At 70.3% G+C, this 51,897-nt stretch carries 50 protein-coding genes and 4 pseudogenes; 22 read left to right on the top strand and 32 right to left on the bottom strand.

Features of this window, described 5'->3' with window-relative positions; genetic code table 11:
* Positions 1-54: 54 nt before the first annotated feature.
* From ACWCXH_RS33160 to ACWCXH_RS33140, 5 genes are read right to left on the bottom strand one after another with little or no spacing between them, the layout of a single operon-like run.
* Entirely contained in the window at positions 55-1,233 is a 1,179-nt protein-coding gene (locus ACWCXH_RS33160; RefSeq protein ID WP_449805209.1) for an NAD(P)/FAD-dependent oxidoreductase, read from the bottom strand.
* Positions 1,223-2,194 (bottom strand): L-tyrosine 3-hydroxylase, encoded by a 972-nt coding sequence (locus ACWCXH_RS33155; RefSeq protein ID WP_449805208.1) that lies wholly within the window; start codon positions 2,192-2,194, stop codon positions 1,223-1,225. Before ACWCXH_RS33155 ends, ACWCXH_RS33160 begins: the two co-directional genes overlap by 11 nt.
* On the bottom strand, positions 2,191-2,679 hold the full coding sequence (locus ACWCXH_RS33150) for a VOC family protein (protein ID WP_449805207.1): 489 nt from the start codon (positions 2,677-2,679) through the stop codon (positions 2,191-2,193). The genes ACWCXH_RS33155 and ACWCXH_RS33150 overlap by 4 nt, the downstream gene beginning before the upstream one ends.
* Positions 2,680-2,696: 17 nt before the next feature.
* The gene (locus ACWCXH_RS33145) at positions 2,697-4,505 is read right to left on the bottom strand and encodes a gamma-glutamyltransferase family protein (RefSeq protein ID WP_449805206.1); all 1,809 of its coding nucleotides are present in this window, start codon (positions 4,503-4,505) and stop codon (positions 2,697-2,699) included.
* Positions 4,506-4,515: 10 nt separating this feature from the next.
* Entirely contained in the window at positions 4,516-5,883 is a 1,368-nt protein-coding gene (locus ACWCXH_RS33140; protein WP_449805205.1) for a TrpB-like pyridoxal phosphate-dependent enzyme, read from the bottom strand.
* 269 nt (positions 5,884-6,152) lie between these two features.
* Between ACWCXH_RS33140 and ACWCXH_RS33135 the strand changes: the two genes are divergently transcribed.
* Positions 6,153-6,533, top strand: coding sequence for a nuclear transport factor 2 family protein (locus ACWCXH_RS33135; RefSeq protein WP_449805204.1), 381 nt, complete (start codon positions 6,153-6,155; stop codon positions 6,531-6,533).
* 386 nt (positions 6,534-6,919) lie between these two features.
* Here the strand turns inward: ACWCXH_RS33135 and ACWCXH_RS33130 are convergent, their stop codons facing one another.
* The 5 genes from ACWCXH_RS33130 to ACWCXH_RS33110 form a co-directional block, all read right to left on the bottom strand.
* Positions 6,920-7,720, bottom strand: a complete 801-nt coding sequence (locus ACWCXH_RS33130; RefSeq protein ID WP_449805203.1) for an IPT/TIG domain-containing protein — start codon at positions 7,718-7,720, stop codon at positions 6,920-6,922.
* Between the two features lie 273 nt (positions 7,721-7,993).
* Positions 7,994-8,554 (bottom strand): hypothetical protein, encoded by a 561-nt coding sequence (locus ACWCXH_RS33125; RefSeq protein WP_449805202.1) that lies wholly within the window; start codon positions 8,552-8,554, stop codon positions 7,994-7,996.
* Between the two features lie 1,082 nt (positions 8,555-9,636).
* Positions 9,637-10,377, bottom strand: a complete 741-nt coding sequence (locus ACWCXH_RS33120) for a G1 family glutamic endopeptidase (protein ID WP_449805201.1) — start codon at positions 10,375-10,377, stop codon at positions 9,637-9,639.
* Positions 10,378-10,765: 388 nt separating this feature from the next.
* Positions 10,766-11,281, bottom strand: coding sequence for a MarR family winged helix-turn-helix transcriptional regulator (locus ACWCXH_RS33115; protein WP_449805200.1), 516 nt, complete (start codon positions 11,279-11,281; stop codon positions 10,766-10,768).
* A gap of 67 nt (positions 11,282-11,348) precedes the next feature.
* Positions 11,349-12,665, bottom strand: a complete 1,317-nt coding sequence (locus ACWCXH_RS33110) for an MFS transporter (RefSeq protein WP_449805210.1) — start codon at positions 12,663-12,665, stop codon at positions 11,349-11,351.
* Between the two features lie 336 nt (positions 12,666-13,001).
* Between ACWCXH_RS33110 and ACWCXH_RS33105 the strand changes: the two genes are divergently transcribed.
* Complete coding sequence (locus ACWCXH_RS33105; RefSeq protein ID WP_449805199.1) at positions 13,002-13,415, top strand: DUF3052 family protein; 414 nt, start codon at positions 13,002-13,004, stop codon at positions 13,413-13,415.
* A gap of 317 nt (positions 13,416-13,732) precedes the next feature.
* Positions 13,733-14,149 carry a hypothetical protein gene (locus tag ACWCXH_RS33100; protein WP_449805198.1) on the top strand — a complete coding sequence of 139 codons (417 nt, stop codon included), beginning with the start codon at positions 13,733-13,735 and terminating at the stop codon, positions 14,147-14,149.
* Between the two features lie 729 nt (positions 14,150-14,878).
* On the opposite strand, the gene ACWCXH_RS33095 is transcribed toward ACWCXH_RS33100, so the two are convergent.
* From ACWCXH_RS33095 to ACWCXH_RS33085, 3 genes are all read right to left on the bottom strand, one after another.
* Positions 14,879-15,796 (bottom strand): NADP-dependent oxidoreductase, encoded by a 918-nt coding sequence (locus ACWCXH_RS33095; protein ID WP_449805197.1) that lies wholly within the window; start codon positions 15,794-15,796, stop codon positions 14,879-14,881.
* Positions 15,797-16,184: 388 nt separating this feature from the next.
* The gene (locus tag ACWCXH_RS33090; protein WP_449805196.1) at positions 16,185-17,264 is read right to left on the bottom strand and encodes a DUF1259 domain-containing protein; all 1,080 of its coding nucleotides are present in this window, start codon (positions 17,262-17,264) and stop codon (positions 16,185-16,187) included.
* A 313-nt stretch (positions 17,265-17,577) separates the two neighbouring features.
* Positions 17,578-17,793 carry a hypothetical protein gene (locus tag ACWCXH_RS33085; RefSeq protein ID WP_449805195.1) on the bottom strand — a complete coding sequence of 72 codons (216 nt, stop codon included), beginning with the start codon at positions 17,791-17,793 and terminating at the stop codon, positions 17,578-17,580.
* 218 nt (positions 17,794-18,011) lie between these two features.
* Between ACWCXH_RS33085 and ACWCXH_RS33080 the strand changes: the two genes are divergently transcribed.
* Entirely contained in the window at positions 18,012-18,686 is a 675-nt protein-coding gene (locus ACWCXH_RS33080; RefSeq protein WP_449805194.1) for a hypothetical protein, read from the top strand.
* Between the two features lie 264 nt (positions 18,687-18,950).
* Here ACWCXH_RS33080 and ACWCXH_RS33075 read toward each other — a convergent pair whose 3' ends face one another.
* Together ACWCXH_RS33075 and ACWCXH_RS33070 are read right to left on the bottom strand one after the other, a co-directional pair.
* Complete coding sequence (locus ACWCXH_RS33075; RefSeq protein ID WP_449805193.1) at positions 18,951-19,370, bottom strand: hypothetical protein; 420 nt, start codon at positions 19,368-19,370, stop codon at positions 18,951-18,953.
* 535 nt (positions 19,371-19,905) lie between these two features.
* Positions 19,906-20,055, bottom strand: a pseudogene (locus ACWCXH_RS33070) (TetR family transcriptional regulator); the annotation flags it as partial.
* Between the two features lie 316 nt (positions 20,056-20,371).
* On the opposite strand from ACWCXH_RS33070, the gene ACWCXH_RS33065 reads away from it, so the two are divergent.
* Complete coding sequence (locus tag ACWCXH_RS33065; RefSeq protein ID WP_449805192.1) at positions 20,372-21,802, top strand: amidase; 1,431 nt, start codon at positions 20,372-20,374, stop codon at positions 21,800-21,802.
* A 395-nt stretch (positions 21,803-22,197) separates the two neighbouring features.
* Here ACWCXH_RS33065 and ACWCXH_RS33060 read toward each other — a convergent pair whose 3' ends face one another.
* From ACWCXH_RS33060 to ACWCXH_RS33050, 3 genes are all read right to left on the bottom strand, one after another.
* Complete coding sequence (locus ACWCXH_RS33060; protein WP_449805191.1) at positions 22,198-22,896, bottom strand: SDR family oxidoreductase; 699 nt, start codon at positions 22,894-22,896, stop codon at positions 22,198-22,200.
* 397 nt (positions 22,897-23,293) lie between these two features.
* Positions 23,294-23,611 carry a hypothetical protein gene (locus ACWCXH_RS33055; protein ID WP_449805190.1) on the bottom strand — a complete coding sequence of 106 codons (318 nt, stop codon included), beginning with the start codon at positions 23,609-23,611 and terminating at the stop codon, positions 23,294-23,296.
* Between the two features lie 48 nt (positions 23,612-23,659).
* Positions 23,660-24,904, bottom strand: coding sequence for a hypothetical protein (locus ACWCXH_RS33050; RefSeq protein ID WP_449805189.1), 1,245 nt, complete (start codon positions 24,902-24,904; stop codon positions 23,660-23,662).
* A 374-nt stretch (positions 24,905-25,278) separates the two neighbouring features.
* On the opposite strand from ACWCXH_RS33050, the gene ACWCXH_RS33045 reads away from it, so the two are divergent.
* Entirely contained in the window at positions 25,279-25,602 is a 324-nt protein-coding gene (locus tag ACWCXH_RS33045; RefSeq protein ID WP_449805188.1) for a hypothetical protein, read from the top strand.
* A gap of 251 nt (positions 25,603-25,853) precedes the next feature.
* On the opposite strand, the gene ACWCXH_RS33040 is transcribed toward ACWCXH_RS33045, so the two are convergent.
* Positions 25,854-27,920 (bottom strand): multicopper oxidase family protein, encoded by a 2,067-nt coding sequence (locus ACWCXH_RS33040; protein WP_449805187.1) that lies wholly within the window; start codon positions 27,918-27,920, stop codon positions 25,854-25,856.
* Between the two features lie 210 nt (positions 27,921-28,130).
* Between ACWCXH_RS33040 and ACWCXH_RS33035 the strand changes: the two genes are divergently transcribed.
* From ACWCXH_RS33035 to ACWCXH_RS33010, 6 genes and pseudogenes are all read left to right on the top strand, one after another.
* A complete protein-coding gene (locus tag ACWCXH_RS33035; protein WP_449805186.1) occupies positions 28,131-28,505 on the top strand; it encodes an ArsR/SmtB family transcription factor in 375 nt (124 codons plus the stop codon).
* Complete coding sequence (locus ACWCXH_RS33030) at positions 28,502-29,248, top strand: aquaporin (RefSeq protein WP_449805185.1); 747 nt, start codon at positions 28,502-28,504, stop codon at positions 29,246-29,248. The genes ACWCXH_RS33035 and ACWCXH_RS33030 overlap by 4 nt, the downstream gene beginning before the upstream one ends.
* Positions 29,249-29,293: 45 nt before the next feature.
* Positions 29,294-29,713, top strand: a complete 420-nt coding sequence (locus ACWCXH_RS33025; protein WP_449805184.1) for an arsenate reductase ArsC — start codon at positions 29,294-29,296, stop codon at positions 29,711-29,713.
* Positions 29,710-29,969, top strand: a pseudogene (locus ACWCXH_RS33020) (N-acetyltransferase family protein); the annotation flags it as partial. The gene ACWCXH_RS33025 and the pseudogene ACWCXH_RS33020, both read left to right, overlap by 4 nt.
* Before the next feature lie 91 nt (positions 29,970-30,060).
* Complete coding sequence (locus ACWCXH_RS33015) at positions 30,061-31,512, top strand: amidase (protein ID WP_449805183.1); 1,452 nt, start codon at positions 30,061-30,063, stop codon at positions 31,510-31,512.
* A 428-nt stretch (positions 31,513-31,940) separates the two neighbouring features.
* Positions 31,941-33,002, top strand: coding sequence for a phosphatidylinositol-specific phospholipase C domain-containing protein (locus ACWCXH_RS33010; protein ID WP_449805182.1), 1,062 nt, complete (start codon positions 31,941-31,943; stop codon positions 33,000-33,002).
* 251 nt (positions 33,003-33,253) lie between these two features.
* Here ACWCXH_RS33010 and ACWCXH_RS33005 read toward each other — a convergent pair whose 3' ends face one another.
* Entirely contained in the window at positions 33,254-33,904 is a 651-nt protein-coding gene (locus tag ACWCXH_RS33005) for a hypothetical protein (protein WP_449805181.1), read from the bottom strand.
* Between the two features lie 580 nt (positions 33,905-34,484).
* Between ACWCXH_RS33005 and ACWCXH_RS33000 the strand changes: the two genes are divergently transcribed.
* Complete coding sequence (locus ACWCXH_RS33000) at positions 34,485-35,792, top strand: eCIS core domain-containing protein (protein WP_449805180.1); 1,308 nt, start codon at positions 34,485-34,487, stop codon at positions 35,790-35,792.
* 489 nt (positions 35,793-36,281) lie between these two features.
* Here ACWCXH_RS33000 and ACWCXH_RS32995 read toward each other — a convergent pair whose 3' ends face one another.
* Positions 36,282-36,596, bottom strand: a complete 315-nt coding sequence (locus tag ACWCXH_RS32995) for a hypothetical protein (protein ID WP_449805179.1) — start codon at positions 36,594-36,596, stop codon at positions 36,282-36,284.
* A 277-nt stretch (positions 36,597-36,873) separates the two neighbouring features.
* On the bottom strand, positions 36,874-37,536 hold the full coding sequence (locus ACWCXH_RS32990; RefSeq protein WP_449805178.1) for a DUF4097 family beta strand repeat-containing protein: 663 nt from the start codon (positions 37,534-37,536) through the stop codon (positions 36,874-36,876).
* Positions 37,537-38,111: 575 nt separating this feature from the next.
* Between ACWCXH_RS32990 and ACWCXH_RS32985 the strand changes: the two genes are divergently transcribed.
* Positions 38,112-38,612: a DUF3592 domain-containing protein gene (locus ACWCXH_RS32985; RefSeq protein ID WP_449805177.1), complete on the top strand. Its 501-nt coding sequence runs from the start codon at positions 38,112-38,114 to the stop codon at positions 38,610-38,612.
* Positions 38,613-38,745: 133 nt separating this feature from the next.
* On the opposite strand, the gene ACWCXH_RS32980 is transcribed toward ACWCXH_RS32985, so the two are convergent.
* From ACWCXH_RS32980 to ACWCXH_RS32970, 3 genes are all read right to left on the bottom strand, one after another.
* Positions 38,746-39,012, bottom strand: coding sequence for a hypothetical protein (locus tag ACWCXH_RS32980; protein ID WP_449805176.1), 267 nt, complete (start codon positions 39,010-39,012; stop codon positions 38,746-38,748).
* A gap of 149 nt (positions 39,013-39,161) precedes the next feature.
* Positions 39,162-39,779: a dihydrofolate reductase family protein gene (locus ACWCXH_RS32975; RefSeq protein ID WP_449805175.1), complete on the bottom strand. Its 618-nt coding sequence runs from the start codon at positions 39,777-39,779 to the stop codon at positions 39,162-39,164.
* A gap of 75 nt (positions 39,780-39,854) precedes the next feature.
* Entirely contained in the window at positions 39,855-40,445 is a 591-nt protein-coding gene (locus tag ACWCXH_RS32970; RefSeq protein ID WP_449805174.1) for a TetR/AcrR family transcriptional regulator, read from the bottom strand.
* A gap of 255 nt (positions 40,446-40,700) precedes the next feature.
* On the opposite strand from ACWCXH_RS32970, the gene ACWCXH_RS32965 reads away from it, so the two are divergent.
* Positions 40,701-40,985, top strand: coding sequence for a hypothetical protein (locus ACWCXH_RS32965; RefSeq protein WP_449805173.1), 285 nt, complete (start codon positions 40,701-40,703; stop codon positions 40,983-40,985).
* Positions 40,986-41,648: 663 nt separating this feature from the next.
* A complete protein-coding gene (locus ACWCXH_RS32960) occupies positions 41,649-42,209 on the top strand; it encodes an RICIN domain-containing protein (RefSeq protein WP_449805172.1) in 561 nt (186 codons plus the stop codon).
* A 344-nt stretch (positions 42,210-42,553) separates the two neighbouring features.
* Here the strand turns inward: ACWCXH_RS32960 and ACWCXH_RS32955 are convergent, their stop codons facing one another.
* From ACWCXH_RS32955 to ACWCXH_RS32940, 4 genes are all read right to left on the bottom strand, one after another.
* The gene (locus ACWCXH_RS32955) at positions 42,554-43,402 is read right to left on the bottom strand and encodes a class I SAM-dependent methyltransferase (protein ID WP_449805171.1); all 849 of its coding nucleotides are present in this window, start codon (positions 43,400-43,402) and stop codon (positions 42,554-42,556) included.
* Positions 43,403-43,499: 97 nt separating this feature from the next.
* Positions 43,500-44,276, bottom strand: a complete 777-nt coding sequence (gene uppS / locus ACWCXH_RS32950) for a polyprenyl diphosphate synthase (protein WP_449805170.1) — start codon at positions 44,274-44,276, stop codon at positions 43,500-43,502.
* Between the two features lie 69 nt (positions 44,277-44,345).
* Positions 44,346-45,125: a hypothetical protein gene (locus tag ACWCXH_RS32945; RefSeq protein ID WP_449805169.1), complete on the bottom strand. Its 780-nt coding sequence runs from the start codon at positions 45,123-45,125 to the stop codon at positions 44,346-44,348.
* The gene (locus ACWCXH_RS32940) at positions 45,122-45,421 is read right to left on the bottom strand and encodes a PadR family transcriptional regulator (protein ID WP_097241037.1); all 300 of its coding nucleotides are present in this window, start codon (positions 45,419-45,421) and stop codon (positions 45,122-45,124) included. Before ACWCXH_RS32940 ends, ACWCXH_RS32945 begins: the two co-directional genes overlap by 4 nt.
* A gap of 84 nt (positions 45,422-45,505) precedes the next feature.
* On the opposite strand from ACWCXH_RS32940, the gene ACWCXH_RS32935 reads away from it, so the two are divergent.
* From ACWCXH_RS32935 to ACWCXH_RS32915, 5 genes and pseudogenes are all read left to right on the top strand, one after another.
* Entirely contained in the window at positions 45,506-46,537 is a 1,032-nt protein-coding gene (locus tag ACWCXH_RS32935) for a hypothetical protein (RefSeq protein ID WP_449805168.1), read from the top strand.
* Positions 46,538-46,869: 332 nt separating this feature from the next.
* The gene (locus tag ACWCXH_RS32930; RefSeq protein ID WP_449805167.1) at positions 46,870-48,072 is read left to right on the top strand and encodes an alpha/beta hydrolase; all 1,203 of its coding nucleotides are present in this window, start codon (positions 46,870-46,872) and stop codon (positions 48,070-48,072) included.
* 42 nt (positions 48,073-48,114) lie between these two features.
* Positions 48,115-48,594, top strand: a pseudogene (locus ACWCXH_RS32925) (nitroreductase family protein); the annotation flags it as partial.
* 51 nt (positions 48,595-48,645) lie between these two features.
* On the top strand, positions 48,646-49,377 hold the full coding sequence (locus ACWCXH_RS32920; protein WP_449805166.1) for an SDR family oxidoreductase: 732 nt from the start codon (positions 48,646-48,648) through the stop codon (positions 49,375-49,377).
* A 322-nt stretch (positions 49,378-49,699) separates the two neighbouring features.
* Positions 49,700-50,077 (top strand): hypothetical protein, encoded by a 378-nt coding sequence (locus tag ACWCXH_RS32915; protein ID WP_449805165.1) that lies wholly within the window; start codon positions 49,700-49,702, stop codon positions 50,075-50,077.
* A 34-nt stretch (positions 50,078-50,111) separates the two neighbouring features.
* Here the strand turns inward: ACWCXH_RS32915 and thpR are convergent, their stop codons facing one another.
* Positions 50,112-50,756 (bottom strand): RNA 2',3'-cyclic phosphodiesterase, encoded by a 645-nt coding sequence (gene thpR, locus ACWCXH_RS32910; protein WP_449805164.1) that lies wholly within the window; start codon positions 50,754-50,756, stop codon positions 50,112-50,114.
* Between the two features lie 127 nt (positions 50,757-50,883).
* On the opposite strand from thpR, the gene ACWCXH_RS32905 reads away from it, so the two are divergent.
* Complete coding sequence (locus ACWCXH_RS32905) at positions 50,884-51,381, top strand: phosphoribosyltransferase (protein WP_449805163.1); 498 nt, start codon at positions 50,884-50,886, stop codon at positions 51,379-51,381.
* Between the two features lie 24 nt (positions 51,382-51,405).
* Here the strand turns inward: ACWCXH_RS32905 and ACWCXH_RS32900 are convergent, their stop codons facing one another.
* Both ACWCXH_RS32900 and ACWCXH_RS32895 read right to left on the bottom strand, forming a co-directional pair.
* Positions 51,406-51,639, bottom strand: coding sequence for a hypothetical protein (locus ACWCXH_RS32900; RefSeq protein WP_449805162.1), 234 nt, complete (start codon positions 51,637-51,639; stop codon positions 51,406-51,408).
* Between the two features lie 174 nt (positions 51,640-51,813).
* Positions 51,814-51,897, bottom strand: a pseudogene (locus ACWCXH_RS32895) (transposase); the annotation flags it as partial.

The following is a 51,897-nucleotide window of genomic DNA, read 5'->3' as shown; positions in this document are numbered from 1 at the left end:
GGGGAACCGGCTCGGCCGGTTCCCCCCTCCCTGTCACAAGCCCCGCCGATTGTGTCAGCCGAACCTTTCCGGGCTGAACTCCTCGGCCTCCGGCGGACGGTGATCATTGATCAGGTCCGCCAGCAGCCGTGAGGTGCCGGGGGCGAGCGGCATGCCGTCGATCCCGTAGCCGGACAGGAACCAGAGCCCCGGCACCCCCGGTGCCGGCCCCACGATCGGCAGGCCGTCGGGGGACATCGGGCGCACGCCCGCCCAGATCTCGCGCACCGCGGTCTTGGCCAGGGCCGGTGCGTGGCGGGCCGCGGCCGCCACGATCAGCGCGGCCGTCCGCTCGCCGTCCTGGGCGTCATTGAGCTGCAGGGCCGGGCTGCTGCTCGAACCGAGCACCACGTCGCCGCCGGGCAGCGGCTGCAGGGAGAAGACGACCTGGGTGCCCTCCTCCGTGACCGCGCCCGTCACATCCGTCAGCAGCGGCAGTCCCTGCTTGCGCAGTCCTGCGGAGCCGTGCCAGGTGGACTGCATGAGGGTGTGGCGGAACGTCGTGCTCGTGACGGGGACGGTGCGCACCAGCCACCCCCGCGTGCCGAAGACCGGCAGGTCCGCGCCGGCCTGGTGGGCCAGGCTCCGGGACCACGGTCCTGCGGCGAGGACGACCGCGCCCGCCGACAGCGGGCCGTCGTCGGTGATGACACCGGTGACCCGCTCGCCCCGGCGCAGCAGGCCCCGCACCGGTGTGTTGGTGCGGATCCGCGCGCCCGCGCGCCGCGCCCGCTCCGCGAGCGCGGTGGCCGCCAGGACCGGGTGCAGGGCGTGGGCACCCTGCACGACCACGGCGCCGGCCAGGTCGGGCGCGAGACCGGGCTCCAGCTCCAGGAGCTCGCGGGTGCCGATCGCGGTCGAGGCGAATCCGCCCTCGGTCAGCGCCCGCCCGTGGCCGCGGGCCCGCTCCAGGCCGTCCTCGTCCCGGGCCACCAGGAGGTAGCCGTGCTCGCGCAGCCGGAACGGCACGTCTCCCTCGTCCTCGACCTGCCGGTAGTACGCCACCGCCTCCGCGTACAGGGCGCCGGCGGCCGGTACGGGGCTGGGCAGCAGGCCGCCCTGGTTGCGGCCGGTGGCGCCGGAGGCCAGCGCGCCGCGCTCCAGGAGCAGGACGTCGAGGCCGCGGGAGGCCAGTCGGTCGGCGCAGGAACAGCCGGCGATGCCTCCGCCGACGACGATCACGTCAGGTGACATGGGATGCGTTCTCCCCTCCCGGTAGTACGTTGACGTGCACGGTTTCCCCGCAGCGCACGGCGTCGCGGGCGATGCGATTCAGGATCTGCGGGATCTCTCCTTCGATCGCCACGACGTCCGCCGTGGTCAGTGACGACGGTTTCTCGTGCCGGCTGGAGGCGAAGTCCGGGTACAGCCCGTTGGTCCGCAGATCGTTCTGCACGGCCCTGACCCGGCGCAGCAGCTGCGCGGCGACCTCGCCCGGTTCGGAGGGCGCCCGGAGGGTGAGGAAGTAGGTGTCGAACAGGACCGCGCAGACGTCGCGCGGCAGCATCTGGCCGCCGCTCGCCGACTGCAGGAGCGACGGCGCTCCGGGCACCAGCTTGCCTCCGATCCCCTCGTGCACGGCGTTGTTGAGCGCGGCTTCGTGGTGGAGTGCCGCCTCCTCCTCGGCCCAGGCGGCGGGCGTCCGGCTGCGCAGGAGGGGGCGGACCGGGGCGTAGTCGCGGGCCCAGGCCCCGGTGAACCGGGGGTGGTGCAGGGCCATGCTGGGCCTGATGACCCGCTGGTAGACGTCCCGGGTGCAGGAGGCGGCGTACAGGAGCAGGGCCGAGTAGCCGCGGATCAGGCGGGTCGCCGCCCGGGCGTCGTCCACGGGGTCCTGGGCGGCGGGGGCGGCGGCCGCCAGCCGTCCGAGTTCCTGCCAGAGGACGAAGGTCAGCTGGTGGCCGGTGATCCAGCGGAACCAGAACAGCTCGTCGGGCGAGGCGGGCCGGTCCAGTTCCTGCGGTGGGTCGGTGTCGGCTTCGTAGCCCAGCAGTTCGGGGTAGCGTTCGCACAGTTCCCCGTCTGCGGCGCGCTGCCCGAGCGGCCCGGCCTCGACCGGCAGGAACAGGGGTTCCAGTCCGTAGGGTCTGCCTCCGTACCGGTTGACGGCGGCTTCCAGCTGGGCGGTGGTGGAGACGCCGTCGGTGGTGGTCACCGTCCCTCCGCCTCCGCCGGCACGTGGGTGAACTCGAACTCCAGCCCGTTCACGTCGTAGAGGTAGAGGCTGCTGACCTTGTCGTCGTCCACGACGATCTCGGTCGGCGGATCCGGCCGGGCGAAGATGAAGCGTCCCGAGGCGAACAGCCGTTGCCAGCGGGCGCGCCACTGCTCCAGCTCGGCCGCCGACGAGACGGTGAGGCACAGGTGCTGGAACTGCAGCACGTCCGGTTTCGGGAGGGCGTAGTCGGCGGAGCGGGTGAACAGGTGGAACCGGGTGCCGGCGGCCACCACCTCGGTGAGGCGGACGATGCCGGGCAGCCTGCTGCGGGTCAGGGCGGAGAACTCGTCGAGGGTCCAGGCGGCGGTGCCGCCGAAGAACTCGGTGTACCAGGCCACGCAGTTGTCGAGATCCGCGGTTTCGACCGCGAGGTGGTGCGGGGCCGCCCGGAGCGGTTCGGCGGGAGGTCGTACGGCGTTCACGGGGTTCGGATGTCCTTTCATCGGGCGATCGCGTAGGCCTGCTCGCCCCTCGGGGACGCGGCCGCGCGGATCAGGCCGGCGCCCGGGTCGCTCCCCACGGCGCACACCTTGCCCAGCGACCAGTCGGGAACGGGTTCGACTTCGTGTCCCCGGCGCCGGAGCTCCGCCGTCACGGGGGGCGGGCAGCGTCGCTCGATCCGGATGGTGCGCGGCTGGTTGGTGCGGGGGGTGAAGGAGCTCGGCACGTGCTCGGAGTGGAAGGCGAGGGTCTCGACGGCGCGTTGCAGGTCGAGCCCGAAGTGGACGTGGGCCAGGAAGAAGCCGAGCGTCCACTGGTCCTGCTGGTCCCCGCCCGGCGTGCCGAAGGCGAGCTTGGCCCGGCCGTCGGCCAGCACCAGGGTGGGGCTCAGCGTGGTCCGGGGGCGTTTCCCCGGTGCCAGCGCGTTCGGGTGCCCCTGGTCCAGCCAGGCCATCTGGCCGCGGGTGCCCAGGGCGAAGCCGAGGCCCGGGATCACCGGGGAGCTCTTGAGCCAGCCGCCGCTGGGCGTGGCGGCCACCGTGTTGCCGTGCCGGTCGGTCACCGTCAGGCAGCAGGTGTCCCCGCGTGCTTCGGTCCGTGCCAGTACCGGCGGGACCACCGTGGGGAGCCCGGCCGACAGCTGGCGTTGCCACTCGGCGCCGTGCGGCGGCTCGGGGCCGTCCAGCTGCGGGATCCGCGGTTCGAGACCGCGGGGGGAACCGGGACGCAGCTCGGCGGCCGCGTGGTCGTCGACCAGTTTCCGGCGCTGCTCGTTGTAGTCGCGGTCGAGCAGGGCGGTCACCGGCACGTCCGAGAAGTCGGGATCGCCGTACCAGGCCTCCCGGTCCGCGTAGGCCAGCTTGGCGCACTCGGTGACGGTGTGCAGGTAGTCGGCGCTGTCCAGGCCCATCGCGGTCAGGTCGAAGCCCTCCAGCAGCGCCAACTGCTGGAGGAAGACCGGCCCTTGGGACCAGGGGCCGGGCTTGTGCACTTCCAGGCCCTGGTAGTGGTAGCTCGTGGTGCTCTCGGTCTGCGGTTTCCAGCGGGCCAGGTCGTCGCCGGTGAGCAGGCCGCGGTGGCGCCGCCCGGTGGCGTCCAGGGTCTCGGTGTGCCGCAGGTGGGCGTCGATGGCCTCCGCGACGAAGCCGCTGTAGAACGCCGCGTGGGCCGCCCGGATCTGCTGCTCACGGCCCGGTCCGGCGGCTTCTGCCTCGCGGAGGATCCGCTGGTAGGTCGAGGCGAGCGCGGGGTTGCGCATCCGTGAACCGGCGGCCGGAGGAGCGCCGTTCACGAGGTAGGTGCGGCCCGACTCCGCCCACTCCTCGCGGAAGAGCGGTGCCAGGATCTCGATCGCCTCGGCGGCCCGGGGCAGCAGGGGGTAGCCGTCGGCGGCGTACCCGATGGCGGGGGAGATCACCTGCCGCAGGGTCAGCGTGCCGTGCTCCTCCAGCAGTTTCAGCCAGGCCCCGAAGGCTCCGGGAACGGTGGCCGGCAGCACCCCGGAGCCGGGGATCCGGGTGAGGCCCAGGCCGTGGAAGGCCGCGGGCGTGGCGGCGAGCGGCATCGGCCCCTGCCCGCAGATCACCGAGGCACGGCCGGTGCGGGCGTCGAAGCCGATGATCGGCACGTCACCGCCGGGCCCGTTCAGGTGCGGTTCGACAACCTGCAGCACGAAGCCGGCCGCCGCGGCGGCGTCGAAGGCGTTGCCACCGGTCTCCAGCATCGCCATGCCCGCCGCCGAGGCGAGCCAGTGGGTGGAGGAGACCGCGCCGAACGTGCCGCGCAGTTCGGGGCGCGTCATCACCATGTCGGCGTCCTCAGACCGCGGCCGGCGGCGACGGCAGGTTGCTCAGGCTCGTCACGATCTGCTCGTCGGTGACGGTGGGGTTCTCCAGGGCGCCGGCCAGGAAGGAGTCGAACGCGGCCAGGTCGAAGTTGCCGTGTCCGGAGATGTTGAAGAGGATCACCCGCTGCTCGCCGGCCTCGCGGGCCGCCAGCGCCTCGATGACGGCCGCCTGCAGCCCGTGGGCCGACTCGGGCGCGATGACGAAGCCCTCGCTGCGGGCGAAGCGGACGGCCGCCTTGAACACGTCGGTCTGCCGGAAGGCGCGGGCCTCGATCAGCCCGTGCTCCTTGAGCAGGCACAGGCTCGGCGCGTCGCCGTGGTAGCGCAGGCCGCCGGCGTGGATGGAGCCCGGGATGAAGTCGTGCCCGAGGGTGTGCATGTAGAGCGGAGGCGTCAGCCCGGCGGTGTCGGCGAAGTCGTAGGCCAGCTTGCCGCGGGTGAGCGTGGGGCAGGCTTCCGGCTCCGCCGCGATGAACCGGGTGTGGGGGCGGTCGCCGTTCAGCCGGTCCCGCAGGAACGGGTAGGTCAGCCCGGCGAAGTTGGAACCGCCGCCGACGCAGGCGATCACGGCGTCGGGGTACTCCCCCATGATCTCCATCTGCTTCTTCGCCTCCAGCCCGATCACGGACTGGTGCAGCAGGACGTTGTTCATGATCGAGCCGAGCGCGAACTTGGTGTCGTCCCGGCTCAGGGCGTCCTCGACGGCCTCGCTGATGGCGATGCCGATGCTCCCGGACGACTCCGGGTCCCGGGCGAGGATGGCGCGGCCGGCCTCGGTCCGGCTGGTCGGCGAGGCGAAGACCTGGGCCCCCCAGCTCTGCATCAGCGACTTGCGGTACGGCTTCTGCTCGAAGGAGGCCCTGACCATGTAGACGTTCACCTCCAGCCCGAAGAGGGAACCGGCGAAGGACAGGGCCGAGCCCCACTGGCCGGCACCGGTCTCGGTGGTCAGCCGACGGACCCCCTCCTGCGCCGCGTAGTAGGCCTGGACCACCGCGGTGTTGGGCTTGTGCGAGCCGGAAGGCGACACGCCCTCGTACTTGAAGTAGATGTGCGCCGGAGTGTCGAGGGAGCGTTCCAACTGCGACGCCCGGACCAGGGGGGACGGACGCCAGATCTTGTAGACCTCGCGGACCTGTTCGGGGATGTCCACCCAGCGCTCCTGGGTGAACTCGTGCTCGATGATTTTCTGTGGCAGCAGCTCGGCCAGGTCCTGGGGCTTCAGAGGCTCCAGCGTCGCCGGGTTGAGGGGGCCGGGAAGCGGAGCGGGCAGGTCGGGAATGATGTTGTACCAGCGGTCGGGCAGGTCGTTCTCTGACAGTAGGACTCGCTTCTGCACAGGGTTCTTCCTTCATCGAGGGCGAAGGGTTTCGATGACTCCTGCGCATCGTATGAACACCGGAGTTATGCGATCTTCGGCCGTTCGACCCGATCTTCGAAAGATGGTTCCCTAAAAGGGACTAGACCGAAAGTCGTGCACCTTCCCGTCGGATGTGCGGGGCAGTGGTCGCCCGGAGGTCGATGCTCGACAGACCCGGCCCCGCGACGTGAGACTGGGGCATCGTCGCGGAACCGTGCCGTCTCCCCCGAACCCTGGAGGGCAATTCCATGAGCGAGACCGATGCCGATACCGGTGCCATCCGGGCCTTGGAGAACCGCCGCTTCGAAGCGCTTGTCGCAGGCGATCTCGACGGGTTCACCGAAATCACCCATCCCGAACTCGTCTACACGCACTCCAGCGGAACGCTGGACACCTTGGATTCCTATCTCGCGAAATGCGCGAGCGGCTTCTTCGTGTACCACTGGATCGAGCACCCGATAGACCGGATCACGGTGGTCGGGGACACGGCCATCGTGATCGGCGACATGCGGGCCGACCTGTCCGTGAACGGCGTGCACAGGAAACTGGAGAACCGGTCGCTCGCGGTGTGGACACGCGTGGACGGCCAGTGGAAGTTCCTCGCCTACCAGGCCACCGCCAGGAATTGACGCCCCGTACGGCCCAGGGCTTCGGCGCAGTCGGATGGCGTCCGGTTTGTGATCACCAGAGGGCCGTGGAGTGCAGCTCTGACAGCCGAACGCGGGGCGGAGAGTCCGATCAGCCCGAGTAAGTGGCACCGCCAGCGGTTGCTGCACGGCCTGGCTGAGGTCGAGACTGCGGGTGCCGATAAATCATCCGTGCAGGTCGCTGCCTTGATCACCGATCTCCCGGAGCCATCGGGTGCTCCTTTGCGTGGGCTAACGAGGGTGCCCTGGCCGCCGTGGGCGGCCAGGGCACCGCGGGTCCGTGGTCACGGCCCGTCGGATCCACGCCGACGGCCGCGGGGACGGGGCGACCGTACTGCCCGCTGCTCGGTACCCGGGCTCGCCGGAGGTTACGGGATGACGAACTGGTCGTCGGCGGCGGCCGTACTGGTGCCGCCGGGGGTGATGACCTGGATGTCGTAGGTGCCCGAGGCCAGGGCGTCGGGCACGTCGAGGGTCAGACTGCCCACAGTGATGACATTGACGTTGTCGGCCGGGGTGGACGGGCCACCGGTGGTCAGGGTGAACGTCACGGAACTGACGTCGACGAAACAGGTGCCGGCGACGTTGACCCCGGTGGTGCCGGCCGCTCCCGTGCCGGGCGTCACGCCGGTGACCGCCGGCAGGTCGTAGTAGGTGAAATGACCCGGCGTGCCGATCGGGGCGCTGGTGCCGCCGGTGCTGCTGACGAGGACGTCCGCCGTATCGGTGCAGGTGGTGAAGGCGCCGTGGCTCGGAGGGGTGACGGTCAGGTGACCGTCCGACAGGACGGTGGGAACGGCGGTGCCGACCGTGCCGAAGGCCACCGAGGTCGCGGTCGAGAAACCGGTGCCGAAGACGTCGATGGGGCCGTCGGGCGCGGCAGGGCCGGTATTGGGGTTCACCGACGTGACCGTCGGGGCGGCGACGTAGAAGAAGGTCTTGCTGTTGCTGCTCACGCCGGAGACGGTCGCGATGATGTTGGCCTGACCGCTGCACCCTGGCGGGATGATGAGGGTGACGGAGGTGCTGCTGGCGGCGGTGGGGGTGACCGTCACGCTGCCGATGTTCACCCTGGTGGTGCTCAGGCTCCCCAGTCCGGTGCCGGTGATGGTCATCGTCTGGCCCGAGTGGCCGGAGGTGGGCGAGATGGAGCTGATGACGGGTGTCATGACTGATCTCCTTTGCTGTTGCTGATGACGCTGTCGCCCGATTCGCCGGAGCTGCCGAATCGACAGTCCGCCGCACCGGGCATGGTCGGGTTCCGGCGGGGCACGGGACAGGGTTCGCGGCGCTGCCGGAGTCGGGCAACGGAGTCGCTGATCGGTTGCGTGCCGGATGGGGGCGGGCATGGGGAATGTGATTCGGGCGGCGTGGTTCTACCGTGCCGTCGACCTGCAGCTTGGGTGAGCGGGTTGGGCGTCCCGTGGTACCGCCGTCGGGCCTCAGCAGGGCGCGGTCAGGGGCGGGGTGGCGGCGCAGTCGTCCGGGGTGTTGCCGGGGACGTTGGTGGCGGTCATGGTCAGCGCGGTGTCGGTGTAGATGCCGCCGCCGAACGAGGCGCGGCTGTTGCGCACGCCTCCGGACGTCACGGCGACCGACCCGCCGAGGTTGGCGATGCCGCCGCCCACCCCGATACCGGCGTCACCGTTGCTGATGGTGACCGCGCTCAAGGTGAGCCGGCCGTGGTCGGCGGGGATCTGCGAGGGCCCGTCCACCTCGATGATGCGGAACGCGGGCGCGCCCGACGCACGGACGATCTCGACGGCCAGCCCGGTCATGGTGATCGGCGTGGTGATGTTCGGCAGCCCCGCCGGTCCGCCGGCCCCGCCCGAGCCGTGGGCGCTGGTGAGGGAATAGGTGCAAAACGGTGTCAGGAGCAGGTCACCGCCCCCGGCGGCGTTGGCCGCGTTGACGGCGCTGACCAACGCGGTTTCGCTGCACGGCACGATCACCGCCTGCGCCGGACGCGCGGTCTGCGCGTGTGCCGCCGGGGCGGTGAGCATGAGCCCACCGACAGCCCCGGTCCCGAACAGCACTCGAAGTATGTTGATGGCTCGCAAGAACGCCTCCACGGACGCCTGAGCCACCCTCATCAGCCGATTCAACCAAACAGCGCGTTGGCCGGCAGCTTCCTCCGTAGGGCGCCCTTGCGGCCTGTGAAAGGCACACACCACCACAAACCGATGGGCCGCCTCCCCAACGGAGGGATGGGCAGCCCTCTGATCGGACGCCACAAGTACGTCATCTGAACCGCCATACACACAAGGGACATGACAGCCGATCACTCGTTCGGCGGAGCGCACCACCGGGCCGCGAGGGGCGCGAGGTACCCGGCTGCTTCAGCACATGCAGCGTCGCCCCTTCCCTCGCCGCCGGCCGTCGACACCTGGCCGAGGCCGAGATGCAGCAGGCCGCACGCTCCCGCCGCCGCGGGCACACCGCCCCGTGGACCCGCGCTTTGTGTCCGAGCGTCCGGGAACGGAACGCAGGCGGCCGGGTCCCGGGGAAGCAGGGGGTGTTCCGCGGGGCCCGGCCGGTGGGAGGCCAGCAGCGCCGAGCCGCGGCGCGGCTGCTCTGCTCGGCGGCCCGGTGGTGCCGTGGTGGGGCCGCCGTGCCGGGAATGCTAGACCCGCTGATCGGTTAGTGGCCAGGGCTTTGACCTGTAATCTTTTCGCCGCGAACATGCCGCCTCGGACGAGGGCGCCGTGCGGCATCGCTCATGGCCGGCCTGCGCCGGGCCCCTCCAGCACAGGGCGCGCACTCCCCGCTCAGGAGGTCACGCAGCACGGGGATCTGCAAGGACGGCCGACCGCACTCTCCCGCGTAGTGGAAGTGGTCGCTCAATTCCGTTCCTCCGAATTTCGTCGGTGAGTTCACCGAAGGATGCTCAAAACACAAGTCCCGGCCCCCTTTCCGGCGGCCGGGACTTGTGTTTTACGCGCTGGCCGTCGACCAGGTGCAGGGAAACTCACATGACCCGCGGAGAGCGGATTGGCGCCGACGCATGTCGCCCGATTCCCGCAGAGGACCGAACCGCCCGCCTTCCGAGCGGCGGGCGGTTCTCGTACCGAGTTTGAGCGGCGGATCAGGCGCGGAGCCAGGTGATGGTGAACTGGCCCCCGTTGAACCTGGAGTTGTGGGTCAAGGGGGTGCTGCCGCGTTCGAGGTCGCTGGAGTTGGGAGTGCCCGCGCTCGCGAGTGGCACGCCGTTCGCGGTCGCGTTCCTGAACGTGATCTTGCCGAAGTTGGCGACGGCCGGAATCTTGTTGCCGAGGTCCTCAAGTATCACCTCGGCTGAGTCAAGCTTGGCGGTGCCGGTCCTGTGGAAGGTCTTGGACCAGCCCTGGGTGGTGTCGGACTCCGTCAGGGTGAAGGACGTGCCCGTCACGCTGACGGACGCCTTGATGGTGTCACCGGCCCGCATCGTCTCCGTGAAGTAGTTCGGGCCTGCCGGGTACATCTCGACCCACGGGTGGTATTCGGCCTTCCCGTGGCGGCAGTCCTGGTCGAAGCCTATCTGCTCGACGGTGGGCGAGTCGTAGCCGTCGAGGCCGACCCAGGGCGAGACCGCGCTGCTCGGGGTCGTCGTGCAGTCCAGACTCGGCACCGTCCAGTCGGCGCTGACCGACGTGAACGTGCCGTTGGTGTCGCTGTAGCCGCCCCAGATCTCGTTGGAGTGCCTGGCGTGCTCGTAGTGCGGGAAGGACGCATCGGCCGGCGCTGCCTCGGCCACCGAGACGGACGAGCCAAGCGCCGCAGCGAGCAGCGTTGTCACGATCGCGATCCGGGTCTTGGCAGTGCTGCGTCGGGGTGCGTGTCGGGTCACGGTGAGCGCTCCTGTTTTGTTCATGGACGGGCAGCGACGGATGTCGGGATCGCGCGCTGCGGGGACCGGTCCTCGCAAGCGCGCCGGGCCAGGCCACTGACATGCCGTCAAATGGCAAAAATGACTTGCGAGTTGCCCTGCCGGTGATCGGGTGAGAATGAACATAGACGGCTTTCGGCACTTGGTGCGCCATCCGGCGGAAACCTCAGATTCCCCTAGGGAAGCTCTCAGGTTCCGCTTCACATGGCGCCCGTCCTGCGGCTCCTCACACACGTCCCTGCGGGAGAGCCGCCTACCCGGCCGCCGCCGCGGTTGGGAACCCGGTGGCGGATCCGGCTGACGGCTCGGCGCACCGGGGCTCCGGGCGGCCCCACCGGGGAGCCAGGCACTACCCTTGCGGCTGCTGGAGCTTGGTCATGATGTGCTCCAGTACGGTCAGTTCCTCGGGGGCGAGCGCGAGAAGGGTGCGCGGGGGGCGGGTCAGGATCGATTCGGCCCGCTCGGCGGCGGCGGTGCCGGCGGCGGTAAGACTGACGATCTTGGAGCGGCGGTCCACGGGGTGGACACTGCGCTCCACATAGCCGCGCCGCTCCAACTCGTCGACGACCAGCGTGGTGTACGGCTTGTCGGTGGAGAGCCGGTCGGTCAGCTCCCGCATGGTCAACGGGCCGGCCAGCAGCCGGCGCAGCGCCTTGACGCGGAAGAAGCTGAGGCCCAGTGCCTCCTCCACCTCCGCGCGGCGGTTCTCCTGCTTCAGCACCAGGAAGGACATGGCGGCCCAGACCCGGGCCGCCTCCGGTGGGACCACCGCCCCGGTGTCTGCGCCATCGTCCGAGCGGGGCTCGACACCGCCGCCCGTGGTGCGTGTTCCCGGCCGACCGCCGTCGTTCCTGCTGTCGTTCATCCGCTGTCGCGCTCCGCTCTGCTGGTCGGTCCGGGTCCGTGTCCGACCGCGGTGTCTTGGGTCCGGCCTACCCGGTCCGTCGGCCGGTGGTGAGGATACCGAGCGTGAGTACCGCTGCGCCGCAGGCCGTCGCGATCCACCAGCCGACGTGGCTGGCCGCCGCGAAGCCGGTGCTCAGCGGGCCGTGCACGGCCGAGGTGGCCAGGGAGCCGATCACCGCGCCCCCGAGCGCCTGGCCGGTCTGGCGGCTGGTGGTGGCGACGGCGGCGGCGACCCCGGCCTGGGCGGGCGGCAGGCCCGAGACGGCGGTGTTGGTGACCGGCGCGTTCAGCATGCCGAAGCCGAGGCCGAACAGCGCGTAGGAGCTGACGAGTTGCCAGGTGGCGGTATGCACGCTCAGGCCGGTCAGCATCAGTGTGCCGACGGCCATGGCGCTCCCGGAGACGACCAGCGGCAGGCGTGCTCCCCGGGCGGCGACCAGACGGCCGGCCAGCGGCGAGACCAGCATGGTCACGCCCGCCATCGGCAGGGTCAGCACGCCGGCGTGCAGCGGTGAGCAGCCGCGGACGTCCTGCAGGTAGAGGGTGTTGAGCAGAAGGAGACCCCCGAGTGCTGCGAAGCCGCAGATCGCGATGGCGACGGCGCCGGCGAAGGGGGCACGGGCGAACAGCCGCGGATCGATCAGCGGCGCGGCGCGGTGCAGTTCGTAGGGCACCAGGCAGGCCAGCGCCAGCGCGGCGACCGCGCAGCAGGCCAGGGTCTGCGCGGAGGCCCAGCCGACGGTGGGTGCCTCGATGAGACCGTAGGCGAGGCTGCCGAGCAGGACGACGACCAGCAGCTGCCCGACCGGGTCCAGCGGGCGGGGGTGTTCGGCACGGGAGTCGGGGACGAACAGTGCGCACAGCACGAGGGCGGCCAGGCCCACCGGGATGTTGGCCCAGAAGATCGCGCGCCAGCCGACCGAGTCGACCAGGCCACCGCCGAGCAGCGGCCCGAGCGCCATGCTGACGCCCGCCACGGCGCCCCACACGCCTATCGCGCGGGCCCGCTCGCGGGGCTCGGTGAAGGTGTTGGTGATGATCGACATGGCGACCGGGTTGAGCATCGCACCGCCCACCGCCTGCAGCGCGCGGGCGGCGACCAGCCAGTCCAGGCCCGGCGCGAGCGAGCACAGCAGCGAGCCGAGGGTGAACAGCAGCAGGCCGGTCTGGAACGTGCGGCGCCGCCCGAAGCGGTCACCGGTGGACCCGGCAAGCAGCAACAGGCTTGCCAGGACCACGGTGTAGGCGGCCACCACCCACTGCAGCCCGGTGACGGTGGCATGCAGGTCGCGCTGGATGGCCGGGAGCGCGGCGTTCACGATCGTGTTGTCCACGCCGACCATGAACAGGCTCAGGCAGCAGATGGCGAGCACCCTCGAACGCCCGCGGCGGTCCGGTGAGGCCGCAACGGCGACACGGGCGGCAGGGGAGAGGGCGGAAGACCATTTAGTTAATGACATACAACCATTATAGTCATACAACTAACCCTTGGCGTCGGTGGCGTTGCGGGCAGCAGGCCGGTCGAGCGAAGACCTGGCTCCTCACCCCGGCCGGCTTCGCGAGGCGCGGCGATGCCGTGGCACCGGGTGCGGAGTGAATACCGCCGCCGCTGTCCTTCGTGTCTGGTTGGCTACTCGCGTGCGAGGCGATCGGCGCCTCCGAACCGAGGGATCACCACGATGGCGATATCAGAGGACGAGCGCACCAACCCCGCTGTCCGGCTCGGGTTCGAGCCCGGCATGGTCGTCCGGGAGGTCGGCTACGACGACGACATCGACCAGGACCTCCACGACAGTATCGACTCGATCGCCGGCCAGGACCTCCTCGACCTGGACTGGGACGGCCTGGCCGACGCCGTGCTCATCTGGTTCCGCGACGAGGATGACGACCTCGCCGACATCCTCGTGTACGCCATCGACCTGCTGGGGGATGGTGGCATGATCTGGCTGCTCACCCCCAAGATCGGCCGGGACGGCCATGTCGAGCCGAACGACATCCAGGACGCCGTCCGGGCTGCGGGCCTTCCCCGGACACGGACCATCAGCGTCGCAAGGGACTGGAACGGCTCCCGCCTCACCCCTGGTAGGCACTGACCTCGCCCGGCGCAGAAGGTCGACTCGATCAGGCAGTACCGGACAGGCCTGCCGCGTCGGTCGCCGGGAGCCACATCACCTGCGCCTGGTCTGGGTCGCCCTGCTCAGTGCGGGCAACGGTGTGGCCGAGGCCGTGCGGCAGGTGGGCGGTGAAGGCCTGCTGCCCGTGCCCACGCCGGACGGTCGGCTGCCCCACGGGGCACCAATGGCCCAGTCTCAATGGATGTGCGGACCGGAGGGTGTCGGCGACGAGCGTTAGCATCCCGATCGTGAAGCTTCGATTCGTTGCCGTTGGCCTTCCGTCGATCGATCAACTGGTGGGACACCGGCGTGCTCAGGCGATCTACTACGCGGCCACATACAACCTGGACGAGTACCCGACGTTCGAGGTCCTGGCCGAGGAGGGCCTGGTACTGCAGTGCTTCGAGGTACACGACGAGGAGGGACACGTGCTGGCCGAGTGGTGGCAGTTCTACCGCGCGGACAGCGGCGTCCTCTTCCGGGCCGGGACACTCGACCCGATCGGTGAAGCCCTCCAGCACGGATTCGTCTGCCGGGACCACGAGTTGTGGGCGGCCCTGGCAGAGGTCGACGACGCGCCAGGCTTCATCGACTGGTCGATACCTCCCGAGGACGACCGGGGCTCGGATTGGGACCGTCTCTGGCACCACACCGACCCGGCGGAGGCCGAACGGCTCTACGATCTCAACGGCCGGGTATTCACCCGGGGCTGATGAGGCGCGCCGATGCGAGAGCACGCCGACGAGTCTCGCCGGCCCGGCCGGAGAGCACGGCGGTCGCGGCGGCGTAGGCGTTGACCGGGTTCTCGGCCGGCTGGTCGGCGGCAGCGAGACCGAGGCCGACCCGGCCAACGCGGGCCCCGTGGTAGGGACTGGTTGACGGAAGGTTGGCGGACTGGATTACGGACCGCATTTCGGACCGACGCACCCACGGCTCCTCCTGACTCGACCCCGACGATGAACTGCCGCTGGCAGAAGGGGTGTTGATTTGACCGGAGCGTCCGCTTCGGAGCCCACCAGGTCGATCGAGTCGAGCCCGCCCCACTCCGGGTTGGACCAGGCCACCGGGTGGGTGAAGCACGCCTTGCGCTCGGTGATGGTCAGCGTGCCGGGCCCGTCCGGTGCCCAGCGCGGTTGCGCGTCACGGGCGGCAGCATTGCGCCGCGCCGCGTGCCGAGCGCGCGCCAGGTCAGCCGCTGGGCCGGGCCCACCGCCAGGGCCCGTTCCTCGGGGCCGAGCGGTGCCGGGCTGGCGATCAGCGGGCGCTGGTTCGCGCGGCCTGGACCAGGTCGGACCACCGCGCCGAACGCGGCGCGGCCCAGTCGCTGGAGTACGTCGGCACGGCCCGTCGCTCGGGCCGCATTCCCCGGGACCCGATCCGCGACGACACCCGGATCGCCGTGGAGGCGCCGCCCTCGTTCGCCGGGCCCGTCGCCCGAGTCCTCACGGACGAACGCGAATGATCGTCTTCCCCTGGCGTCGCTCGGTCGGGTCGAGGGCGGCGACGGCATCGTCGAGGGTCGCGACGTTGCCGATGTTCGTGCGCAGTCGTCCGTCCCGCACCCGCTGGACGATCTCACCCAGTTGGGCACGATCGGACTCGACGACGAAGTCGATCGCCAGGCCGTGGGCGGGCCGCGCCTCAGGCGGCCCAACGACGGTTACCAGTGTTCCTCCGACCCGGATCAGGCCTGCGGATCGCTTCTGGATGTCGCCGCCGATGACATCGAAGACCAGGTCGACTTCGCCGACGTCTTCCAGGGTGTCGTTGTCGAGGTCGACGAACTCCATTGCGCCGAAGTCGAGTGCCTTCTGACGGTCAGCGGCACGTCCGGTGCCGATGACGTAGGCGCCGAACTCACGGGCGAGCTGCGTCACCATCGTCCCGACTGCGCCGGCCGCGCCGTGCGCGAGGACGCTCTGCCCGGCCTGGAGATGGCCGTGCTGGAACAGTCCCTGCCACGCGGTGAGGCCTGAGATCGGCAGGCTCGCGCCCACGGTGAAGTCGACGTCGCCCGGCAACGGCGCGAGGTTGCGTGCCTCGACGGCCGCGTACTCGGCGAGGGTGCCGTCGCAATACCAGTCGGTGAGGCCGAACACGCGCTGTCCCACCGAGAGACCCGCCGTGCCGTAGCCGAGGGCGGTGACCACCCCGGCCAGCTCATGTCCGGGGATCGACGGTGTTCGGTCGCGGCCGAGGCGATCGGTCCAGGTCGAGGGCCACGCCATCTCGGTCGGAACGAATCCCGACGCATGAATCCGAACGACGACATCGTTGATCGCCGGCTCCGGCTCGGGCCGCTCCGTCAGCGTCATCCCAGCCGTTCCTGCGGCCTGGTCCGTCACTACGATCGCTTTCATTTGGACACCTCTCTGTATCAGTCCTCGCCCGCACGGCGCCTACGGTTCATGAGTGTCAGTGGTGTCAGACCTCGGCGTCCTACCCCGCTGATCGGCACAGGTGTGGAGCGAGGACATCATTGTCAAGCGCCGCTTCGAACCGGCTCACCGCTTCCCCGGCACGGGCGCACCACTGCCGCATCTGCTCCGCCCATCGCGGAAGAGTCGGTGATCGCCCTGTTCGTGTCGGTTGGAGGGGCAACTGTCGTCCGGTTGGGCGGCAGGTCGGGGCCGACCAGCGCGAAACCGTGCCCGGACGGGCACACGGCCGACCCCGCACAGCCACGATGGGGTCGCCGAGGAAGCGGTTCTCGTGGCCACGGCCCATGGGCCGCTGCCGTCAGGCCCGCTACTCGCCCCCTCCTGCCCCATGGGCGGGTACGGCGTTGGTGGCGGCCACCGCACCGTGCAGGGCCCGCGCAATCTTCACGGCGTCGCCGACGGCCCAGACGTGGATGAAGAACATGCGGGGCGAGTCGACCAAGCCGTGATTGTGCAGTTCGACGATCCCGATCCCGTCGCGCTGGAGTACGGCCAGCACATGCTGCGCCTCCCCGGCCAGCACGGCGACATCCCCGCTGAGCGCAGCGCGGCCTCCCCCCACCGGCTGGAAGCTGAAGGCCGTGGTCGCCCCGGACCCGGGCGGCAGGACATAGCTGCCGTCGGTGATCGTCTCGCGGCGCAGGAAGGCGGACTTGTAGACACTGCCGTAGACAGTGCCTGGGGTGCCCAGGGCGGCGTCGATGCCCGCCGTGTCCAGCTCCAGCTTCTTCGGGTGAGTCGTCGAGGACTTGGCGGGCGGCGTGCCCGTGTGGGCGAACGCGGCGCGCAGGCCGCGGGCCAGGGCCAGGGCGTTCGGACCGTGTCCGTGCGTATGGATCCACACGAGACGGGGAGTGTGAGCGGGCAGGTGGTTGTGAATGGCCACCTGCTCGATGCCGTGTGACTGCAGCGCGCCGATCACCGGGGGCAGTTCCGCCTCGGTGACGGCCAGTTCTCCCATGGTCAGGGTGGTGTTGTCGGCATAGCGGATGAAGGACACGTGCGAGCCGACGGCGAGTTCCGGCGACACGGTGACGCCGTGGGAGACGACATGCAGGTCGGTGCGCGGGAAAGCCGTCCGGTAGATCAGGTTGCCCAGCATGCTGCCCTTGCGGCCCAGCTCTGCCGCGACGTGAGTCCAGTCCCCCGCGACGCTCTCAGCCGGACGCACCAGCGCGCCGGCCTCCCTGCCGTCAGTGCCCGCCTCATCTCCGCGGGCGTGGTCCGGGTCGCCGTACGCCCCTTCGTGCAAGGCGTCCTGCCCGGCACCGACGGCCCGTCCCGGCAGTGCCGCGAATGCCGATCCCAGCATGGCCGTGGTCAGGACGCGGCGTCGCGATGCCCCTGCGCCTGTTCCGGTCGGTCCCGGCCCCGCTTCAGTAGCCACGTGTTCGCCTCCCGACGTGCCGCGTCGTGAAATCAAAACACCGTTCGTCGTGCGGACGACGATTCGACACACGCGGACCGACCGATCCACCCCGGATGATGGCGTCCCGCGAAGTGGTCCTACCGGACCGCGGGCGAGCGGATCGCGCTGGTCGCGGTCTGCGCGCTGGCCGCGGCGATGCCACGCGCGGTGCTCGGCGAGCTGGAACGGGAGCTGCCCGCCCTGGCCGCCACGATGGACGCCCCCCGTGACAGCCGGCGTCCTGTGACAGATGATCTTGACCGTTCGCCAAGCGATTTTGACCGCCGGGCCATCAGCGGCAGATCCAGTAGCTGTTGCGGGCTGGGTGCCTGCGCCGCTCACCGGTTGGGCGAGTCACCACGATGTCGCCGTCCTCGTATGAGACCCGGTCGCCCGCCGCGACGAACATCGGCCTGTTCAGTCCGACATGGAAGTCGGAGTGGAGCGAGAACTCACTGAGCAGCAACATTCGCGGCATTGGGGTGACCCCGTCGAAGTTCACACGCACGAGCCGAGTATTTCGGAGGATCCGGGACCGCCGCCACAGGTTTCCGGCCCCTCAGCATCCGCTTGCAGGGCAGGCTCGACGGCCGGGCCCGGACGCTCTCACGGCGCCCGCCCAGGTACGCCGTCGGCACACTTTTGAGTACGGATACTCAGGCCCGCCGTGGACCGCGTTTCTAGGCTGGCCGCGTCGTGATCACCGCTGAATCGGGGGAGACGAGCATGTCCGGCAAGAGCGAACTCAAGAGCTTCCTGGGAGCCGCCGGCTGCGGTGCGGTGACGCTCGTCGTCCTCTTCTTCGCCTTGCCGTTCGTCGGCTGGATGATGGTGGGTCCCGACTCCCCCGACGACCCCGTCGACCGGTACGACGTCAAGGCCGCCGACTTGCGCGACGACGGCGAGAACTTCCTCCGCCAGACGACAGCGGCCATCGGCCCCGGCCTGGTCTTCCACGACAGCGGATACCAGATCCAACGCGACGAGCCGCGCCAGCACGGCAAGCAGAGTCCGTCGTCCCATGTCCATCGGACTCTGAAGACGCGCACCGTCGTCCTCGTCGGGCACGAGGCCGAACTGGAGCGCCGCATCACGGACGCGTGGCTGAGGATGCGGTGCCCGCTGACCACCGTCGACACGATCCCGGAGAGCGGAATCGCCGGCGCCGACCGGATTCTCCGCACCACCGACCCCAACGGCCTCCGGGCCGAACTCTCCCTCCAGGAAAGTCGGATGAACGAACCCGGCCCGCGCACCGTCCGGGCGACGATCACAATCAGCCAGGACAGCGTCCAGTACGCCCCCGACGAGTACGGCGACCTGGCCGCCGACCACGTGCCCGGGTCCCGCCCGGGCGACCCCGCCGACGCGACCGTCGACGACCCGTACTGGTCGCACTGAGCTCCCCAGGGCCCAGCAGGCCCACCCCGCCGAGCAACTCCCGATCCCAGTCGCTTCAGCCCCTGACACCGCGCTGAACCGCACAAAATCACAGTGCCCGACAGGGCGGCAGAGCAGGGACGAGGAGATCTCGGCCACACGGGAGCTCGCCGACGACGCGATAGGCGCCAACCAGCCGACCAGCTCGTCCAGTTGGCGCCCAGTGGGGCCCTCGGAACCGGCGAGCGCGCCCGCCGGCTCCGAGGACCGCCGTTGCCCCTGCGCTCAGGAGACGTTGACCGTGGCCCGCCACGTGTAGATGATCATCGGGCACACGGAGCCCGGGTCCGGCACGCACCTCCGCTGCGCCGTGATGTCGCTCGCCCCGGTGGCGATGGCACTGAAGGTCGCGTCCGCGTCGCCGAGCGTCGAGTTGCCGCCGCCGGTCCGGAGCAGCACGCTCGTCGACGTGGCCGTCGGAACGGTCCAGACCCACGTCAGGCTGCCATCGCGCACGGCGCCCAGGTGCACCTGAACCACGTCCCCGCTGGCCACGTTGAAGGTCCCGCCGCCGTCCGCGGCGGAGAGAGAGACGGTGTTGGTCACAGCCTGCGGTTCCGCCGTCGCAGCGGCGGAGGCGGTCACCGTGGCCGCCGTCAGGGCCAGGCCGACGGCGGGAACGGTCAGCAGACGCGTGATCTTCACGAATACTCCCTGTGATAGAAGGATTGCGCTATTGATCCTTACCGTGACATGTCAACTTCGTGACAACGAAGAGGAGTTCTGGCCATCCGGCAACGCACGGGGCCGATGGGACAGCCCGCACCCACGACGTGGCACGCCAGAGCGCCGGTCCGCCCGACGAAAAAGGTCGGACGGGCCACTCCGCAGAGTCGACGGGCGCAGCTCAGGGATCGTGCAAGCCCCGCAAGACCGGCTGAAACCCGGGGGTGACCGGTGCAACGGGCACCCCGCCGCATCGCACCCGAACGAGCGAACGAAGGCCCGAGCGAGCGGACGAAATAGGTGGATCTGAAACGCAAGAATCCGCGGCGAGAGGTCCGCCTCGTCCACTGCCGTCGCGTGCAGCGCACCCGAACAGCCGGCGCCCCGGGCCGTACCGCCATCTCCGAGCGGACCATCCATTGAGCTGGTCAAGGGTGTGGGGAGGGTGGGGTCGAAGAGCGCGGGTGAGGGCTTGCCCGCGGTTGGACGGCGGGCCCGAATGGTGGACGGTGAGTCAGATCGCGGGTCGGCGGGCCGGGACATTCAAGGTGGTGTGCCCCGGTAGGACGTGCCGCTCCCAGAGGTTGCCCAGGTGCGCGTGCAGGACGTCCTGCGCCTCTTGCGAGGTGAGGCGGCCGATGAGGACGTGGGCGGTGAGGCCGTCGGCGAGGGCGAGGGGGGTGTGGGCCTCGCGCTGCGGGTCGACGGGCGCAGCGCGTCCGGTCTCTCGCCGACTTCCCGGATGAGCTGGGTGAACGCCTCGCGCAGGGCTGCGTGGCCGGCCTTCGGCGCGTCCGTGAGCGGCTCACTGACTACGGCCTGCGCGACAAAGGCGGCGGTGGCGCCGGTCCTCGTGATCAACCTGTCTGGGCATGCCCGGGCCTCCGTCAATCGATGCGTTATTCGATGCGGGCGTATCGGTTCCCGGGCTACAGTTCCGATGCAAGCGCATCGGAACGTGGATGGGGAGGGCGAGAATCATGGGGGATGCCCTGTGGAAGCTGCCGGCTGCCGCGCAGGCGGAGGCGGTGCGCGGTGGTGAGGTCTCCGCCGTTGAGCTGGTGGAGAGCCATCTGGAGCGCATCGCCGAGGTCAACCCGGAGGTGAATGCGGTCACCCAGCTCCTCGCGGAGCGCGCCCGGGAGGCCGCCGAGTGGACGGACCGCCAGCGGGTCGCCGGCGAGGAGCTGGGACCCCTCGCGGGGGTGCCGTTCACGGTGAAGGAGTCCACGGCCATCGAGGGCGTGCCGACCACGTTCGGCACCCCGCGCTTCCGCGATCTGGTGGCACCGGCGGACGCGCCCCCGGTGGCCCGGCTGCGCGCGGCCGGGGCGATCCCGATCGGGCACAGCAACATGCCCACCCTGATCGTGGCCGGGATGCACACGCGCAGCGAGCTGTTCGGGGACACGGTCAATCCCTGGGACCGCGGCCGGACTCCCGGCGGATCGAGCGGGGGTGACGCGGTGGCCGTCGCCACGGGCATGGTTGCGCTCGGGCTCGGCAACGACTCCGGGGGATCGGTGCGGATTCCGGCCCAGTTCTGCGGGGTGGCCGGGCTGAAGCCGACCGCCGGCCGCTTCCCTGCCGACCATCGGATCCTCGGTGCGGACGACCCCGGCCCCGCCTCCCAACTGCTGGTCACCGACGGCCCGCTCGCCCGGAGTGTGGGTGATCTACGGCTGGCGTACGAGGTGTTGGCCGGCACCGATCCGCGGGACCCGCGGGCCGTGCCGGTGCCCGTGTACGGCGAGTCCCTCCCCGGGCCGGTGAAGGTCGCGGTCGTGGCGGACCCCGGCGGGCGCGGCGTCCACCCCACGGTGCGCGCGGCCGTCGCGACCGCGGCCGACGCGCTGTGGGACGCCGGGTACGACGTGCGCGAAGTGCCGGACGTGCCACGGCTGGACGAAGCGCTCGACGCCTACGGCCGGATCACCGTGACCGAGTTCGCCCCGACCTGGCCAGTGGTGCGCAAGCTGCTCGGCGAGGGCGGCGACCGCTTCATCGGGATGACGATGGAGCAGACCCCGCCCGCGAGCGCGGAGGAGTTCATGAAGCTCATGGGCGCCTGGATGAACATCCGCCGTTCCTGGGCCGAATTCCTCGACGACTACCCGCTCCTGCTCGGCCCGTCGTTCACCGAACCGCCCGTCGAACCCGGGCTGGAGTCGCGCGACCGGGCCGGACGGGACCGCGTCGGGTCGGGAATGCGCCTGTGCACCGTGACCAGCTTCGTGGGCGTGCCTGGGGTGGCCGTGCCGACCGGGATGGCCGACGGGCTGCCATCCGGAGTGCAGATCGTCGGGCGCGCGTTCCGCGAGGACCTGTGTTTGGCCGCGGCCGAGGCGATCGAGGACCGGCTCGGAGTTCTCACACCGGTCGACCCGGGCTGGGGCGTTCGGGCTGATTGAGCCCCCGGGTCGCGGCGTCCTCGCGCTCTGGGCCGGCTGTTGGGTGCTGGCCACGCGCAGAGCCGGGGCCGCGGCGAGGAGCACAGGCAGCGGGCCGAGGCCAGCATGGTCGACACCCTCGGCCTCCTGCTCGCGGTGACGGTCACCGCAGCGGATGTCGGCGACCGCGCCGCCGCCAGGTCCTGCTCGCCCAGGTCGCCGCCGCGCACCACCTGCTGGCCCTGGTGGCCCGGGGCTGGCCGGCCGAGCCGGCTCCGGGCCGGTTTCGGCCCAGGCGACGCCGTCGTCGGTTTAGGCCGGCGGACGCTCGCTCCCGGCACGCCTTCGGCCGGCGCCGCGTGGTACGCGGCGAGGGCCGAAGGAGCCTTTGTCGTACGGTCGTTGGGAGCGCTGCGTCAGCCGAGCTGGCCGGTCGGGCGCACGGTGATGTGGTTGATGTCCACGCCCACGGGCTGGTTGATGGCGAAGGCGATCGTGTTCGCGATCTGCTCGGGGGTCATCGTCGGCGAGGCGTCGGGAGTGCCGCCGCGCTCGTTCCAGAACGGGGTGTCCACCACCCCGGGGGCGACGACGGTCACGCCGACTCCGTCCTTGCCGACCAACAGCCGGGTGTTCTCGGCCAGCGCGTGCGCGGCCCACTTGGTGACCGAGTACAGGTTGCCAGGCGTGTTGCGCACCCCGGCGACCGAACCGATGATCACGATCCGGCCCTTGGACTCCCTGAGGTGCGGCAGGGTCTCCCGCACCAGCAGGGCCGGGCCCAGGACGTTGGTGAGGACCATGGCGCGCATGTCCTCGGGGGCGTGGCTCTCCAGGTTGCCGGGCAGTGAGAAGCCGGCGTTGGCGATGACGTTGTCCAGTCGGCCCCACACGTCCACCACGCGGCGCACGGCGGAGGCGACGTCGTGCTCGTCGCTGGTGTCGCCGGTGATCGTCAGCAGCCGCTCGCCCGCTCCGGCCGAAGCGGCGAAGGCGGCCAGCTTGTCCGCGTCACGTCCGGTGACGGCCACATGGTGGCCCTGCTTGAGCAGGACGCGGGCGGTGGCGGCGCCGATTCCGGTCGAGCCACCGGTGATCAGCGTGACGGATTCCATGGGACGGCCTCCTAAGCGTGTGGTCATCGGGGGCTCCCGCAGCGTCCTGGATGTCCGCGAACGCGAGGTGGCGCGTCAAGTCGACGAACTCCCCGCCGTCGGCCCCCCGAAACGCCTGCACTATACCCAGCGATCTTCCCGTCGAGCCGGTCCACCGTCGCTGACCGGCCACGACCTGGTCCCGAGAGCCATCCTCGGGGCCGGGTCGGCCCGAACCGATCCCTACTCGCGTCCGCTCTGCCATCTCGCGCCTGGCGGTCCAGGAACTTGACCAGCCCTCCCCGTCAGCTGGCGCGCCACCACCGGTGCCGCATAGGAGGCACGAGCCGACAACCTCGGCAGCATGGCCAAAGAAGCCGACGCCCCGGAAAGCAGCACCGACATCTCCTCCGTCCACTCAGCCGAACACCCCACCCGCGGCGACAGCTTCGCGATCGTCATGACCGGCACCGAGTTCGGGCCGGTACGGCTGCGGTACGAGCCGTACGACCAGGCACTGCCCCTCCCGCTGGACGGGTGGGACGACGTGGTCGAGGTCAGCATGCGCCTCACCGACGCGACAACCATCCACGGCCCGATCCCCGACGACCGCGTCCGCGCGCTGCCGCCCGTCAGCCACCGCGGTGCCGGAACCTACCGGATCCGTGTCCACACCCGCGGTCGCGACGCCGCCAGGGACCTCGGCGACATCGACGGCACCCCCGTCGAAGACCACCTCCTCCAGGCCTGGCCCGCACCCCGGGCCCGGAAACCCGCCACAAACTCACCGACCAGTACCGCCGCTACGACCGGGACAACGCCTGAGCTTCAACCACCCTGGCCGACGGCAGCCATGGCAACACCGCCGTCGGCCACGCACCCGGAGGCACTCCGCAACTGCAGTGACGCACGATGCTGCCGAGGCGCCTGATGCGCCGAGAGTCGGATGAAACGCCCAGTCAGCGCGACCGAAGGTGTCCGTGGCACCTGCTGCGGGGCATGCCGAAGCCCCGATGCTGCGTGGCACCGGGGCTGGTCGGCTCGCTGTCGGACCACCCGGTTCCGCTGGGTTCGGGGCAGTCCGGTTCATGGAGTTGTCAGTCCGGCAGGCACCCCCGTACGTCGAGGCCGCTTCGACGTACCGGGATATGGCCGTACCCGGGCTCTCGCGACAGCCGGTGCAGTCGGCGATGAAAAGCGGGCTGCCCCAGCAGTTGGTGGGCGAGTTGCCACTGACGTCGGTGGCGACCAGACGGACGCTGCCGGCGACGTTCGTGATGCCGCCGGGAGCACTCGCGGCGGTGTTCGCGTTGACGTGGGACTGGTAGAGGTCGACGGATCCGCCGCCGAGGTTGGCGATCCCACCGGCGGTGTTCGCCTCGTTGCTGTTGATCTCGCTGTCCTGGATCCGCAGGATGCCGGCGTTGGCGATCCCGCCTCCCTGTACGCCGGCCACGTTGCCGGCGACGTGGCTGCGGATGACAGTCGTGCTGCCGTCGTTGGTCAGGCCTCCGCCGTTCTGCGTCGCCACGTTGCTCACGATGCTGCTGTCGACGATGGTGGTGTGCGCCCCGAAGGTAGTGCCGATGGCGCCCGCGAAGTCGGCGCGACTGTTGCTGATCGTGCTGCCCGTGACGGTGAGAGTCCCCGCGTTGGCGATCCCTCCGCCGAAGGTGCCAGTGCCGTCGCCGTTGGTGATGAACGCGTTCCGCAGGTTGAGATCGCCACCCCCGTCGACGACGAGAATGCGGAACGCCGACCCGGACGACCGGGTGATCGTGCTGCCGTTGGCGTCGATGACGACATTCCCGGTGATGTCGGGCAGCGGCGCGCTCAGGGCGTAGGTGCAGCCCGAGGCGAGGACGAGGGTGTCTCCCGTGGCGTTGGCGGCGGTGATCGCTGCGGCGAGGAGACCCGTGTTGCACGGGACGGCCGTCTGCGCGGCAGCCGGGGAGCTGGAGACGCCAAGGCACACGATGCCGAGGCACAGAGCCTGCGCCAGACGCGCCGCGGGCTTGAAAGCGGACATATCTGCTCCTTCGGAAGGCGAGCGGGGGGCTCGCTGTTCGTCCAGTCATGGGCATCCTGGGGATGACGCCCTGCCCGAGAGGACCAAGCGAGGCATTCCCCTGACCCCTGGGGAGAGCGAGTCACCGCCGGCGCACATCTTCGCCGCGTTGCCGCGCTCACGCACCCACAGCAGCACAAGCCGCCTACCTGGGGAAGCAGATCTCCGGAAGTGACCGTAACTCGGGGCGATGGAACCAGGATTCGCCAACAAAGGTTCGCCAACTAACAGATTTAGTGCCTGATATGAGGTCGCGCCATAGTCGCCCCGGTCCGACAGACACCGATGGGCTCGCAAGGACGGAGATGTCCGCACCTCGTGCTATCCGGACTTGTATGACAGATGCGACGTACTCCGAATTGCCAGGAGCTATCGATGAGTTCGCCGGAAAGGTGGACCTGCATGAGCAGGTGGCCCACCTGCACAGCCTCATCGCGCCCCCGCTCGACCGCGTTGGACAGGAGGACGAGGAGTTGAGCGATGAGCCCGTGCTCTCGATCCCGGACGCGGTGCGCGGGATCCGCAAAGCTGCTACTGGGGAGCCGATCGATGTCGACGCGGTCCGTGAGCAGCTGACCGAAGTGGGCTTGTGCTACTCCGAAGCCCAGGACCTGGAGCGACACGTTGTGTTCCGGCCGGCCTACGCGGCGGCGGCCTGACCTCCCAGCAGGCATCGCCCCAGCGCCTGGGCCGACTCGCCAGGTCACAGTGGACCATCGAGAGCCGGCTCCACCTCGACGATCGCCGAGGTCACCAGCCCGCTCGCGCCCGGCGACAGCCGGCCTTGAGCGAGCCCGATGAGCTACCTCGGCAGAACGATCGCCGAACCCAGCACCGCAGCCACCAGGGCAGCCGGTCGCAGACTCCTGCTTCCTTCATCCCGCCGCCGAGTGAGCACCGCTGAAAGATCTCAATGGCCGCGCTGATCAAGCACCTGCAACGGCCGCATCATTTCATTGTCCTCGTGGTCAATAATGTGACAGTGCCAGACGTACCGACCCGCAATGTCAAAGCGAACCTTGACGCGGGTGATATAACTTGGCAATGCGATCACAGTGTCCTTATATCCGCCTTCCCCCGCCTGCGGGGGTGACAACACGCCGCCCGTGATGGCTTGGCGGCCGAGGACCTGGAATCCGATCTGATGGATGTGGATAGGGTGTGCGTCGCTGGTGAAGTTGTACAGTTCCCAGATTTCGGTGTCGTCCTTCACCGGCGTCTCGGTGACCGGGTCCGACCACAGGAGCGGAGTGGCTGAGCCACTTGACGCAACCGTGCCAAGTGTGTCCATCGTGGGCGCTCCGGTGAAGTACACGGAGTCCTCCTCGTTGAGCGACAGCTTCCCGACCGTTCGGCTGTCGGGAAGCGCCGGGACCGGAGGAAGCACGATCTGTGACGGCGGGACGCTGGTATCGGTGGAGGCAAGCGGAACGACAGTGAATTTCATGACCTGCCCGGTTGTCGCGATATTCGCTGGCGTGAAGTCGGTGACCGGTGTGCCGCCTCCGTACGCCTCGTCCGGGCCTTCGTTGATCAAGTAGAGCCCGGTGCCAACTGGGGTTCCGGTGAAGTCGACCACCACGTCGGCGCGCTCTGCGGGAGCCAATAGGAGTTGATCCAACCGGACCGGGGCCGGCAGGAATCCCTGGTCGTTTCCGATCTGCCAGAAGGGCAATGCGGGGCTGACGGGGCGGGGGGCCGTGGCATCAGTGACGATCTTCAAGATGAGAGTACGGGCGTTGCTTGCGTTGAGGATGCGCAGACGGTACCGCCGCGGTTCCACGTTGAGCACCGGCCAGGTGTTCCCGTTGACGACCATCGTGGTGCCGAAGAACTCCGGGTTCCAGATGGGCGAAATATCGGTATAGGGGATCCACGGACCGTCCGGCGGGGTGTCCCCGAAGTATCCGCGACTGCTGGGGAAGAACAACGACCCGTCCGCATTGAAGGACTTGTCCTGAACTACCAGGGGGATTTCGTAGGGGCGGGCACCGTGGGCACCGTCTCGCCCCGATGCCGGCCCCGGAAGTACTCCCGAGGGGAGATCAGCAGGCCCGCCTCGCAGCAGGTAGAAACCGGCAAGGCCCGCGTAGACATTCACCCGAGTCATGCCCAGAGTGTGATCGTGGTACCAGAGAGTTGCGGGACGCTGATCATTGCCGTACGCGAACGTTGCCGACCCGGGGCGCCAGCGGACGCCGTAACGGTCACGGAACTGCTCGGCGAACCGATCGTAATAGGTACCTACGCGAGCATAGTCACGAGGAATATCACGAGATGCCGGCAGGTACCAGGCCTCGGGGTATCCGTCACTCTCTTCTCGACTGTGCCCACCGTGCAGATGGGTCACAATGGGCACCGGTCCCGTGTACGGCCCGGGAGTGGTCGAGAAGGTAGGCCGTGAATCACGTCCGGCTCGTCCGCCAGGAGGGTTTGCCCAATGCAACGTGGGGTCCACAGTGCATAGATGGGGCAGAAAGAAGCCGCGCGAGGTGACGAGGTCGTTTACCCATGTCACGGAGATCGGCCGATCCACACGGGCTTCAATGGTCAGGCCTGGCGTGTGAAATGATTGCTCGTGGCCCACAGCCCCGTAGCCCCAGGCCGTGGTGGCCGGCATCCCGATTGGCAGCATTTGCTGTCGGAACTGACGGATCGCGATGCGGTAGGAATCCCGACCCTCGCTGGGCATTTTATCGAGAAGAAATAGCGGCGTTCTGTACTTGGGGACGGATGACGGATCGAGCATGCCTCCCGATGGCTGCAAAGGATGCGGCTGGTGCCGACCGTGTCGAAAAGCACCCGACCCGGCCGGAGAATTGACTGCGTAGGCACGCCCGTCCGCAAGTGCGCCGGCGAAACCTACGGCACCGACTGTCGCAACCGTGGTTCTGAGCAGCTTGCGTCGACTCGGCAGGGAACTCCCGGCGATATCGGCAGCCTGCGAATTCTCCAGAGGATCGGTATCCTTGATCACGCTCGAATGATATGTGCGCGACATGGAGTGCGGCGTTATCTCTGCCCGGTGACACGCCCCACCCCCTAAAGTCCGATCATTCGACTATTGCTACAGCGGCAGATCTCCCTTCCAGTGATCGAAGCCGATCACCCCGCGCTTCGATCAGCTGCCGCAAGCGCATCCCGCAGCAGCGTTGCCACCCGCATAGATGACTGTCAACATAGACGTATGTCGAATCTGAAACTTGAGGTGCTCGGCCAGGACGACGCGGCCTCGTGCTGCTCGCCGATGGTCCGCGAGCCCCTGGGCGAGGACGCCGCCGTCGACCTGGCGAAGATGTTCAAGGCCCTCTCCGACCCGGTGCGGCTGCGGCTGCTGTCGCTGATCGCCTCGCATGAGGGCGGCGAGGCCTGCGTCTGCGACCTGACCGGTCCGTTCGACGTGTCGCAGCCGACGATCTCCCACCATCTCAAGGTGCTGCGCGAGGCCGGATTGGTCGGTTCCGAGCGCCGAGGGACCTGGGTCTATTACTGGGTGCTGCCCGCCGCGCTGGCCAGGCTCTCCGCCCTGCTCCAGGCGCCGGCCGCCGGAGGGTCCAGATGACCGAGATGGCGCCGCTGGGCCGCCGGGCGGCCGTGGAGTTCGTCGGGACCGGCGCGCTGGTCGCCGTCGTGGTCGGCTCCGGCATCCAGGCCACCAAGCTCTCCCAGGACGTCGGCGTCCAGCTGCTGGCCAACTCGCTCGCGACCGTGTTCGGCCTCGGCGTGCTGATCCTGCTGCTCGGCCCGGTCTCCGGTGCTCACTTCAACCCGGCCGTAACCCTGGCCGCCTGGTGGGCCGGCCGGCGCGGCGGTGAGGGGCCCGGGCTGCGGGAGGTCGCGGCCTATGTTCCGGCCCAGACCGCCGGGGCGATCGGCGGGGCGGTGCTCGCGGACGCGATGTTCGCCGAGCCGCTCGTGGCCTGGTCGACGCATGACCGGTGGGCGCCGCATCTGTGGCTGGGCGAGGTCGTCGCGACCGCCGGCCTGATCCTGCTGATCTTCGGCCTGGCCCGGGTCGGCCGCGCGCACTTCGCCCCGGTGGCGGTCGCCTCCTTCATCGGCGCCGCTTACTGGTTCACGTCCTCGACCAGCTTCGCGAACCCGGCGGTGACGATCGGCCGGGCGTTCACCGACACCTTCGCCGGTATCGCCCCCGCCTCGGTGCTGCCGTTCATCGCCGCCCAGCTCGTCGGCCTGGCCGTCGGCGTCGTGCTGGTCGCGGTGCTGTTCGGCCGCCCGACCCCGGCGGCCGAGGACGTCGTCGTCCCGCATGGCGACCACCACCCGGCAGAAGCCGCCCGCTGACCCCTACCTCCTCCCGCCCGTCCCGAAGATCAAGGACCCACTTTCGTGAGCACTCCCGCTGTCCCGTCCGTGCTGTTCGTCTGCGTGCACAACGCGGGCCGGTCCCAGATGGCCGCCGCCTTCCTGACCCGCCTCGGCGGCGACCGGGTCCAGGTCCGCTCTGCCGGCTCCGCCCCGGCCGAGACCGTGAACCCGGCGGTGGTCGAGGCCCTGGCCGAGGTCGGGGTCGACATCTCCGCCGAGACCCCGAAGGTCCTGACCGTCGAGGCGGTCCAGGCCTCCGACGTGGTGATCACCATGGGCTGCGGCGACGCCTGCCCGTTCTTCCCCGGCAAGACCTATCTCGACTGGAAGCTGGAGGACCCGGCCGGCCGGGGCGTCGACGCCGTGCGCCCGATCCGCGACCAGATCGAGCAGCGGATCCGCGGCCTGCTCGCCGACCTCGGCATCCAGGCCCAGGCATGACCGCAGTCCCCGAATCGGTGCGGGTCACCGGCATGCTGCCTGAACACGCCGAACAGGTCCTGGCGATCCATCAGCTCGGCATCGACGGCGGCGACGCGCCCTTCGAGACCACCGCCCCGAGCTGGGAGGCCTTCGACGCCGCCCGCCTCCCCGAGCACCGTCCGGTCGCCGTCGACCAGGCGGGCCGGGTGCTCGGCTGGGCCGCCGTCGCCCCGGTCTCCGACCGTGCGCGTATGCCGGCGTCGTCGAGCACTCCGCCACACAAAACTGACGAGTATTGAGACATCCATCCTGTTGTGCGAAGCGGCATTTCATGGCCTGTTCCAGAGGCCGGTACGGTCGGATTCATGGAGTGGAATTTTCGGACGGCCGAAGAACTCGCGGCTGCCCTGCGTGCCGGTGAAGTGACCTCGGCGGAACTGACCGACGAGGCGATCGCCCGTATCGAGCGGGACGACAAGGCGATCAACGCGATCTGTATGCCGGACTTCGACCGTGCACGGGCCGCCGCGCGCGGTGCCGACCAGGCCCGCGCCCGCGGTGAGGACCGGCCGCTGCTCGGCATTCCGGTGACGGTCAAGGAGTCCTACAACGTCGCCGGGCTGCCCACGACCTGGGGCATGCCGCTGCACCGGAACCACATGCCGGCCGAGGACGCGGTACAGGTGTCGCGGCTCAAGGCCGCGGGCGCGGTGGTGCTCGGTAAGACCAATGTGCCCTTGGGACTGCAAGATATCCAGAGCTTCAACGAGATCTACGGCACCACTAACAATCCGTGGGATCACGGTCGCACGTCGGGTGGGTCCTCGGGCGGATCAGCGGCGGCCCTGGCGTCCGGGTTCGGCGCGCTGTCCATCGGCTCCGACCTCGCCGGTTCGCTGCGCACCCCCGCGCATTTCTGCGGCATCTATGCGCACAAGCCGACACTCGGACTGGCGCCAACCCGCGGCATGGTCGCGCCGCCGGCACCGCCATTGCCGGTCGACCTCGACCTCGCCGTCGTCGGTCCGATGGCGCGCACTGCCCGCGACCTCACGCTCCTGCTGGACGTCATGGCCGGACCGGACCCGCTGACGCACGGTGTGGCGTACGACATGACGCTGCCGCCCGCGCGCCACGAGCGGCTCGGCGACTTCCGGGTCTTGGTCCTCGAGGAGCATCCGTTCATTCCGACCGGGTCCGCTGTGCGGGCGGGCGTGAACCGGGTGGCCGACGCGCTCGTCGACGGCGGCGCCCGCGTCGAACGGCACAGTCCGCTACTTCCCGATCTGACCGAAGCCGCCATGCTTTACAGGCAGTTGCTGTTTTCGGGCTCTGCCGCACGTTTTCCCGTCGACTCCTACGAGCAGCTGCGGACCCGCGCCGCCGCACTGAGCCCAGACGACCAGAGTCTCGATGCGGCGCTGCTGCGCGGCATCGTGTTGAGCCACCGCGACTGGATCGAGGCGAACAGCCGTCGCGAGCTCCACCGTCACGGCTGGCGGCAGCTCTTCGCCGAGTTCGATGCCGTGGTGTGTCCGATCACGCCGACTCCCGCGTTCCCGCACGACCACAACCCCGATCCGAGGGAACGCCGGATCGACATCGACGGCGTCGAGTACCCGTACTTCGACCAGCTCGTCTGGGCCGGTCTGGCCACCATGCCCGGCCTACCCGCCACCGCCGTACCAGCGGGCCGGTCCCCCGAAGGTCTGCCGGTGGGAGTGCAGCTCATCGGTCCGATGTTCGAGGACCGCACCCCGCTGCGGCTGGCCGAACTGCTCGAGCAGAAGATCGGCGGCTTCCAGGCACCGAAGTAGGGCGTACTGCCACCCGAATTCCGCGGACGCGGCGTCGGCTCCGCCCTCATGCGCGAGCCACGGAAGATCGCCCGCGACGAACTGGGCTCGAGCAGCCTCGATCCCCTCTGGTTGCGGAGGCTTCCAGTGCGCTCGCGACGACCGGCACCGAGTCGTCGTAGACCCGCCAGCCGTCCTCGTTGTCCTCGCGGACCACGGAGCACCACCGGCCACCCCAGACCTGAACCGGCAGGCCCGCGCGCCGCCGCCTCGACCGCGAGGTGTGAGAGCCGTGCCCGACGGCCGGTGCGGCGGTGTGGTGCGAAACGGCAGTCGGGCTCCGGCGACAAGGATTTGACGTACCGACACCACCCAGCCACCGGCACGCGTTAACCTGCGGCGGCCATGCCAGAAAGGCCGACCCCGTACGTCCGCACCCCGGAGGACCTATGCGCTTCCTGTCAGCCCTCGCCCGCCGCACGCGTGCCGCCGCCACCCTCGCGGTCGCCGTGGCCTGCGCACTTCCCCTCTCCACCGGCACGTCCCACGCCGCCACCACCGGCGGACTCTCTCTCGCCTCCGGCACCTCCGTCGGGCTCCACAACACCTACAACGACACCGCCCAGTTCCCGTTCCTCGCCAAGGCCCTGGACGCCGGCGCCTCGCTGATCGAACTGGACACCTGGGTCGACCCGTTCACCCACGAGTGGAAGGTCAGCCACGCCAAGCCGCTGGGCAACCAGAACAACTGCGTGGACGCCAAAACCCCCGCCGACCTCTACCGCGGGGGCGCCAACAAGGACCTCGGCAGCTGCCTGGACGACATCCGGATCTGGCTGGCCGCGCACCCGGGCCACGCGCCCCTGATGGTCAAGCTGGAGCTGAAGGCGGGCTTCGACGCCACGGTGGGCCTCGGCCCCTCGCAGCTGGACGAGCTGGTCCACGCCCACCTGGGCAGCGACGTGTACCGCCCGGCCGACCTGCTGGGCGGCTACCCGACCCTGGACGCGGCCGCCCGGGCCGGCAACTGGCCCAGCCGCTCGGCGCTCGCCGGCAAGGTGATCCTGGAGGCGATCCCCGGGACCTTCGAGATGAAGAACCCCTTCGACCACCTGTGGACCGACACCGAGTACGCCCGGCACCTGGCCGCACTGCAGGCCGCCGGCACGCTCGCAACCGCCCAGATCTTCCCCTCGGTGCTCGGCGCCGCCGCCGGAGACCCGCGCACCCGCTACCCGGACCCCGCGCTGCGCCCCTGGTTCGTGGTCTTCGACGGCGACGCCCACACCTACGTGGACGGCGGCATCGACACCTCGTGGTACGACACCAACCACTACCTCCTGGTGATGACCGACGCACAGAACGTCCTGCCGACCCTCTCCGACACCGCGCCGAGCCAGGCCGACGCGACCGCCCGCGTCGCCCGACTCGCCGCCGCCCACGCCTCGTTCGTCTCCTGCGACTGGACCGGCCTGCCCGCCGTCCTGGGCGAACAGCTCGCGCGCGGCTGACCCTGGCACCTCCCTCGACTCGCCGACAGGAGGCGCCGGTCATCGCCGGGAGCAGCAGGCCGCCCGAGCCGCCGCCGGTGGTGGTGGATCGGACGGCCTGACCGAGGGCAGGGCCGATGGCCGGGCAGAGGTGGAGGCCAGCCGCGTAGGCCACCGGCAGCCACATCACCGGCGCCTGGTCGAGGTCGTCCTGCTCGGTGCAGGCGACCGCGCGGTGGAGGCCCGGCGGCAGGTGAGCGGAACGGCACGCTTCAGGCGCGGGTGCAGACGTGGGTCGTGGTGCTGCGGCCCGCGGCGTGGACGATGCGCAGGGTGGTGCCGTCGTAGCTGACGGCCACGCTCTCGCCCGCGTTGCCGCTGCCCGGAGGCTTCCAGGGCAGGGTGAGCTGGACGGTCCCGCCCACCGTGGCCGGGACGTTGAGGGCCTCGGGGGCGCTTTCCTGGATCAGATTGCCGGGGCCCTGGCTGATGGACAGCGACAGATGCCCACCGCGCAGCAGGAAGCTGCCCTCCCAGACGGCGTCCTTGCCGGCCGTACCGTCCCAGGCGATGGTCCAGCCGCCGTTGCCTCCCCCGTCGGTCTCGACCGTTACCCTCCCCTGGGCGGGCTTGCCCCGGGAGGTGGTCGACTGGACGGTCCAACTGCCGCGCACGAAGGCGTCGAAGGCGCGGTCGGCCACGGTGGGTCTGGCGGTCGTCGACGGGGAGGAGGGAGCGGGGGAGGCAGGCGAGTTGGAGGACTCGCCGCCGTCCACCGCCTTTCCGTCGCTGCCGTCCGCGGCCTTCCCACTGCTGCTGGAGCAGGCGGCGACCAGCGCGGACCCCACCCCCAGCGCCAGGTAGCGCAGAGCGTTACGGCGGCCTATGACACGTGCGGCGGCACCCAAATGACGAATGCTCATGCTCTCCCCGTCCCGACGAACTGTTGATCAACGGGGAGTCTAACTGGGCATGCCGTCCTGGGTTTTGAGAGTCAGGTGGCCACTTCTCTCTCGGCACCGCAGATCACGCTGGGCGCTTCCACCGCGGGCAGAGCCTCCCGTGCAGGACCCGCATCTCCCACCACGGATCGCCGGGCCTGCCGCGCCAATGCTGCTTCCACTCCCCCGCCGTCGCCACAGGCAGCCACAACCGGCCCAGGTCCTCCTCACGGACAGCGGCGCTCCGGGCACTCGGCGACCTCCGGCGGAACCTCCGTGGCAGCTCCCGCTCCGAGCCCTCGGGCCCTCCCGGAGAGCCCCGGTCACATCCGCGACACCCCGGTGCGCACCGCACCCCGCCCGGCCCGGCCCGCCTGCGCGGCCATACGAGCACCCCGCTGCGTCCCGCACGGCGAGCGGCCGGGCCAACGGTGATCACGACACTGGTGCGGACGCCGATCAACGGCCCCTGGTTCACGTCAGGGCCGGTCCGGGTACGAAACGCGTTGGGGTCGCGGCTCGGCGGCTGCGGGTGTGGACTCGATGTGGGAGGTGGGCGTCCATGACCATGGAGCGGATTCCCGGACGGTGGGCGACGTCGCGTTCGACGCCCCCTCCCGAGCACAGCCACCATCCGTCGAGCTCTACTGCTGCGGCACCCGCCTTCACCGCCGACTTCTGCGCGATCCCGGTGCGGTCGCGGACGATCCAGCGGTCACCGAACGGCGGGCATGCGGTCCCCGAGACCGCGCCCCCGATCGTCGGCCAGGTGCTCGCGATGCCCGGACGCCCGCTCGACGAGCGCACGCAGGCCCGGATGGAGGCGTACTTCGGCCGCTCGTTCACCGGTGTCCGGATCCACACGGACCAGCAGGCCGCGCAGTCCGCCGAGGCCGTCGACGCACGGGCCTACACGTTCGGACGGCACATCGTCTTCGGCCACGGGCTGTTCGCGCCCGAATCCCCGGTGGGACAGCGGCTGCTCGCCCACGAGTTGACCCACGTCGTCCAGCAGGAGTCCGCTCCGGACCACTCCGGCCCGGCTGCGGCCCGCATCGCCGGCCCCGAGTCCGACCACGCCGAGTGCCAGGCCCAGAGCACGGGAAACGCGGTCCATGCCGCGCGCCCGGCGGGAGTGCACCGACCGGTGCCGGCTCGCGGAGTCCAACGCGAGGTGCTCGGCACCAAGTTCAGCCACCCGGCGAAGGCCAGGTCCCCGTACAAGAAGATCACCGCACACTTCGACGGCGCCAGGTTCACCGTGTCCGGCGACGGCAAGCAACTGATGCAGGCCGACGCCCAGTCCGGCCGCCCCTACACCGTCCGCCCGGGCGACGCGGCCAAATGCGGCGGCAAACCGGACGACACCTACCTCAACAACCCACGCTACGTCGGCATCGCCGACAACGGCCCCATCCCGGAAGGGACGTTCCAGTTCGAGGCCACGCAATGGGCGACCTTCTCCAGGGTCGAACAGCTGAAGATGCTGCCCGGAGGCAACTTCACCGACCCCTTCGGCACCTCCCTGCACGGCGGCGACTGGGGAGCCGGCCGCGTGCCACTGAGCCCCGTCACCATCGTTCCCGCTCCCAAGGGCTGCGGCAATACCAAGACCCGCAGCGGGTTCTACCTGCACGGCGGCGTCATGCCGGGCTCCTCCGGCTGCATTGACATCGGCAACACCGGCGTCGACCGACTTCTCGCACTCCTCCCCGGGTACACCGGAAAGATCACCGTCACCGTCAAGTACACCGCCACTCCCCCCGACGTGGGGACGGTCGGCAGGGCTGTCGGGCGGTTCACGTACCCGAAGAAGAAGGACCCCTCCTTCCTGGACCGGCTCAAGGCCGGCCTCGGCCTGGAGGAATAGAGACACACCCGGCGGCAGAACGGCGATCAGGTCACCATCGTGCTCGGCTTCGATGAGCAGGGCCGCGAGGTACTGACCTGGATCAGCGGCGAATCCGGTCCGAACGGTTGGGCCAAGGTCGTCGACGACCAGGGCCTGATCATCCATGACGGGCTCGGGCAGCTCGCACCGGCCCGCGCCAATCTCGAGTGGCACCGAGCCGTCGCCCGCATCGAGGGCAACCACCACCTCAACTATCGTCGTCCCCGTCGGTGGCCCGGACCATCGCGGCGGACTCCTGGCCGCGGGCGACGCTCGGCCACCGCTGTCCCACGGTCCGCCCCACCATGGTCAACCGACACCGCCCACGACCCCCGGACGCGCTGCCGCCCAGAACGAGGACAAGGACCGCCCCGTCCACCGCCATCGCCCGCGGCGCACCTGAGCCGCCGGCACCCCGAGCGGTACCGCCCATCCCCGAACGGCCCGGCTCACGCTGCTCGGCCCCGGCTACTGGGCCGACTGGGCCGCCTCGTGAACCGGCTCGGCCTGCCCGCTGCAGAACACCTCCTGGACGAGCCTTCGCTGCGCCCGCTGGAACGCCTCGGCCGTGGCGGCGAAGTCGAGCTCGGCGTCCCCGGTGGTCAGCGAGGCGGTCAGGGTCCTGCTGCCGTCGGGCGTGCTGTACATCAGCGCCGCCCAGCCGAAGAAGCCGCCGTTGTGGTCGGTGCCGCCGTCCGTCTCCTCCACGAAACCGGAATCGACGATCTCCTCGATGGCCTGCTGCAGCTCCGGGCGGTCCTGGCCGGTGAGGGTGAGGGACATGACTGTGCTCCTTGTACGGGTTGCGTGGGTGATTCGTGCGGTAAGGGTCTGCCCGCCGGGGCGGCGACGAGGTGGTGCCGGCCGCCGAGGACGTGGGCGGACGAGATCGCAGGGCGGCGGACGCGCCGTGTTCGCCGTGCGGGATGCCTTCCGAACGCGACATCCAGGGCGTTCGGCCCGGCGGGCCCGCGGTGGTCAGGGTCCGGGTTGCACCTGCCCGTGATCTTGAGGGCACCTCGGACGGTCCTGTCTCGGGTGCTCCCTTGGAAGGAGCGGGTCAGAGGCTGCGGGCGGTGATGTCGCCGTGGGAGGTGGTGGCGCGGATGTCGAGGTCCACGGTGCCGTCGTTCTTGAGGGCGTTGCTGATCCGGCCGTAGGCGGTGGCGGCGTCCAGGGTGGCCGAGACGCCGGCGGCGGCGCCGACCGTGATGTCGCCGGACTGGGTGCGGAGCCGGACCGTGCCGCGCGCGGCCTCGGTGACCCGGATGTCGCCCCTGGCGGTGCTGATCTCCGCGGGCCCGGTAAGTCGACCGACCTCGACGTCGCCGTCGGTCGCCGTGAGGCGGACGCTCGCGGCCTCGTCGATCCTGATCTCGCGGTACGCACCGTCAAAAGCGATGTCGCCCAGGCGGCCGACGCCGCGCAGCTCACAGGCGGCGGCCCTGGCCTCGACGCTGGAGCCGGCGGGCAGTTGGACGGTGACCTCCACGGATCCGGGGCCGAGGAGCTGGTTCTTGGGCTCGGGGGTGTGGATCCGCAGGACGCCGTCGGCGTAGGCGACGGTGGTCTGCTCGGCGGTCTGGACGTCGCGGCTCTTGGAGGGGTCGGCGGGCAGGACCTCGACCACGGTGTCGGTGCGGTCGGCGGCGATGAACCGGACGCGTCCCGCGGGGACGGCCAGGACGGTGCGGACCGGGGCGGGGGTGTCGAACTTCTGCATGATGCTCTCCTGTGCTCGCTCGCTGTTTCTGAACGTTGACGATCCCCTGCCGTCCTGACACCGGACAGTCACCGCACTGACACCGCCCCTGACACGGTGCCACCTCAGGGAAACGGCAGTTCACCGGCAGTTCCTCGGCGACGGTGGCCGGCACGTCGGTCCGCCACCGCCGAGATCGACCAGGGCAGGTGGTCGTCAACCAGGCCCACCCCTGCGCTACCTGCTGACCGGCGCCCAGCTCCTGGCGCTGGAGGCGCGGCGCAGCGGCGACCTGCGTCCGGCGCCGGACGTGCGCGCCGTCCTGCCGCAGGCCTCCGGCTGCCTCGAATGCAGGCAGGGCACCGAGCACATCAGCTTCGCCGAGAGCCGCCGGCTCCAGCGGATGGCCGCACTCGGCGTGGAGATGGCGATCCCGGTCCCCGCCGCCGGGTTCGCCGGCGTGGCCGCGGCGATGGCGAGCCCGGTGTTGGTCCGGGAACGCGGCAAAACCGGACTGATTTCCGGTCAGAAATTTGGCTGTCCAGGCCAAAAAGTCTGTGCCACTGTGGAGTTGGACCGCGCAGTGGAGGTGTCGCATGGTGCGGAAGGCTCTGGTGGCTCTCTGTCTCTGGGCCGTGCTGGTCGCCCTGCTGGGCCTGGCCTTCTGGGGATACGACTACTCCGCCGACCATGCGCCGGCCTTGACCGCCGCCGGCGTGCTGGGCGGCACCGCGGCCGGGGTCGCGGTGATGATCGTCAGGGAGCTGCCGCTGTACCGGCGCGGTGTCCCGGCGCCCGGTACCGTGGTGAGCGTCAGCTCGCGGACCAGCCGGGGCTCAATGGGTGTCGCCAACACCAGCTATACCGCCACGGTCCGTTTCCGGACCCCGGATGGCGTGCAGCGGACCGCCCTGTGCTCGTGCAAGCGCGAGACGAAGCCAGGCGAACCCTACGTCGTGCACTACGACCCGACAGAGCCTTCCCGCGCCGGGCCACGCGCGTCCCTGAAGGGGTTGGTCGGCCTCGCTGCGTTCTGTGCGGTGACAATGAGTGCGGCCCTCTGGTGCCTGGTGGTGTTCGCCGACGGGCATCTCTGACGTGTGCCGCCAGATTCACTCCATCGGAAGCCGACCCAGCACTGCGCCGCCCACCTCGCGCGGGCGCTCGGCATAGCCGCCTCTTGAACTGCGTCCCACCGGAAAGGAAGTACGCAGTGCATGCCTCCGCCGGCTAAAGCACAGATGGATAACTCACGACCGATACAAGGGACTTGGCGCGGCCGGCCATCGACTCGCCGGGCGTGTCGACCATGTCCTCGCCGCGCGCCCGCGCCTTCTGTCCCGTCTTGGTGCGGGGCCGCTCGACGTTCTCCTGGTCCACCTCGCCAGCGCCGCCGCGGCCGGCCGTCCAGCCCACCGCGAACACCGGCAGCGGAGCCTCCGGGACTTCACCGAGCGCCTCTTCCGCGCCATGACCCTCAACTTCCCCTCTGGCCACAACTGCACGCTACGAGGGGAATGTCGCCTCGCACACCGCCCGTGCCCGCAATGGTTCGTCGGCTGCGGCGAACACCGCCGTGATCGGCTGGTAGGCCGGACGGTCCGGCGTGGAGCCGGGACGACCGGCCTGTTCTCGTCCCCCTGCCGCTACCTGCTGGTGGACTCGGGAGTGCCGGGGTGCCGGTCGTAGGTGAGGAAGGCCGCCCCGCCCTTGAGGACGGTGTGGCCGGTGAGCTCCCAGGCGTTGGGAGTGAAGGCCGCGGTCCGCCCGAAGAGGGGTATGCCGGCGCCGATGGTGAGCGGGCTGAGCTTGACGATCACGCGGTCGATCTCTCCGTACAGTGCGCCGGCCAGTTCCCCGCCGCCGACGAGCCAGATGTCCTTGCCGCCATCGCGCTTCAACTCCCGCACCTTCGACACCGGGTCGTCGGCGACGATTTCGACGTCGGGGTCCGGGCTTTCGGCCAGCGTCCGGGAGAAGACCAGGTGCCTGAGGTGGGGGTAGGCGTCGGTCACGCCGGCCGCGAGGCCGATCTCATAACTCTTGCGGCCTTCCACGACGGTGTCGAAGCGGGTGCCGTCGGCGGTGACGCCGAGCGCGGCCCGCGCGGGCCCCGGCAGGGTCTCGGGGTACTCCTCGATGATGTGCTGGATGTAGTCCGCGGACGGGGACCAGAAGCCGCCGGGGCCGGTGGGGTCGGAGCCGTCGGGACCGGCGATGAAACCGTCGAGCGTGGAGGCGATGAAGTACACGAGCTTGCGCAAAACGAGTCCTTTGCCGATCGGTCGCAGTGGACGGTGGTGGGGTGCGCCGCGCGCGGGGCGGGCGCTACCGGGGTGTCATTTCGTGGCGGTGGGGAAGGGGCCGACGATGCGCTCCACTGCCTGCGTGACCAGCCGGTCGCGCTCGGCGTCCGTGAAGACGTCCGGCAGTGTGAGTTGCTCGACGATCAGCCAGTTCATGGCCAGGTACATCAGCAGGACGGCGGTCGCGCCGCCGGGCAGGCCGGCAGCCTCGTGCCGGGTGACGTTCTCGTCGATGTCGGCGCGGACCCGCTCGGTGAGCAGCGTCCGCAGCTCCGGCCTTCTGGTGGCCTCCAGCCGGAGCTCCAGCAGCGCCAGGTGCCCGGACGGGAAGGCCGCGACCCTGCCGACGCTCTCCCGCAGCATCACGCCGTACGACGCGGCGTCCCGTGCCTGGTCGAACATCCCGGTGAGCGCGTTCTCTTCGGGCCTGAGTCGCTCGTAGACGCGGGCACCGGCCTGGACGAGCAGATCGTCGCGGTTGCGGAAGTAGTTGGACGTGGTGCCGATGGGCACCCCCGCCTCCTTGTCGACAGCGCGCTGGGTCAGGCCGCGCGCGCCCTCACGGGCGAGAACCTCGATGGCGCCGTCGAGCAGCAGGGCCCGACGGGCCGGGTTCTGACGCATCTCGTACCTCTTCCTCGCTCCGAATGACCCCAAGTAGATCACTGCGAATGAAGTACGTCAACTGGAGTGGTTACGTGGTCGGTGCGAGATCGGCTACACCATCAGGCGGGACGCCGTCGTGCGGTGGCTGAGCCTGTCCGTGTGCACAGGGTGACCGACCAGAAGGGGAAAAGAAGCTGTGTTCTGACACCCGCACCCGCGATCGCCTGACCTGATCCGCTGACACCGGGCCCCCGTTCTGTCATCATGCCGATCGTGACTGCCATCAACTTCGTGGGGGACGGAGCGACTCTCAGCGGTGGGCTGATCCAGGCCGACGTCATCGCCGGCTCAGATACCTCGCCCGCACCGGCCCAGACGGCACCGGGCCAGGCCGACCCCGCCGCCCATCCTTTCGACCACGCCCAGGAGGACGCCTGGCGGGAAGTGTTCGCCAAGGCTCGGCGAATCATCAGGGACGGCGGCACCTCGGACGACCTGATCACCTACGCCCGCACCGAGGGCCTGCGCGTGATCGAAGTCGACGACACCACGCACTGATCCGACTCGGCGCTCGATGGAACCGACGGAGATTCTCCATTCGGGCACTGAAGCATCCCGGGATCAGCAATTCCGATCGGAGGACTCCCCGATCACACGGCCCGCCGACGCGTCGCCACAGTACGACGCCTACTCATCGCCCGCGTCGACGCCGGACGGTCACCGCCCGCCGCCACGAACTCCACTTCACCACCACGGCAGGTGAGTTGATCGCCCAGGCACTGGCCCGGATCCGCGCCCACCGGCGTCTCCTGCCCCTGTCCAACCCGCCCGACCAGGCCCGGCCCACCCACCACCGCCCTGGAAGGCCGTCCACCCGGCACGACGGTCGGGTCCTCGACCTACCCACACACACCCGAACCGCACCGACAGCCAGCACAGAGATCAACTGATTGATCGTCGGCCGCTACCTGCGAATTCGGGTCCGCTGACCCGGTCGCGCCTGCGTATGTCCAGACGGGTGGACCGAGCGGGGCGCGGGGCGCGGATCGCCGCCCGCTTCCCGGAACTGCGGCACGTGGTCTCCCCGCCGCCCCCTCAGGCTCCGCACAACTTTTTCGAGGACGCAGCGGTCCAACACCTCGACGCCGCCAGGGAATCCTGACACCGACTCCTCGCCTTCCCGGCCGAGCACACCGCCCGCCGCACCTCAGGAGGACAGCCGTGACCGATCCCGCCCCCACCCGGAGACACCGCACCCCCGCCGCCCTGCTCGCCCTCGCCGCCGGCCTCGTCACCGCCCTTCCGGTGGCCGCCCCCGGCACCGCCCACGCCGAGCAGATCCCCCGCTACACCCCCGCCTTCGAACTGCGCAACCAGGCGACCGGCAAGTGCCTGGAGGTCGCCGACTGGCGCACCGACGACGGCGCCCCAGTCCGCCAGTGGACCTGCCACGGCGGCGCCAACCAGCAGTGGACCGCGAACAGCAACCGCCTCCTGATCAACACACACAGCGGGAAGTGTCTGGACGTCCCCGGCGCCAGCACGGTGTGGGGCACCCAGGCGGTGCAATGGGACTGCGGCCTGTGGACCCGGCCCGCCAACCAACTCTGGGGCGTGCCCGGCGTCAACACCCCCTCGACCGGCTACCTGTCCAGCAGCCTCGGGCTGGTCCTCGACGTACCGGGCTCCGACCCCGCCGACGGCGCCCCGGTCATCACGTGGGGCACCAACGGCGGCGCCAACCAGACCTGGACCGGGCTCCAGCCCCGGATCGATTTCTGAAACCGCTTCCGGACGACGGCGCGCCATGACCGCGCACAGGCCGTCCGGGCGGTACGGCGCTTGTACGGCCGGCACTCTGCGGAGTTCGCCGACCAGCCACGGCCCCCGGGCTGGGCGGCGAACCACCCGAACCGCCGGCTCTTCGCCGCGGCCGAGCCCGGCCGTCACACCCCCGACGTCACGGAACCCGACCCGCCCGGACCTTCGCCGGGCAGAGCCTCGCGTGCAGCACCCGCACCTCCCACCACGCATCGTCCCGGGAGGACACCACCGCGGCCACCAGCTCCCGGGCGGCGGCGCCTTCGTACGACTCCCCCACGCCCGAACGACGCCGCCCTGGCGCTCTACCGGCGGACCGCCGAGATCAGGGCGCCGGGCCGCTCCTCGTGCTGCGGCGGGGTGCTGATCGGACGGCCGTAGGCGCCAGCGCACTCGCGCAGGGTGTGGCTGTCGGCCTCCCAGCCGTGCCCGGCCAGCCAGCCCACCGGGTCGTCGGGCATCTCCGAGACCCACATGGACGCCGCCGAGCCCGGCACGGCGTCCGCGCCGAAGCGCTCGATCACGCCGCGCGAGGCCAACGTCAGCCCCATCCGGCTGCCTGTCGCCGACTGCGCGCTGATCCGGGCCAGCAGCAGCTCCACCGCGTCCTCGGGAAGATAGATCAGCAGTCCTTCGGCGATCCACACGGTCGGCACGGCCGGGTCGTGCCCTGCGGCGGCCAGCGCGGCCGGCCAGTCCTCACGCAGATCCACCGCGACGGTGATCCGCTCGCAGCGTGCGACGGCCCGCTCCTGGCGCAGCACCGAAGCCTTGAAGTCCAGTGGCGCGGCGGTGTCGACCTCGAACAGCCGGGTGCCCTCGGGCCAGTCCATCCGGAAGGCCCGGCTGTCCATGCCGGCGCCGAGCAGCACGACCTGCCGGACCCCGGACGCGGAGGCCTGCTGCAACAGGTCGTCGAGGAACTTCGTCCTGATGACGATGGAGAACGACACGGCCAGCCGGCGGCGTCGCGCGGTCTCGTCATCGGGCGGTGGCGAGGAGGGCCACAGGCCGCCGGCGGTGGCGAAGGCCTGTGCCAGTGGGTCGCGGAACAACGCGTCCGCCCGCTCCGTCTCCAGCGCCCGCACCCTGGCCACCCCCACCGCCGTGGCCCACACTCCCGACGGCTGCACCCGCTCCTGCTCATCAGTCACCGGGCCACCCTAGATGATTGATGCCAAGGGGACTGGTGAGGGGAGCCAGGGGAAAGGGAGGTACCGGCCGAGCCGGTGCCGCCCTACGGGACCGGGCTCAGCTGCCGTATCGCCGTTGCCTGGCCGCGAAGCTGCGCACGGCGCGCAGGAAGTCGACCTCGCGGAACGCGGGCCAGTAGGCCTCGCAGAAGTACAACTCCGAGTAGGCGCTCTGCCAGAGCAGGAAGTTCGACAGCCGCTGCTCGCCGCTGGTGCGGATGACGAGGTCGGGGTCGGGCTGGCCGGCGGTGTAGAGGTGCGGGGCGATGTCGTCGACGGTCAGGACGTCGGCGACCTCGGTCAGCGAGGCGCCGGCTTCGGCCCGCGCGTACATCAGGTCGCGCACGGCGTCGACGACCTCCTGGCGGCCGCCGTAGCCGACGGCCAGGGTGACGTGGGCGCCGGTGGTGCAGGTGCGGGTGGCCTCGACGGCCTCCTTGAGGGCACAGGCGGTGCTGTCGGGCAGGGCGTCGGTCATTCCGGCGAGGTGGACCTGCCAGCGGGCGTGCGGGCGGCTGAGGCGGTCGGCGACCACCTGCTCGATCAGCCGCATCAGGTAGGCGACTTCGGTGTCGCCGCGGCGCTGGAGGTTCTCGGTCGAGCAGACGAAGACGGTGATGTGCTTGATCCCCAGCACCTCGCACCAGGAGAGCACCTCCTCGACGTGTTCGGCGCCCACCTTGTGGCCGAGGCTCGGGTTGGCCATGCCCATCTGCCGTGCCCAGCGGCGGTTGCCGTCCATGATCAGCCCTACGTGCCGGGGCAGTGGGCCCGCCATGACCTCGCGGCGCAGGCGGCGGGTGTAGAGCGAGCGGAGCAGATCGGGCATGAGCACCGTCCAAGTGGGTCGGAGTGGGCCGCCGTTCAGGCGGGCCCCGGTCAGGTCGGGCGGGTGCCGCACGGCTCACGAGGCCGGCAGGTCGCGCAGGTCCCGCAGGGTGCCCGCGCACACCCCCGTCAGGAGCAGCAGGCCCACGCCGGTGCCGGCGCCGAGGATGTGGAAGCCGTTGAGCGAGACGCCGAGGATGGTTGAGCCACCGGTGGCGCTGGCCCCGGCGAGGGTCCACACGCCGGTCCGAAGACGGCCGGTGCCGGGTGGCACGACGGCGTCCGCGCCGACGCCGGTGAAGATGCGCGGGATCTGGATCGCGCCGAGGCCGAGGGCGATCCACCAGGCGGCGAGCAGGGCGGTGCGCAGGCTGGGCGGCGAGGCATCCGCGTCGATGCCGCTGTGCACCAGGATGACGACGGCGGTGCCGAGGAGCGTCGGTGCGGCAAGGCGGCGGACCGCCCAGCCCAGCAGCGTGATCGCGGCACCTGGCGTGGGCCGGGGCCGGGGTGCGACCAGGGCGATGCCGAGCAGCAACAGGGTGGTGCAGCCGTGCATGACCTCGTTCCGCACGCCGTCGCCGGGCAGCGGACCGGCTTGTTCGGCGGCCAGGTGGCCGAGGAACCAGGCGGCGAGGGCGACCGTGATGCCCATGGTGGCCACCCTCCGCTGGCGCTGTACCGGGGAGTCGGCGGGCCACAGGGCCGGGTGCAGCCACATGTCCACGATGCCCGCGATCAGGTTGGGCCAGGACTTCCAACCCGCGCCCCGGGCCTCGTCCTCCACCATCGAGCCCCAGCGCTCGCGGAAGGCGTCCGGGTAGAGCCTGACCAGGCTCCGGCTGACGACGCTCACGCCGGGTTCACCCCCAGGCGCCGCAGTCCCGCGTTCGCGACCCGGGCCATGGCGCGCAGTTCGCGTTCCAGCACCTCGCGGCCGAGGGACGTCAGCTGCACCGGGCGCTGGCGGCCCTGCCCGTCGAGCGGCTCGATCAGCCGCTTCGACTCCAGCCTGGCCAGCGCCCCGTACAGACTGCCGGGGCCCAGCCGTTCCCCGGTCAGCTCCTCGATCGCCGTGTTGATGGCGTATCCGTGCAGCGGCCCGTCGGCCAGTGCGCAGAGCACCAGCGTCTGGGCATCGTTGGCTTGCATGTCGCTCCTCCCGATCTGACGGAGCACCATACTACGTGCCACGAACTACGCGCCAAGTACTACGTGATGTGTACTATCGCCGCCATGAGCGATGACCTGACGAATGATCAGCTGGAAGTCGGGCACCCCGCCCGGCCTGCCGCGGTCGCGGCGCTGCTGACGTCCGTGGCCGGCGCCACCGCCTTCACCGTGTTCGCCTACCTGACGACGCAGGTTCGCGTGGTGCGGGCGGGCAGTCCCTGGCAGGACGATCCGTACGACGCAGTGGTGACGTTCACCATGTTCTTCGTCCCCCTGCTCGGTGCGCTCGGCGCGGCAAGGGCGCTGCTGTGCCGCCGCGGCCGGCCGCTGCCGCGCTACCGGATCGAGCAGGTGCTTCGGGCCGCGCTGGTCTGCACGCTGCTCGTCGCCGCCACGCTCGCCACCGACTGGGCGGCGGTGGCCGCGCGGGCGGACCACGCGTCCTGGGACGACGGCACTCCCTGGCTGATCGCGTCCCTGCTGCCGCTCACCGGAGTGACGGCCGAGAGCCTGCTGCTGCTCCGCCGGGCGATCCGGCGGCTGCCGGAACCAGTGCACGGGGCCGACGGCGCGCGCGGGGACTGGCTGGACGACCTTGTGCCCCTCGCGAACCTGCTCGCCGGCCCCCGCTCCCGTACGGGGCGCGCACTCGCTGCGCTGGTCGGCCGCGGCAAAGTGCTCGGCTTCGTGCGCCTCCGGTTCGCCCTGCTCGCCGCCGTGGCCGCGGTCACCGCCGGCCTGCTGGTCGCCACGGGACTGGCCTCCGGCGAGGGCTGGCCCGGGGCGCTGCTCTTCACCGTGGAGACCGCAGTCTTCGCGGGCGGCACCTTCGCCTTCGTGATGATCTGCAACAGCGTCCTGCGGTTCGCCTCGCCTCCTCCCGCATCGAGGACGCGACGGGCCGCCCGGATCGCGACCACCGCAGGCGCGTTGGCACTGCCGGTCTCGTTGGCGCTGCGGGACACCGCCTGGCAACTGCTCGGGCTCGGCGACCAGGTCGACTCCATCGGGCAGTGGGCGGCCGTCACACTCGCCTTCGCACTGATGACGGGCGCGCTCACCTTCGGTGTGGCCGCGACCGCGACCAGGGAGTGACGGTGGGAGGCGTCCGGTCGGTTGCCGAGGAATGCTCGGATGTCTGTGGATCGACTCGGGAAGGCGTACCTTCCCGGGTGATCGATCGATGGGTCACCGAGCGAGGCCGGCGTTGCGGCGTCGGTCGGGAAGGCACCCACGCCCGTAGCGGCCCGCAGTTGAACGACAACCAATCGGAGGACGGTGGGGCTACCCGATCGGACGGATTCTCAGGCTCCGGCGGCCAGGGTGTCGCTGGTCCATCACGGGCGTGGTGATGTCGGTCATGCCCGCGACAGCCGTCGCGGAGACAAGCCGACAGATCGAGAGCAGCCGTGCCGCATCCTGTTGCCGTGGACCATCTGGTCCCTCACACGTCCTCAATCCCCGCGAACAACGGCACACGTGTCGAGCTCTTCGTGCGGGAGTACGACGGCACCGAGCCGAACCACCCGCGCAAGCCGGTCCTGATGCTTCACGGCAGGAGCGTCCCGGCCCTCGCCGGGTTCGATCTCACCCTGGACCCGGCCGGTGGCAGCGGCGGACCCGACACCCGGTACAGCTGGGCGCTGGCACTGGCCGACCACGGATTCGACGTGTTCGTCATGGACCTCCAGGGATCCGGCCGGTCACCGCGCCCGACCATGGACGACCCGTGCAACGCCAACCCCGCCCAGCAGGAGGGCATCCTCGTCCCGAACCCGCTCGACGGGAAGTGCCCCCAGCCGCCGCCCTACCCGCACCAGCTGGGCAACTCGAACAGCGAGTGGGCGGAGCTGGACACCGTCGTCCAGTTCATCAAACAGCTGCGCAGCCCGGTGGAGAAGGTCTCGCTCGTCGGCTGGTCCGCGGCCTCCTTCGTGATGGGCCCCTACACCCTGCAGCACCCGGAGCACGTGGAGAGCCTGCTGCTCCTCGCACCCATCTTCCCGCCGAACGGGCGGTGGTCGGAAGATCCCTCGGACCCGTTCGCCCTGCCGCCCGGGGCCACCCTGCCCATGTCCAATCCGGCGACCGCCTTCGGCTACCCGATGAACCTCACCAGCAGGACGGGGTTCCAGGCGCAGTGGGACAGCGAGCAGGCCAGCCCGCAACAACGTGAGCCCGGGATGGTCGACGCCGTGTGGAAGGCCATCATGGACAACGACGACATCGGCCGTAAGTGGGGAGGCACGCAGCCCGGCATGCCCGAGGGAGTCCTGCGGTACCGGAACTCCTTCTGGTGGGGCTGGAACTCGGCCACCGCGCCCCATGGTGAGACACTCGGCAAGGCCGTCCCCGTGCTCATCGTCTACGGGGACCTGGACCGACAGGCCAACACGCCCCTGGAACTCGGCCCTGTGCTGCACTTCTCCGTCTCCGACCTCTACGACGCCATCCGCGGCGAGAACACGTTGATGTTCCGCGTGGCGGGAGCGGGCCACTCCATGGTCTGGGAGCGCACGGCCAAGGTCCTGCACCACATCTCCCGCGAGTGGCTCGACAAGCACGAGGTGTACGACGTGACCAGCGGGAGCTACTTCATCGACATCGACGGCGTCCTGACCCCCCTGTAACCGTGCAATGCGAGGGTCTGGGCGAAGCTCCGGCGACCGCCCGGCGGGCGCGTCGCCGCGGGCGACCCCTGGGACGGGCGGGAGTACGAGATGCACCCGCCCTCGCTCAAGTCCCCGTACCGCGAGCGCCGATCCGCCTTCGGCGAGGAGCGCTACAGCGCACTCGGTATCTCGCGCGAGGACCGGGAGGCGCGCCAGAGGGCCGCTGCCGCGAACTGGGACTGCTTCGGCGCGCCCGCCGCCCTGTTCTGCTGCATCGACCGCGACATGGGCCGGCCCCAGTGGTCCGACGTCGGCATGTATCTGCAGACCGTCATGCTGCTGCTTCGCGCCGAGGGGCTGCACAGCTGCCCGCAGATGGCGTGGTCGGTGTACCGCAGGACCGTCGCGGAGATCCTGTCGCCCTCGGGCGGGCTCATCCTCTTCTGCGGCATGTCGATCGGGTTCGAGGACGTCACGGTGGGTTACGCCCGTACGGGCCGGGCACCGCTCGCCGAGACGGTCACGTTCGTCGAGGGTTAGCACTACAGAAGGCACATGTCGGACACCAGTCATCGAAAGAAGGCGCATGCCATGAAGTTCGCAGTCATCGGCGGAACCGGGCTGATCGGGTCACGGGTCGTGGAGAACCTGAACGCCGCCGGGCACCAGGCCGTACCGCACTCCCTGTCCACGGGCGTGGACATCATCACGGGCCAGGGGCTGGAAGCGGCCGTGGCGGGCGCCGACGTCGTCGTCAACCTGACGAATTCCCCGACCTTCGACGACGCCTCGCTCGCCTTCTTCCGGACCTCGATGGACAACCTTCTCGCCGCGAGCCAGAAGGGTGGGGTCGGGCACTTCGTCATCCTCTCGATCGTCGGCGTGGACCAGGTGCCCGGCCTGGACTACTACCGGGCGAAGGTGCTTCAGGAGGAGATCCTCAAGGCCGGACCGATCCCGTATTCCATCGTCCGCGCCACGCAGTTCATGGAGTTCATGGACGCGACCCTGGCCATGACCGCCGACGGCGACACCATCCGCCTGCCACGCACGCCGATCCAGCCGATCGCCGCCGCGGATGTCTCCGGCGTGGTCGCCGAAGTCGCCGCAGGCAGCCCTCTGAACGGCGTCGTCAACATCGCGGGTCCCGACGTCTACCCCCTCGACGAACTCGGCCGGCTCACCCTGACCGCCAGGGGCGACGGGCGCCGTGTCGTCACCGACGACACCGCCGGCATGTTCGCCGCCGCCCACGGCGACGTCCTCACCGCTCCGAACGATGCCCGCATCGCCCCCACCCACTACACCGACTGGCTCTCCTGAACCAGCCCCTCTCCAGCGCGGCCGCCACGTCGGGGGCGGACAGGTCTGATCGCCCCCAGGTCCGTCAGCTGCCCCAGGACACGCCCGGCTGCGCCGGGGCAGGATGGTCCTGCTCAGTCACGACGCACAGTGTCAGGCGTCCACTTTCACGACCGCAGTGGTGCCGGGCGCGGGAAAGAGGCCGCCGGTCCCGCAGGCCTGGGCATTCGGCCGCCTCCGGCGTGCCGCCGAGGGCCCGGTACCGTGACGCGCCCGGCGGATAATGGCCGGGCCGCAGGCCGGCTGCGCTGACGGCACCGATCGATGGAGAGGCAGAGCACGGATGACCCTGATGGAAGGCCTGCGTGTCAGGTTGGCCGAGGACCTCGGAATCGGTGAGGCGGTCGCCGGGGAGGCCGGGGCCGTCGTCGGGTTCCTCTCGGTGGGAGCCGGGATCGAGGGCACCGTCGAGCGGGTGGACGGCGAACTCCCCGAGAGCCATGAGGTTCGCGAGTACCTGCGGCTCAAAGCGCTGTTCGAGGACTACGGGCACACCATGCCGGCGGCGAGCCGCGAGCGGCTGGAGGCCGAGATCGCCGTGCTGGAGCCGCAGTGGGCCGCCCACCGGGAACGGGGGAACCGGGTGACGGTCCGGGTCCGGCTGGACAACGGCCTCATTCTCGACGGCGCACACCAGGACGTCCTCACCCCACTGCTGTGAAGGAGGACGTCCCGTGCGACGGCGGCAGGCCCGGTCACAGCCGGGGCGGTGACCGTCGAGGACGTCCCGTGGCTGAGCCGCGCGACCGGTCCGGCGACGCCGCGGTGCCGAATCGCCACGCCTCGATGTCGCGGTAGCGGATCGGTCCGGGGCCGCGGCCGATGTTGCTGCCGACCAGGTGGAGGCGCTCGGCCTGCCATGGTCGGCCCACGAATCCGGTGAGTCCGGCCGCGGCCCGGGGCACGCTGGTGGGATCGTCGCGGCGGGAACGTGCCAGGGTCAGATGGGGGCGCAGCGGGCGGTTGCGGAATTCGATCCCGCAGGACCTGACCAGGTCCCGGACATCGGTGGCGAGCAGGTGCAGTCCCTTCAGGTCCCCGTCGATGCCGCTCCACAGCAGTCGTTCGTCGAAGTGGCCGCCGCCCCGCAGGGCCAGGTGCAGGGCGGGGTGCGACGCCGCCCGGCCGGCGAGCACCGACCGCAGCAACGGCACTGCCGTGGAGGGCAGTTCACCGAGGAAGGCCAGGGTGATGTGCCAGTCCTCGATCCGGTTCCACCGCAGCCGCGGGTACATGGCGTAGGCGGGCTGCAGGGCCCGGGCCAGTTCGTCCTTGGCGTCGTCGGGCGGGGCCAGCGCCACGAAGACGCGCAGGGTCGAGGGCTCGGGGTGATCGTCCACGAGGGGAGTTCTAGCACCCCGCCGACAGCGGACGGCGGGGCGGGGCCAGGAGCCGGGGCCGCCCCGCTTCCGCTCCGCGGCGTGCCGGTGCTCGCCGCCCGGCCCGCCGGCGGGGAAACTGGGCGCTGTGACTGACGTGCGCGAGACCCTGGATTACCAGACGTTCGGGCGGGCGGTGCGCGAACTCGCGCAGGCGATCGCCGCCGACGGGTACGATCCCGATCTGATCCTGAGCATCGCCCGCGGCGGCGTGTTCGTGGCGGGCGCTCTGGCGTATGCGCTGGACTGCAAGAACATCCACCTCGTGAACGTCGAGTTCTACACGGGAGTGGGCACCACCCTCGAAATGCCCGTCATGCTGGCGCCCGTCCCCGCGGCGATCGACTTCACCGACAAGAAGGTCCTGATCGCCGACGACGTCGCCGACACGGGCAAGACGCTGAAGCTGGTCCACGACTTCTGTCTCGGCCACGTCGCCGAGGTGCGGTCCGCCGTCGTCTACGAGAAGTCGCACTCCCTCGTGAAGTGCGAGTACGTGTGGAAGAAGACCGACGACTGGATCGAATTCCCCTGGTCGACGGAGGGGCCGGTCGTCAGGCGCACCGGCCAGGTGCTCGACGCCTGAGGGGACCAGGGCCGGTGCTGCTCGTCAGACCTTGAGGTATTTGCGCAGGGTGAGCATTGCGGCGATGGCGGCCATCACCATGCCGGCCACGGCCAGCAGCGGGATGACCGCCAGTACTGCGGACAGGCCGATGAGGTGGATGAACAGCAGCCGCTTGGCCAGCCAGTCCTGCACGAGGAAGCAGCCGGCCAGCAGCAGTCCGGAGGCCATCACCGCGCCGAGCAGTGCGGAGAACGCGGCCTCGGCGACGAACGGCATCTGGACGTGGAAGCTGGAGGCGCGTCGGTCTGGGTGTCGATGAGGCGGTGCGGTCGGGCCTCGGCTTCGTTGACGAGGACTCGCGCAGTCTCGGCGAGGGCGACCACGGTCAGCGCCGGGTCGGGCGCGGGTCTGATCGCGGCGGCCCGGCCGGCGGCAGCTTCTAGTGCCGCATCAGGCAACGTTCGCCCTGGTGACGACTTCGCGTAGGCGTTCGTCCGCGGCGTGCTTGTTCCGCCAGATGATGTAGCGACGGAT

Source organism: Kitasatospora sp. NPDC001660, assembly GCF_053596725.1.
Note: the sequence above shows the minus strand (reverse complement) of the source record. Positions and strands in the feature narration are given on the sequence as shown.

Excerpts from the sequence above, each read along its gene's own strand:
- ACWCXH_RS33005 (WP_449805181.1), bottom strand. The coding sequence starts at position 33,904 with ATGAGCATTCGTCATTTGGGTGCCGCCGCACGTGTCATAGGCCGCCGT.
- ACWCXH_RS33145 (WP_449805206.1), bottom strand. The coding sequence starts at position 4,505 with ATGGTGATGACGCGCCCCGAACTGCGCGGCACGTTCGGCGCGGTCTCC.
- ACWCXH_RS32940 (WP_097241037.1), bottom strand. The coding sequence starts at position 45,421 with ATGCAAGCCAACGATGCCCAGACGCTGGTGCTCTGCGCACTGGCCGAC.
- ACWCXH_RS33030 (WP_449805185.1), top strand. The coding sequence starts at position 28,502 with ATGACCGAGATGGCGCCGCTGGGCCGCCGGGCGGCCGTGGAGTTCGTC.
- ACWCXH_RS32970 (WP_449805174.1), bottom strand. The coding sequence starts at position 40,445 with ATGCGTCAGAACCCGGCCCGTCGGGCCCTGCTGCTCGACGGCGCCATC.
- ACWCXH_RS33000 (WP_449805180.1), top strand. The coding sequence starts at position 34,485 with ATGACCATGGAGCGGATTCCCGGACGGTGGGCGACGTCGCGTTCGACG.
- ACWCXH_RS33095 (WP_449805197.1), bottom strand. The coding sequence starts at position 15,796 with ATGAAAGCGATCGTAGTGACGGACCAGGCCGCAGGAACGGCTGGGATG.
- ACWCXH_RS32900 (WP_449805162.1), bottom strand. The coding sequence starts at position 51,639 with ATGCCGTTCGTCGCCGAGGCCGCGTTCTCCGCACTGCTCGGCGCGGTG.
- ACWCXH_RS33110 (WP_449805210.1), bottom strand. The coding sequence starts at position 12,665 with ATGGTCGGCGTGGACAACACGATCGTGAACGCCGCGCTCCCGGCCATC.
- ACWCXH_RS33130 (WP_449805203.1), bottom strand. The coding sequence starts at position 7,720 with ATGACACCCGTCATCAGCTCCATCTCGCCCACCTCCGGCCACTCGGGC.
- ACWCXH_RS33015 (WP_449805183.1), top strand. The coding sequence starts at position 30,061 with ATGGAGTGGAATTTTCGGACGGCCGAAGAACTCGCGGCTGCCCTGCGT.
- ACWCXH_RS32920 (WP_449805166.1), top strand. The coding sequence starts at position 48,646 with ATGAAGTTCGCAGTCATCGGCGGAACCGGGCTGATCGGGTCACGGGTC.
- ACWCXH_RS32915 (WP_449805165.1), top strand. The coding sequence starts at position 49,700 with ATGACCCTGATGGAAGGCCTGCGTGTCAGGTTGGCCGAGGACCTCGGA.
- ACWCXH_RS33115 (WP_449805200.1), bottom strand. The coding sequence starts at position 11,281 with ATGAACGACAGCAGGAACGACGGCGGTCGGCCGGGAACACGCACCACG.
- ACWCXH_RS32990 (WP_449805178.1), bottom strand. The coding sequence starts at position 37,536 with ATGCAGAAGTTCGACACCCCCGCCCCGGTCCGCACCGTCCTGGCCGTC.
- ACWCXH_RS33080 (WP_449805194.1), top strand. The coding sequence starts at position 18,012 with ATGTCCGGCAAGAGCGAACTCAAGAGCTTCCTGGGAGCCGCCGGCTGC.
- ACWCXH_RS33125 (WP_449805202.1), bottom strand. The coding sequence starts at position 8,554 with ATGCTCACCGCCCCGGCGGCACACGCGCAGACCGCGCGTCCGGCGCAG.
- ACWCXH_RS33135 (WP_449805204.1), top strand. The coding sequence starts at position 6,153 with ATGAGCGAGACCGATGCCGATACCGGTGCCATCCGGGCCTTGGAGAAC.
- ACWCXH_RS33045 (WP_449805188.1), top strand. The coding sequence starts at position 25,279 with ATGACAGATGCGACGTACTCCGAATTGCCAGGAGCTATCGATGAGTTC.
- ACWCXH_RS33010 (WP_449805182.1), top strand. The coding sequence starts at position 31,941 with ATGCGCTTCCTGTCAGCCCTCGCCCGCCGCACGCGTGCCGCCGCCACC.
- ACWCXH_RS33065 (WP_449805192.1), top strand. The coding sequence starts at position 20,372 with ATGGGGGATGCCCTGTGGAAGCTGCCGGCTGCCGCGCAGGCGGAGGCG.
- ACWCXH_RS33060 (WP_449805191.1), bottom strand. The coding sequence starts at position 22,896 with ATGGAATCCGTCACGCTGATCACCGGTGGCTCGACCGGAATCGGCGCC.
- ACWCXH_RS33050 (WP_449805189.1), bottom strand. The coding sequence starts at position 24,904 with ATGTCCGCTTTCAAGCCCGCGGCGCGTCTGGCGCAGGCTCTGTGCCTC.
- ACWCXH_RS33160 (WP_449805209.1), bottom strand. The coding sequence starts at position 1,233 with ATGTCACCTGACGTGATCGTCGTCGGCGGAGGCATCGCCGGCTGTTCC.
- ACWCXH_RS32985 (WP_449805177.1), top strand. The coding sequence starts at position 38,112 with ATGGTGCGGAAGGCTCTGGTGGCTCTCTGTCTCTGGGCCGTGCTGGTC.
- ACWCXH_RS33035 (WP_449805186.1), top strand. The coding sequence starts at position 28,131 with ATGTCGAATCTGAAACTTGAGGTGCTCGGCCAGGACGACGCGGCCTCG.
- ACWCXH_RS32995 (WP_449805179.1), bottom strand. The coding sequence starts at position 36,596 with ATGTCCCTCACCCTCACCGGCCAGGACCGCCCGGAGCTGCAGCAGGCC.
- ACWCXH_RS32935 (WP_449805168.1), top strand. The coding sequence starts at position 45,506 with ATGAGCGATGACCTGACGAATGATCAGCTGGAAGTCGGGCACCCCGCC.
- ACWCXH_RS33105 (WP_449805199.1), top strand. The coding sequence starts at position 13,002 with ATGGCGATATCAGAGGACGAGCGCACCAACCCCGCTGTCCGGCTCGGG.